The organism is Lysinibacillus sp. NPDC093692 (genome assembly GCF_050280125.1).
Taxonomy (GTDB): domain Bacteria; phylum Bacillota; class Bacilli; order Bacillales_A; family Planococcaceae; genus Lysinibacillus.
In genome coordinates this window covers 1-57671 of the sequence record NZ_JBNNUW010000025.1, presented here as the reverse complement: position 1 = coordinate 57671, position 57671 = coordinate 1, and the positions used below count along the sequence as shown (strand labels likewise).

General features: G+C 37.8%; 64 protein-coding genes (1 of these 64 running past the window's edge). 41 read left to right on the top strand and 23 right to left on the bottom strand.

All coding sequences use genetic code 11. The annotated features are described in order from the left end of the window. From sufC to sufB, 5 genes are all read left to right on the top strand, one after another. Window positions 1-273, top strand: partial view of a Fe-S cluster assembly ATPase SufC gene (gene sufC / locus ACQKN4_RS21260; protein WP_068985348.1) — the final stretch only. 507 nt of this gene lie to the left of the window's left edge; only the last 273 of its 780 coding nucleotides appear in the window; the start codon falls outside the window, past its left edge; it ends in the stop codon at window positions 271-273. An 18-nt stretch (window positions 274-291) separates the two neighbouring features. Then, window positions 292-1599 carry a Fe-S cluster assembly protein SufD gene (gene sufD / locus ACQKN4_RS21255; RefSeq protein WP_427484746.1) on the top strand — a complete coding sequence of 436 codons (1308 nt, stop codon included), beginning with the start codon at window positions 292-294 and terminating at the stop codon, window positions 1597-1599. Beyond that, complete coding sequence (locus ACQKN4_RS21250) at window positions 1599-2828, top strand: cysteine desulfurase (protein ID WP_079561482.1); 1230 nt, start codon at window positions 1599-1601, stop codon at window positions 2826-2828. Before sufD ends, ACQKN4_RS21250 begins: the two co-directional genes overlap by 1 nt. Further along, window positions 2818-3246, top strand: coding sequence for a Fe-S cluster assembly sulfur transfer protein SufU (gene sufU, locus ACQKN4_RS21245; RefSeq protein ID WP_427484745.1), 429 nt, complete (start codon window positions 2818-2820; stop codon window positions 3244-3246). The genes ACQKN4_RS21250 and sufU overlap by 11 nt, the downstream gene beginning before the upstream one ends. A gap of 103 nt (window positions 3247-3349) precedes the next feature. Further along, on the top strand, window positions 3350-4747 hold the full coding sequence (gene sufB / locus ACQKN4_RS21240; RefSeq protein ID WP_031417705.1) for a Fe-S cluster assembly protein SufB: 1398 nt from the start codon (window positions 3350-3352) through the stop codon (window positions 4745-4747). Window positions 4748-4850: 103 nt separating this feature from the next. Here the strand turns inward: sufB and ACQKN4_RS21235 are convergent, their stop codons facing one another. After that, a complete protein-coding gene (locus ACQKN4_RS21235; protein ID WP_427484744.1) occupies window positions 4851-5201 on the bottom strand; it encodes a hypothetical protein in 351 nt (116 codons plus the stop codon). Window positions 5202-5524: 323 nt separating this feature from the next. Between ACQKN4_RS21235 and ACQKN4_RS21230 the strand changes: the two genes are divergently transcribed. The 3 genes from ACQKN4_RS21230 (at window position 5525) to ACQKN4_RS21220 (ending at window position 7344) form a co-directional block, all read left to right on the top strand. Continuing rightward, window positions 5525-5974 (top strand): Rrf2 family transcriptional regulator, encoded by a 450-nt coding sequence (locus ACQKN4_RS21230; RefSeq protein WP_079561560.1) that lies wholly within the window; start codon window positions 5525-5527, stop codon window positions 5972-5974. 70 nt (window positions 5975-6044) lie between these two features. Further along, window positions 6045-6644, top strand: coding sequence for a DsbA family oxidoreductase (locus ACQKN4_RS21225; protein WP_427484743.1), 600 nt, complete (start codon window positions 6045-6047; stop codon window positions 6642-6644). A gap of 97 nt (window positions 6645-6741) precedes the next feature. Next, window positions 6742-7344 carry a nitroreductase family protein gene (locus ACQKN4_RS21220; RefSeq protein WP_427484742.1) on the top strand — a complete coding sequence of 201 codons (603 nt, stop codon included), beginning with the start codon at window positions 6742-6744 and terminating at the stop codon, window positions 7342-7344. A 66-nt stretch (window positions 7345-7410) separates the two neighbouring features. Here ACQKN4_RS21220 and ACQKN4_RS21215 read toward each other — a convergent pair whose 3' ends face one another. After that, complete coding sequence (locus tag ACQKN4_RS21215) at window positions 7411-8235, bottom strand: GNAT family N-acetyltransferase (protein WP_427484741.1); 825 nt, start codon at window positions 8233-8235, stop codon at window positions 7411-7413. A gap of 607 nt (window positions 8236-8842) precedes the next feature. On the opposite strand from ACQKN4_RS21215, the gene ACQKN4_RS21210 reads away from it, so the two are divergent. The 9 genes from ACQKN4_RS21210 (at window position 8843) to ACQKN4_RS21170 (ending at window position 16779) form a co-directional block, all read left to right on the top strand. After that, a complete protein-coding gene (locus tag ACQKN4_RS21210) occupies window positions 8843-9700 on the top strand; it encodes a DUF72 domain-containing protein (protein ID WP_427484740.1) in 858 nt (285 codons plus the stop codon). Then, on the top strand, window positions 9700-10521 hold the full coding sequence (locus ACQKN4_RS21205; protein ID WP_079561489.1) for a sulfite exporter TauE/SafE family protein: 822 nt from the start codon (window positions 9700-9702) through the stop codon (window positions 10519-10521). The genes ACQKN4_RS21210 and ACQKN4_RS21205 overlap by 1 nt, the downstream gene beginning before the upstream one ends. Window positions 10522-10777: 256 nt before the next feature. Then, window positions 10778-12145, top strand: a complete 1368-nt coding sequence (locus ACQKN4_RS21200; RefSeq protein ID WP_079561490.1) for a bifunctional metallophosphatase/5'-nucleotidase — start codon at window positions 10778-10780, stop codon at window positions 12143-12145. 38 nt (window positions 12146-12183) lie between these two features. Beyond that, complete coding sequence (locus ACQKN4_RS21195) at window positions 12184-13293, top strand: HD-GYP domain-containing protein (protein WP_427484739.1); 1110 nt, start codon at window positions 12184-12186, stop codon at window positions 13291-13293. A 23-nt stretch (window positions 13294-13316) separates the two neighbouring features. Beyond that, window positions 13317-14120 carry a sporulation protein YunB gene (gene yunB, locus ACQKN4_RS21190; RefSeq protein WP_079561492.1) on the top strand — a complete coding sequence of 268 codons (804 nt, stop codon included), beginning with the start codon at window positions 13317-13319 and terminating at the stop codon, window positions 14118-14120. Between the two features lie 104 nt (window positions 14121-14224). Next, window positions 14225-15148 (top strand): lipoyl synthase, encoded by a 924-nt coding sequence (lipA, locus tag ACQKN4_RS21185; RefSeq protein ID WP_079561493.1) that lies wholly within the window; start codon window positions 14225-14227, stop codon window positions 15146-15148. A gap of 32 nt (window positions 15149-15180) precedes the next feature. Then, the gene (locus ACQKN4_RS21180; RefSeq protein WP_079561494.1) at window positions 15181-15534 is read left to right on the top strand and encodes a YutD family protein; all 354 of its coding nucleotides are present in this window, start codon (window positions 15181-15183) and stop codon (window positions 15532-15534) included. Window positions 15535-15992: 458 nt separating this feature from the next. Beyond that, window positions 15993-16520, top strand: a complete 528-nt coding sequence (locus ACQKN4_RS21175; protein ID WP_427484738.1) for a D-glycero-alpha-D-manno-heptose-1,7-bisphosphate 7-phosphatase — start codon at window positions 15993-15995, stop codon at window positions 16518-16520. A 64-nt stretch (window positions 16521-16584) separates the two neighbouring features. Next, entirely contained in the window at window positions 16585-16779 is a 195-nt protein-coding gene (locus ACQKN4_RS21170; protein WP_079561496.1) for a hypothetical protein, read from the top strand. A 236-nt stretch (window positions 16780-17015) separates the two neighbouring features. Here the strand turns inward: ACQKN4_RS21170 and ACQKN4_RS21165 are convergent, their stop codons facing one another. After that, on the bottom strand, window positions 17016-17282 hold the full coding sequence (locus ACQKN4_RS21165) for a DUF3055 domain-containing protein (protein ID WP_427484737.1): 267 nt from the start codon (window positions 17280-17282) through the stop codon (window positions 17016-17018). Window positions 17283-17370: 88 nt separating this feature from the next. On the opposite strand from ACQKN4_RS21165, the gene ACQKN4_RS21160 reads away from it, so the two are divergent. After that, window positions 17371-17823, top strand: a complete 453-nt coding sequence (locus ACQKN4_RS21160; protein ID WP_079561498.1) for a DUF86 domain-containing protein — start codon at window positions 17371-17373, stop codon at window positions 17821-17823. Next, window positions 17820-18572, top strand: coding sequence for a TIGR01457 family HAD-type hydrolase (locus ACQKN4_RS21155; protein ID WP_079561499.1), 753 nt, complete (start codon window positions 17820-17822; stop codon window positions 18570-18572). Before ACQKN4_RS21160 ends, ACQKN4_RS21155 begins: the two co-directional genes overlap by 4 nt. A 211-nt stretch (window positions 18573-18783) precedes the next feature. On the opposite strand, the gene ACQKN4_RS21150 is transcribed toward ACQKN4_RS21155, so the two are convergent. Next, a complete protein-coding gene (locus ACQKN4_RS21150) occupies window positions 18784-19020 on the bottom strand; it encodes a YuzB family protein (protein WP_427484736.1) in 237 nt (78 codons plus the stop codon). A gap of 324 nt (window positions 19021-19344) precedes the next feature. Here ACQKN4_RS21150 and ACQKN4_RS21145 point away from each other — a divergent pair, with 324 nt between their 5' ends. Then, window positions 19345-20409 (top strand): NAD(P)/FAD-dependent oxidoreductase, encoded by a 1065-nt coding sequence (locus ACQKN4_RS21145; protein WP_079561501.1) that lies wholly within the window; start codon window positions 19345-19347, stop codon window positions 20407-20409. 137 nt (window positions 20410-20546) lie between these two features. On the opposite strand, the gene ACQKN4_RS21140 is transcribed toward ACQKN4_RS21145, so the two are convergent. Beyond that, on the bottom strand, window positions 20547-20882 hold the full coding sequence (locus tag ACQKN4_RS21140) for a YuzD family protein (protein ID WP_197144251.1): 336 nt from the start codon (window positions 20880-20882) through the stop codon (window positions 20547-20549). A gap of 83 nt (window positions 20883-20965) precedes the next feature. Between ACQKN4_RS21140 and ACQKN4_RS21135 the strand changes: the two genes are divergently transcribed. Beyond that, on the top strand, window positions 20966-21202 hold the full coding sequence (locus ACQKN4_RS21135) for a NifU family protein (protein WP_010857481.1): 237 nt from the start codon (window positions 20966-20968) through the stop codon (window positions 21200-21202). A gap of 49 nt (window positions 21203-21251) precedes the next feature. Here ACQKN4_RS21135 and ACQKN4_RS21130 read toward each other — a convergent pair whose 3' ends face one another. Then, a complete protein-coding gene (locus ACQKN4_RS21130) occupies window positions 21252-21944 on the bottom strand; it encodes a DUF2225 domain-containing protein (RefSeq protein ID WP_079561503.1) in 693 nt (230 codons plus the stop codon). 324 nt (window positions 21945-22268) lie between these two features. On the opposite strand from ACQKN4_RS21130, the gene ACQKN4_RS21125 reads away from it, so the two are divergent. Further along, window positions 22269-22643, top strand: coding sequence for a HesB/IscA family protein (locus ACQKN4_RS21125; RefSeq protein ID WP_079561504.1), 375 nt, complete (start codon window positions 22269-22271; stop codon window positions 22641-22643). Window positions 22644-22902: 259 nt separating this feature from the next. Here ACQKN4_RS21125 and ACQKN4_RS21120 read toward each other — a convergent pair whose 3' ends face one another. From ACQKN4_RS21120 to ACQKN4_RS21110, 3 genes are all read right to left on the bottom strand, one after another. Beyond that, window positions 22903-23307, bottom strand: coding sequence for an NUDIX hydrolase (locus tag ACQKN4_RS21120; protein ID WP_079561505.1), 405 nt, complete (start codon window positions 23305-23307; stop codon window positions 22903-22905). Between the two features lie 12 nt (window positions 23308-23319). After that, window positions 23320-23742 (bottom strand): NUDIX domain-containing protein, encoded by a 423-nt coding sequence (locus ACQKN4_RS21115; protein WP_427484735.1) that lies wholly within the window; start codon window positions 23740-23742, stop codon window positions 23320-23322. 968 nt (window positions 23743-24710) lie between these two features. Then, window positions 24711-25202, bottom strand: coding sequence for a CarD family transcriptional regulator (locus tag ACQKN4_RS21110; RefSeq protein WP_079561508.1), 492 nt, complete (start codon window positions 25200-25202; stop codon window positions 24711-24713). Window positions 25203-25359: 157 nt separating this feature from the next. Between ACQKN4_RS21110 and ACQKN4_RS21105 the strand changes: the two genes are divergently transcribed. The 6 genes from ACQKN4_RS21105 (at window position 25360) to ACQKN4_RS21080 (ending at window position 31722) form a co-directional block, all read left to right on the top strand. Beyond that, window positions 25360-25791 carry a MarR family winged helix-turn-helix transcriptional regulator gene (locus ACQKN4_RS21105; protein WP_427484734.1) on the top strand — a complete coding sequence of 144 codons (432 nt, stop codon included), beginning with the start codon at window positions 25360-25362 and terminating at the stop codon, window positions 25789-25791. 345 nt (window positions 25792-26136) lie between these two features. Next, the gene (locus ACQKN4_RS21100; RefSeq protein ID WP_079561509.1) at window positions 26137-26634 is read left to right on the top strand and encodes an NUDIX hydrolase; all 498 of its coding nucleotides are present in this window, start codon (window positions 26137-26139) and stop codon (window positions 26632-26634) included. A gap of 23 nt (window positions 26635-26657) precedes the next feature. Next, window positions 26658-28409, top strand: a complete 1752-nt coding sequence (locus ACQKN4_RS21095) for a LytS/YhcK type 5TM receptor domain-containing protein (protein WP_427484753.1) — start codon at window positions 26658-26660, stop codon at window positions 28407-28409. 4 nt (window positions 28410-28413) lie between these two features. Next, complete coding sequence (locus ACQKN4_RS21090) at window positions 28414-29160, top strand: LytR/AlgR family response regulator transcription factor (protein WP_427484733.1); 747 nt, start codon at window positions 28414-28416, stop codon at window positions 29158-29160. Window positions 29161-29278: 118 nt separating this feature from the next. Continuing rightward, window positions 29279-31072 carry a carbon starvation CstA family protein gene (locus ACQKN4_RS21085; RefSeq protein WP_427484732.1) on the top strand — a complete coding sequence of 598 codons (1794 nt, stop codon included), beginning with the start codon at window positions 29279-29281 and terminating at the stop codon, window positions 31070-31072. Window positions 31073-31392: 320 nt separating this feature from the next. After that, a complete protein-coding gene (locus tag ACQKN4_RS21080) occupies window positions 31393-31722 on the top strand; it encodes a YuiB family protein (RefSeq protein ID WP_079561513.1) in 330 nt (109 codons plus the stop codon). A 266-nt stretch (window positions 31723-31988) separates the two neighbouring features. Here the strand turns inward: ACQKN4_RS21080 and ACQKN4_RS21075 are convergent, their stop codons facing one another. Next, a complete protein-coding gene (locus ACQKN4_RS21075) occupies window positions 31989-32471 on the bottom strand; it encodes a divergent PAP2 family protein (RefSeq protein ID WP_323648097.1) in 483 nt (160 codons plus the stop codon). A 113-nt stretch (window positions 32472-32584) separates the two neighbouring features. Here ACQKN4_RS21075 and ACQKN4_RS21070 point away from each other — a divergent pair, with 113 nt between their 5' ends. The 7 genes from ACQKN4_RS21070 (at window position 32585) to cysI (ending at window position 40259) form a co-directional block, all read left to right on the top strand. Further along, window positions 32585-34093 (top strand): leucyl aminopeptidase, encoded by a 1509-nt coding sequence (locus ACQKN4_RS21070; RefSeq protein ID WP_427484731.1) that lies wholly within the window; start codon window positions 32585-32587, stop codon window positions 34091-34093. 67 nt (window positions 34094-34160) lie between these two features. Further along, window positions 34161-34367, top strand: coding sequence for a hypothetical protein (locus ACQKN4_RS21065; protein ID WP_079561516.1), 207 nt, complete (start codon window positions 34161-34163; stop codon window positions 34365-34367). A gap of 268 nt (window positions 34368-34635) precedes the next feature. Continuing rightward, window positions 34636-35412, top strand: coding sequence for a uroporphyrinogen-III C-methyltransferase (cobA, locus tag ACQKN4_RS21060; protein WP_079561517.1), 777 nt, complete (start codon window positions 34636-34638; stop codon window positions 35410-35412). 12 nt (window positions 35413-35424) lie between these two features. Further along, window positions 35425-36165 (top strand): sirohydrochlorin chelatase, encoded by a 741-nt coding sequence (locus ACQKN4_RS21055; protein ID WP_427484730.1) that lies wholly within the window; start codon window positions 35425-35427, stop codon window positions 36163-36165. Next, window positions 36165-36314 carry a YezD family protein gene (locus tag ACQKN4_RS21050; RefSeq protein WP_079561519.1) on the top strand — a complete coding sequence of 50 codons (150 nt, stop codon included), beginning with the start codon at window positions 36165-36167 and terminating at the stop codon, window positions 36312-36314. Before ACQKN4_RS21055 ends, ACQKN4_RS21050 begins: the two co-directional genes overlap by 1 nt. Window positions 36315-36674: 360 nt before the next feature. After that, entirely contained in the window at window positions 36675-38462 is a 1788-nt protein-coding gene (locus ACQKN4_RS21045) for an assimilatory sulfite reductase (NADPH) flavoprotein subunit (protein ID WP_427484752.1), read from the top strand. 75 nt (window positions 38463-38537) lie between these two features. Then, entirely contained in the window at window positions 38538-40259 is a 1722-nt protein-coding gene (gene cysI, locus ACQKN4_RS21040) for an assimilatory sulfite reductase (NADPH) hemoprotein subunit (protein ID WP_427484729.1), read from the top strand. A gap of 101 nt (window positions 40260-40360) precedes the next feature. Here the strand turns inward: cysI and ACQKN4_RS21035 are convergent, their stop codons facing one another. Genes ACQKN4_RS21035 through ACQKN4_RS21020 form a run of 4 tightly spaced genes read right to left on the bottom strand, consistent with a single transcriptional unit; the run spans window position 40361 to window position 44227 of the window. Continuing rightward, the gene (locus ACQKN4_RS21035; RefSeq protein WP_079561522.1) at window positions 40361-41431 is read right to left on the bottom strand and encodes a sulfate/molybdate ABC transporter ATP-binding protein; all 1071 of its coding nucleotides are present in this window, start codon (window positions 41429-41431) and stop codon (window positions 40361-40363) included. 16 nt (window positions 41432-41447) lie between these two features. Next, complete coding sequence (cysW, locus tag ACQKN4_RS21030; protein ID WP_427484728.1) at window positions 41448-42323, bottom strand: sulfate ABC transporter permease subunit CysW; 876 nt, start codon at window positions 42321-42323, stop codon at window positions 41448-41450. Between the two features lie 9 nt (window positions 42324-42332). Then, window positions 42333-43166, bottom strand: coding sequence for a sulfate ABC transporter permease subunit CysT (cysT, locus tag ACQKN4_RS21025; protein WP_427484727.1), 834 nt, complete (start codon window positions 43164-43166; stop codon window positions 42333-42335). Window positions 43167-43177: 11 nt separating this feature from the next. Next, window positions 43178-44227, bottom strand: a complete 1050-nt coding sequence (locus tag ACQKN4_RS21020) for a sulfate ABC transporter substrate-binding protein (RefSeq protein ID WP_427484726.1) — start codon at window positions 44225-44227, stop codon at window positions 43178-43180. Between the two features lie 440 nt (window positions 44228-44667). Here ACQKN4_RS21020 and ACQKN4_RS21015 point away from each other — a divergent pair, with 440 nt between their 5' ends. The 5 genes from ACQKN4_RS21015 (at window position 44668) to ACQKN4_RS20995 (ending at window position 48955) form a co-directional block, all read left to right on the top strand. Then, window positions 44668-45369 (top strand): phosphoadenylyl-sulfate reductase, encoded by a 702-nt coding sequence (locus tag ACQKN4_RS21015; RefSeq protein WP_427484725.1) that lies wholly within the window; start codon window positions 44668-44670, stop codon window positions 45367-45369. A gap of 12 nt (window positions 45370-45381) precedes the next feature. Further along, on the top strand, window positions 45382-46446 hold the full coding sequence (locus ACQKN4_RS21010; protein ID WP_427484724.1) for an inorganic phosphate transporter: 1065 nt from the start codon (window positions 45382-45384) through the stop codon (window positions 46444-46446). A gap of 53 nt (window positions 46447-46499) precedes the next feature. Then, window positions 46500-47639, top strand: coding sequence for a sulfate adenylyltransferase (sat, locus tag ACQKN4_RS21005; protein ID WP_427484723.1), 1140 nt, complete (start codon window positions 46500-46502; stop codon window positions 47637-47639). Beyond that, the gene (gene cysC, locus ACQKN4_RS21000; protein WP_079561529.1) at window positions 47636-48229 is read left to right on the top strand and encodes an adenylyl-sulfate kinase; all 594 of its coding nucleotides are present in this window, start codon (window positions 47636-47638) and stop codon (window positions 48227-48229) included. The genes sat and cysC overlap by 4 nt, the downstream gene beginning before the upstream one ends. 255 nt (window positions 48230-48484) lie before the next feature. Further along, window positions 48485-48955: a GNAT family N-acetyltransferase gene (locus ACQKN4_RS20995; RefSeq protein WP_079561530.1), complete on the top strand. Its 471-nt coding sequence runs from the start codon at window positions 48485-48487 to the stop codon at window positions 48953-48955. Window positions 48956-49000: 45 nt separating this feature from the next. Here the strand turns inward: ACQKN4_RS20995 and mnhG are convergent, their stop codons facing one another. Genes mnhG through ACQKN4_RS20960 form a run of 7 tightly spaced genes read right to left on the bottom strand, consistent with a single transcriptional unit; the run spans window position 49001 to window position 54759 of the window. Further along, window positions 49001-49369: a monovalent cation/H(+) antiporter subunit G gene (gene mnhG, locus ACQKN4_RS20990; RefSeq protein WP_079561531.1), complete on the bottom strand. Its 369-nt coding sequence runs from the start codon at window positions 49367-49369 to the stop codon at window positions 49001-49003. Further along, window positions 49353-49634: a Na(+)/H(+) antiporter subunit F1 gene (locus tag ACQKN4_RS20985; RefSeq protein WP_079561532.1), complete on the bottom strand. Its 282-nt coding sequence runs from the start codon at window positions 49632-49634 to the stop codon at window positions 49353-49355. Before ACQKN4_RS20985 ends, mnhG begins: the two co-directional genes overlap by 17 nt. Beyond that, window positions 49631-50110, bottom strand: a complete 480-nt coding sequence (locus ACQKN4_RS20980; protein ID WP_079561533.1) for a Na+/H+ antiporter subunit E — start codon at window positions 50108-50110, stop codon at window positions 49631-49633. The genes ACQKN4_RS20985 and ACQKN4_RS20980 overlap by 4 nt, the downstream gene beginning before the upstream one ends. A 4-nt stretch (window positions 50111-50114) precedes the next feature. Further along, entirely contained in the window at window positions 50115-51602 is a 1488-nt protein-coding gene (locus ACQKN4_RS20975) for a Na+/H+ antiporter subunit D (protein ID WP_079561534.1), read from the bottom strand. Further along, window positions 51595-51936, bottom strand: coding sequence for a Na(+)/H(+) antiporter subunit C (locus tag ACQKN4_RS20970; RefSeq protein ID WP_053593262.1), 342 nt, complete (start codon window positions 51934-51936; stop codon window positions 51595-51597). The genes ACQKN4_RS20975 and ACQKN4_RS20970 overlap by 8 nt, the downstream gene beginning before the upstream one ends. After that, window positions 51936-52358, bottom strand: coding sequence for a Na(+)/H(+) antiporter subunit B (locus ACQKN4_RS20965; protein ID WP_049669152.1), 423 nt, complete (start codon window positions 52356-52358; stop codon window positions 51936-51938). Before ACQKN4_RS20965 ends, ACQKN4_RS20970 begins: the two co-directional genes overlap by 1 nt. Then, a complete protein-coding gene (locus ACQKN4_RS20960) occupies window positions 52345-54759 on the bottom strand; it encodes a Na+/H+ antiporter subunit A (protein WP_079561535.1) in 2415 nt (804 codons plus the stop codon). Before ACQKN4_RS20960 ends, ACQKN4_RS20965 begins: the two co-directional genes overlap by 14 nt. A 154-nt stretch (window positions 54760-54913) precedes the next feature. Between ACQKN4_RS20960 and ACQKN4_RS20955 the strand changes: the two genes are divergently transcribed. Then, window positions 54914-55477 carry a DUF5366 family protein gene (locus tag ACQKN4_RS20955; RefSeq protein WP_079561536.1) on the top strand — a complete coding sequence of 188 codons (564 nt, stop codon included), beginning with the start codon at window positions 54914-54916 and terminating at the stop codon, window positions 55475-55477. Between the two features lie 121 nt (window positions 55478-55598). Here the strand turns inward: ACQKN4_RS20955 and ACQKN4_RS20950 are convergent, their stop codons facing one another. Next, entirely contained in the window at window positions 55599-57449 is a 1851-nt protein-coding gene (locus ACQKN4_RS20950) for a transglycosylase domain-containing protein (protein WP_427484722.1), read from the bottom strand. 28 nt (window positions 57450-57477) lie between these two features. Further along, window positions 57478-57671, bottom strand: a 194-nt coding sequence (locus ACQKN4_RS20945) for a hypothetical protein (protein WP_427484721.1), incomplete at its 5' end; no start/stop codon positions are given.

The window sequence follows — 57671 nt, the reverse complement described above, 5'->3', positions numbered from 1 at the left end:
GATGAAATTGACTCTGGTCTTGATATTGACGCGCTTAAAGTTGTTTCAAAAGGAATCAATGCAATGCGTGGAGAAGGCTTCGGCTGCTTAATGATCACTCACTACCAACGTCTACTTAACTACATTACACCAGACCATGTACACGTAATGATGCAAGGCCGTGTTGTTAAATCAGGTGGCGAAGAGTTAGCACAACGTTTAGAAGCGGAAGGCTATGACTGGATAAAAAAAGAATTAGGTATCGAAGAAGAAACAGAAGAACAAGAAGCATAAGAGGGAGGACGAACTAGCATGACAGAGGAACTTAACTTGCCTGTAACAGTACAGGACGTGCGCTCGTTCTCAGAAGCAAAGGGAGAACCGGCTTGGTTTACTGAGCTTCGCGCGGCAGCACTAGACAAAGCAACTGGTTTAGATATGCCAAAACCAGACAGAACAAATATTACAAAATGGGATTTCTTAAATTTCCCAACTCATACAGTTGACAGTGAAGGATTTGCTTCACTTGATGCTTTACCAGAAGAAGCAAAAAGCTTAATTGATCTTGAAGCACAAGAAAACCTTTATGTTCAACGCAATAATACACCAGCTTTCATTAAAACATCACAAGAATTAGCTGATAAAGGTGTTATTTTTACAGATATTTTAACGGCGGTTCGTGAACACGGTGACCTTGTTAAAAAGTACTTCATGACAGAAGCTGTAAAAGTTGATGAGCATAAATTAACTGCGCTTCATGCGGCACTTGTTAACGGTGGTGTATTCGTATATGTACCGAAAAATGTAATTATTGAACAGCCACTTCAAGTAATCTTCTTAAACGATAACGCAGAAGCTTCATTATATAACCACGTGTTAGTTGTAGCTGAAGCAAATTCAGCTGTAACATATGTTGAAACATATATTTCAACAGTTGAAGAAGCAAAAGGTCAAGCAAATATTATTGCTGAAGTAGTAGTTCAAGACAACGCACAAGTTACTTACGGTGCGGTTGATGTACTTGCGAAAGGATATACTACTTATGTAAATCGTCGTGGACGCCTAGCTCGTGATGCGAAAGTAGATTGGGCTCTTGGCTTAATGAATGACTCAGATACTATTTCTGAAAACATTACACATCTAATCGGTGACGGTTCTAATGCTGATACAAAAACAGTCGTTGTTGGTCGCGGTGAACAAAAACTTAACTTCACTACTGAAGTTCGTCACTGGGGTAAGAACTCAAATGGTCATATCTTAAAGCATGGTGTAATGAAAGAAGCGGCACAATCAATCTTTAACGGCATTGGCTACATCGAAAAAGGTGCGACAAAAGCGGATGCACAACAAGAATCACGTGTGTTAATGCTTTCTGAAAAAGCTCGTGGCGATGCAAACCCAATTCTATTAATCGATGAAGACGATGTAACAGCAGGACACGCAGCATCTGTTGGCCGAGTTGATCCACTGCAACTTTACTACTTAATGAGTCGTGGTATCTCGAAAGCAGAAGCAGAGCGCCTTGTTATCCATGGATTCCTTGCGCCAGTTGTTACGCAATTACCAATCGAAGGCGTTCAAAAGCAACTGACGGAGGTTATTGAAAGGAAAGTTCGCTAATGATGAATAAAGACATTAAAAGCTATTTCCCGATTTTAAATCAGGAAGTAAACGGTCATAAACTTGTTTACCTTGATAGCGCAGCAACTTCTCAAAAACCTATTCAAGTAATTGAAGCGATGAAGCATTATTATGAATTTGATAATTCCAATGTTCACCGTGGTGTGCATACATTGGGTAATCGTGCTACTGACAAGTATGAGGGCGCACGTGAAAAGGTTCGTAATTTTATTAATGCTACTTCAACACAAGAAATTATTTTTACTCGCGGTACTACAACTGCTTTAAATACAGTAGCAGCAAGTTATGGTCGTGCTAATGTGGCTGATGGTGATGAAATTGTCATTACCCACATGGAACACCATTCCAATATTATTCCTTGGCAACAGCTTGCAAAGGAAAAAAATGCAACACTGAAATATATTGAGCTCGAAGCAGATGGCACACTTAATCTAGAAAAGGTTCGTGCGACAATTACACCTAAAACAAAGATTGTGTCGGTGTCTATGGCGTCAAACGTCCTTGGAACGATTAACCCAATTAAAGAAATCGCTCAAATTGCGCATGCTAACGGTGCGGTAATGGTAGCGGATGCTGCACAAGCAGCACCACATATGAAAATCGATGTACAGGATTTGGATGTAGATTTCTTAGGGTTCTCAGGTCATAAAATGTGCGGACCAACTGGGATAGGTGTACTATATGGTAAAAAAGAACACCTTGAAAAGATGGAGCCAATTGAATTTGGTGGCGAAATGATTGACTTTGTTGGACTTCATGAGTCGACGTGGAAAGAATTACCGTGGAAATTTGAAGGTGGAACTCCTATTATTGCAGGTGCAATAGGTTTAGGGGCTGCTATCGATTTCTTAACTGAAATTGGGCTAGATAAAATTGCGGAGCACGAGCATAAGCTTGCAGGCTACGCGATGGATCAGCTTGAAACAATTGACGGACTTAAAATTTTTGGCCCACGTGACCCGATGAAGCGTTGTGGCCTTGTAACGTTTAACCTAGACGATGTACATCCACATGATGTGGCAACGGTTCTTGATATGAGCGGTATTGCTGTTCGTGCAGGACATCATTGCGCGCAGCCACTAATGAAATGTCTTCAACAAGTAGCGACAGCGCGTGCAAGCTTCTATCTGTATAACACAGAAGAAGATATTGACCGCTTAGTGGCAGGGTTACGTTCTGCGAAGGAGTATTTTGGCGATGTCTTTTAATAATTTAGATCAACTATATCGTTCAGTCATTATGGATCACTATAAAAATCCTCGTAATAAAGGATTTATAGAAAACGATGCTGTAACGATTGATATGAACAACCCGACTTGTGGAGACCGTATTCACTTAACGCTAAAAGTGACTGACGGTATTGTCGAGGATGCGAAGTTTGACGGTGAAGGCTGTTCAATTTCGATGTCTTCTGCTTCCATGATGACGCAGCTCATCAAAGGGAAAAAAATTGATGAAGCATTAGAGCTTGCTGATGTTTTTTCTAAAATGATGATGGGTGAAGACTATAGCGATAAATATGACCTTGAGGATGTTGAGGCACTACAAGGTGTTTCTCAATTCCCTGCACGTATTAAATGTGCAACATTAGCTTGGAAAGCGATGGAAAAAGGTGTTAAGGAATAAATAATTCCTAATTTCAAGTGAAAGCATTAATTGTGCTTTCACTTGAAGTAAGGTTATTGAGCATTAAACAAAATAACAATTATTTATGAACGGAGGAGAAAAGATGGCTAAAAAAATGCCTGATATTGGCGATTACAAATACGGATTCCATGACAAGGACGTATCAATTTTCCGTTCAAAACGTGGTTTAACTGAAGAAATCGTCCGTGAAATTTCTAATATGAAACAAGAGCCAGAGTGGATGCTTGAGTACCGCTTAAAAGCACTTGAAACTTTCTATACAAAACCAATGCCGCAATGGGGTGGCGACCTAGGAGATTTAGATTTTGATGAAATTACGTATTACGTAAAACCATCAGAAGCTACACAAAAATCTTGGGATGAAGTACCTGATGAAATTAAAGCTACTTTTGATAAATTAGGTATTCCAGAAGCAGAGCAAAAATACCTTGCAGGTGTATCTGCTCAGTACGAATCTGAGGTTGTTTATCACAACATGAAACAAGACCTTGAAGATCTTGGTATTGTGTTCAAAGATACTGACTCAGCTTTACGTGAAAACGAAGATATTTTCAAACAATACTGGGGCAAAGTGATTCCTTACACTGACAACAAATTTGCTGCACTAAACTCAGCAGTTTGGTCAGGTGGATCATTCATCTATGTACCACCAGGTGTAAAAGTGGAAACGCCATTACAAGCTTACTTCCGTATTAACTCTGAAAACATGGGTCAATTCGAACGTACGTTAATTATTGTAGATGAAGGCGCGCACGTACACTACGTTGAAGGTTGTACAGCTCCTGTTTACACAACAAACTCTTTACACTCAGCAGTAGTAGAAATTGTTGTACGTAAAGATGCATACTGCCGTTATACAACGATTCAAAACTGGGCAAACAACGTTTACAACCTAGTAACAAAACGTACAGTTGTTGAAGAAAACGGTACAATGGAATGGATCGACGGTAACATCGGTTCTAAGTTAACAATGAAGTACCCAGCTTGTATCCTTAAAGGTGAAGGCGCTCGTGGTATGACATTATCAATCGCATTAGCAGGTAAAGGTCAACACCAACACGCAGGTGCGAAAATGATTCATATGGCACCAAACACATCTTCAACAATCGTTTCTAAATCGATTGCCAAACAGGGTGGTAAGGTAACATATATGGGTCAAGTTCGTTTCGGCCCTAAAGCAAGTGGTGCACGTGCTAATATCGAATGTGATACGTTAATCATGGACAACCAATCTACTTCAGATACAATTCCATACAACGAAATCTTAAATGATAATGTTTCTTTAGAGCATGAAGCGAAAGTTTCAAAAGTATCAGAGGAACAATTATTCTACTTAATGTCTCGTGGTATTTCTGAAGAAGAAGCGACAGAAATGATCGTAATGGGCTTCATCGAGCCATTCACAAAAGAATTACCAATGGAATACGCAGTAGAAATGAACCGCCTAATCAAGTTTGAAATGGAAGGTTCAATCGGATAATATAAGTAAAACCCCGTCACATCAACGTTTGTGGCGGGGTGTTTTTTTGCTTTCTTTGCGGTGTTAAAAGAATTATCACCATTCATTTTTCCAATGATACCTTCTATATTTTATATTTGAGTTTAAACAGATTGGGCTTCCTTTTATTATAAAGAATCGTTATCCATTGTCCTTCCTCAAAAAAAGGACGATTTTTCGTATGCGTCCATACTTTGCTCGTGACGGTGATAGGTTTATTTTGGAATGACGTAAATTGTACTGTCAGCTTCACCCTACGTTGTGATTCGCCTTTTGCATATGTAACCTCATTGGCAACTGTTCGGTGTGAAAAATCACTTTCGATAATCTGTGCGTTCGTTTCAATCCATTCAATTTTTTGATACTTCAATGGTAATAGCCATAGCGTGACGAGAATGATTAGAAAAAAGATACTCAAACCAATAATAATGAACATTTGTATCCTCACTTATTTTCTTTTTTTATTAAAATGTTAGAATATTAAGCTTCCAGAACTTAAAAAGTGAAATAAGGGAACCTGCTAGAGGGCGGTCCTTTACTTATTAAGTAATTATAACGCTATAAAGGTAATATTTTGTAGTCTTGAAGCTTCGATTATTACTTAGTACTCTTATATCTCCATGAGAAGTGCGAATGTGGCGGTCTCAAAAGTGCCCAAGCATCGTATAAAATAGTTTTGTCATATATAATATTTTTTTCAAAAATAGTTGACTTATTTTCAAGTTGTAACTATAATGGTTACAGCTGGAGGTGATGAAGATCAAAATTAGCAGTCGTTTTACAATCGCTGTTCATATTTTATCAATCATCAAGCAAAATCCATCGACCATTTGTACATCGGAATTTATGGCGGAGAGCGTAAATACAAATCCGGTAGTAATTAGGAAAATAGTATCCTATCTTAAAAAGGCAGGTATAGTGCAAGTGCGCCGGGGAACAGGTGGAGCTTCTTTGGTCAAAGATCTAGAGGCCATCACTTTGCTAGAGGTTTTTCGTTCAGTAGAAGTTGTAGAAGAAGATCAGTTATTTCATTTACATGAAAATCCAAATCCTGATTGTCCTATAGGTGCCAATATACAGGCTGTGTTAGAGCTGATTTTAGTGCAAGCACAAGAAGCTATGGAACAAGTATTAGCCAATATTACTATGGCGCAAGTAATTACATCTTTAATCCGTGAGATTCAACAATCACAAAAAATGCATTCTTGAATGCATTATTTATTTGACTTAGTTGTAACTAAGATGGTTACAATTAAAAGAGAAAGAGAGGTTTTAGTGGGTGACGCTTAAAATAAAAGCATATTCGGATTTTATTTGTCCTTTCTGTTTTTTAGGGAAAGGGCCATTAGATGAGATTGCAAATGAAAAGAATATTGAAATAGAGTGGATGCCATTTGAGTTAAGACCTGAACCATATCCGAAAATTGACCCTTGGAAGGAGCCGGCTAAATTAGGATCATGGGATTCCTATATTCTCCCTACAGCTAAAAAGCTAGGGATTGATATGCGATTACCGCGTGTATCCCCACATCCTTATACAAATTTAGCTTTTGAAGGATATCAATTTGCTAAGGTGCATGGAAAGGGAAATGAATTTCATCATAGAATTTTCACAGCGTTTTTCCAAGAAGAACAAAATATTGAGGATGTAGAAGTGTTAACTCAATTAGCGAATGCGGTAGGTTTACCTACAGGAGAATTCAAAGAAGCTTTACGTTCAGGTAAATATCGGGAAGCTCATCAAGAAGCTTTAAAGCATGCTTATGAAGAGGCGAATATTACTGCCGTTCCTACATTAATTATTGGTGATGAAATAATCCAAGGATTAGCTAGTAAAGAAAGACTAGCACAAGTGATCGATCAGCAATTAAAAAAGTAGGTTATGTAAATGATTTAAACAGTAGTGTATAAAATAAAGCTACTTGTAAAAATCTATGTAGATAAATAAATCTTATTAAAATTTGGAGGAAATACAAATGTCAGTAACAACAACTAATTTAAAAGAAGCAATTATTAATCGTCGTTCAATCCGTAAGGTGAAAAAGAACACAGCAATTACAAAAGAAAAAATTGAAGAGCTATTAAAAATCAGTGTACATGCACCGTCTTCATTTAATATGCAAAGTGGACGTGTAGTAGTATTAATGGATAATGAACACGAAAAGTTTTGGGACATTGTCAAAGAAACATTACGTGCACGTGTGCCAGCTGAAAATTTTGCAGCGACTGAAGAGCGCTTACAAGGCTTTAAAGATGGCGTAGGAACAATTTTGTTCTTTGAAGACCAAGCAACAATCAAACAAATGCAAGAAAACGCGCCTTCTTATAAAGAGCAATTCCCATTCTGGTCACATCAAGGAAATGCAATGTTACAATACGCAACATGGATGTCTTTAACTACTGAAGGAATTGGCGCATCTCTTCAGCACTATAATCCAATTATTGACGAGGAAGTTAAACAAACTTGGGATATTCCTGCAGAATGGAGTCTTGTAGCTCAAATGCCATTTGGTGAACCAAATGAACAACCAGGAGAAAAAACTTCTTTACCTTTTGAAGATGTAGTGAAGTTTTATTAATTAAAATATAACTACAATTAAACCCCATTAAGTGGACACGGTTCACTTAATGGGGTTTCTAACATATTAGTAGAATGAAAACTCGTATCCTACATAGTTGAAAACATTGGAAAACCCTATATTTTCTGCTACAGCGATGGATGGTTTGTTTGAGTCCATACAATCCCAATATGGAACCGAACTTTGCGTTAAGCAATCTTTTACAAAATAGTGAGCTAACTTTTGGGCTAATTTATTTCCTCGGTGAGCTTCTAATGTTTCAATGTCAATACAGTGGGTATTCTCAACGACAAAGCCTGAAAAACAAAGACTAACAATGTAACGATCGTAAACGATACAGTATCCGATCCCTGTATTCAAGAAACACTCAATTGAAGCCCAAAACGATAATATTTTAGAGTGTAAAAATGCGGGGTTTTTAATTGTGTTATCTTCAAACAGAGCGTTATCCATTTTTAAAACAGTATAGCCTTCTTTAATATTTGGCACATTATTGGCTTTATAGTTTTCTTTATGAAGCTTATATACTCTTTGCTTCCAACTACCAAGTTCCTGATGCTTAAATATTTTTTCAATCGTTTTATTCCACTTTTGATGATTACCAATGCCTTCGAAGTAATACAATCCCACTTTTTTCGCCTCTGGTACAATTACCTGATCAATAAAGTCGTTAATTTGATTATTAAATTGTTCATTATCTTCATTTCCTATAAAGAGAAATCCATCATTGTTCCCTAACCAAATAAGTGCTGATTGTGGTGAATCGATTTGATCCGCAAATATTCGACCAGGATTCACTCCCTCTACGACAGCTTTTACTTCTAATTGACCGTGCTCATTTAACAAAGCTTTACACCTGTAAAATTTATTTTTCTGCAGTTCAGTAATCATTTACATCTATCCTTTCACGTTCAGAATGATAATTAATAAAACGTATATTATGTGTATAAGTTGATTGGAGTGGAGGCTGGGCGACTCCTTGGGGATCAGCGATATAGAGGAACGAAGGTTAAAACCATCACATCCTGTGATAGCGCCTTCGTGACCAACATCGGTGCTGTTGCTGTCGCTGCACTTTCGCACAAACAAAACCCTCTGCTGCTGCCGCTACGTTAGCACTACGCTTTCGCGCAAAAAACATCCTGCTGCTGCCGCTACGTTAGCACTACGCTTTCGCGCAAAAAACATCTGTTGGCCCGAGACCCTGGAGCGAGCCTTGCGAGTGAAGCGGCTCATCGGACGCCCCAGGAAGCTCTGCTCTGCGCGAAAGCGAAGCGTCAGCGGCAAATGTTTTAACTGTGCGAAAGCGAAGCGGCAGCAACAAAGCGCCTAGCCGGAGCGGAAATCAACTCCACATTTTGATGATAATCCTATATTTCGTCGTAAAGGTAATTTGTGGTAATATCCATCTTTACCTTATTTATGAGCTATGATTTTTTAAGATACGTTTAATTAGAAGGTGTATGCTATGATAAATGTACATGAAGGAGGGAGTCACATGATTATAGTTGGATTAACTGGTTGGGGCGATCATCCTTCACTGTATAGTGGAGTGACTGCCTCAAAGGACAAATTATTCGATTATACAGGTCATTTTTTAACGGTAGAGGTAGATACCTCTTTTTATGCCATACCTTCTAAAGAGAATGTTCGGAAATGGTGTGAGGATACACCCGAAAATTTCCGTTTTGTTGTGAAGCTTTATCAAGGAATGACTGGTCATTTACGTGGCGACATACCGTTTGAATCGAAGAATGACATGTTTAATGCCTTTATCGAATGTGCCAATGAATTTAAACGTCATGGGAAGCTAGCGATGGTATTAGCACAATTCCCACCGTGGTTTGACTGTCAGACTAAAAATGTACAATATTTATTGTATATTAGGCAGCAGCTTAAAAGCTTTGATTTAGCTATTGAGTTTCGCAATCGAACATGGTATGCAGACAATGTAGTGCAGCAAACAATGGACTTTTTACGAGAGCATCAATTCATTCATACGATTTGTGATGAACCGCAGGCTGGTGTAGGCTCAGTACCATTTTATCCTACGGCTACTGCGAAAAAGGCACTTGTACGCATTCATGGACGTAATATTCATGGATGGCGCAATACCGGGAATGCCGAAAACTGGCGGAAAGTTCGCTTTTTATATGATTATAATAGGGAAGAGTTGCAGCAGATGGGACAGCATATAAAACATCTCCAATCAGAAGTGCAGGATCTATATGTATTATTTAATAATAACTCAGGGCTTCATGCCGCTAAAAATGCAAAAGAGTTCCAAGGAATTTTAGCGATTAGTGATGTAGGATTAGCGCCTAAACAATTAAACATGTTTGAAGGGGAACTATAATGGAATTTTTTCTTTTAGTTATTATTGCATTATTATCTGGGGTAATTGGCTCATTGGTTGGGCTTGGCGGAGGAGTTGTCTTAGTTCCAGCGACATTATTCGTCGGGTTAAATCTAGGGATGATTCCAGAGATCACTCCTCAAAAAGTAGTTGGATTATCTGTTGTCATGATGATTTTCACTGGACTTGCTTCTACACTAAGTTATATGAAATCTAAAACAGTAGATTACAAAAGTGGTTGGATTTTTTTTATAGGGAGTATTCCGGGCACAATGCTGGGCGCATGGGTAAATAAGGGGCTAGATTTACCATCATTTAATTTATATTTTGGTATTTTACTTATTATTTTAGCGACGATATTACTTGTACGTGATAAATTGAAACCAGTAGAATGGTTTGTAAAAAACGGTATGCAACGAGAGTTCGAAGATCAAGAAGGAAATACCTATGTATATGGGTATCCAATTTGGTTTGCCATTGTATTAACGTTTTGTATTGGCTTTGCCTCAGGATTATTTGGTATCGGTGGAGGCTCGATGATTGTGCCTGCCATGATTATTTTATTTTTATTCCCACCACATGTAGCAGTAGCAACATCGATGTTCCTAGTATTTTTATCGTCGCTTGTTAATTCAGCGAGTCATATTTATTTAGGAAATGTGCCTTGGCTTTATACGATTCCTGTTATTCCAGGAGCTTATATTGGAGCAAAGCTAGGGGCAGCATTAAATAAAAGAATTAAATCAGATACGCTTGTAGTAGCACTTCGAGTTATTTTATTATTATTAGGAATTCGTTCTATTATCGAGGGATTATTGTAATATTGGGTTCTCACAGGACGTGATGGTTTTAGCTTTCGTTTCTCGATTGCTGATCCCAAAGGAGTCGCCCAGTTGGAACGAAGATTAACTTATATACAAGGAATACTTTTAACAAATGTCATCCACAACTTTTGATGATGAGCCAATATAGATTGGAAGTATCTGTAAATGAACTTTATAATGATATTAAAGTCTGATTATTTAATAGCAATTCTTCTACAGACATAGAAGCTATTTTAAAGAAGAGGTGGCTTAATTGCTGGAAAAAATTCATGTTTTTCATACGAATGATTTGCATAGTCATTTTAAATATTGGCCACGAATGCAAAGTCATGTGAAAGAAATGCGTACAAAGCTTACAAACATGGGAGAGACAAGCTATTTATTTGATGTCGGCGATCATTTAGATCGTTCAAATATTTATACAGAAGCAACAGTTGGCAAGGGCAATGTGAAGTTATTAAATGAAGCGGGCTACGATGTTGTGACAATCGGTAATAATGAAGGTATAACATTGTCCCATGAGGAGCTGTATCATTTATATGATGGAGCAGCTTTTGATGTAGTAGTTGCTAATGTAAATGCTTCACATGGAACAAATCCAGCTTGGATGAAACCGTATGTTGTATTAACAACTGCTTATGGCACAAAGATTGCAGTTATTGCAGCAACGGCTATGTTTGAAATTTATTATAAGGAATTAAACTGGGAGATTGATGAGGCACGAAACTCACTCATTCACTTAGCCTATCAGCTTCGTAAAGAAGTAGATATTATAGTTTGTTTGTCGCATTTAGGGATAACAGAGGATGAGCTTTTAGCTGAGGAATGCCCAGAAATAGATGTTATATTCGGCTCACATACACATCATGTTCTCCCGAATGGAAAGCTGATTAATGGCGTTTTATTAACTGGTGGGGGGAAATTTGGTCAATATACGGGCCATCTTGTGTTAGAATATGACAAAAAAATGAGGAAAATTGTTGAAAAAGAGGATTTCTTAATTCATAATAAAGATTTGCCTACGGTTAAAAATGAACATGAAATCGTTCAGTTTTTAGAAGATGAGGGCAAACGATTACTCGATAAGCCAGTATTCACTACAGAAAAATCGTACAACAAAGAATGGTTCCATTATTCGCAATTATCCGATTTGTTCGCGCGAGCTATTTTGGAGAAAAGTGGAGCGGATTGTGCGTTATTTAACGCGGGTATTTTTTTAGATGGTTTACCTAAGGGAACAGTGACGGCACTTGATTTGCATAGAATTTTCCCACATCCTATAAATTTATGTACGATTGAATTATCGGTTGCTGAGATGAAAGAAATTTTCCAGCAATCTAAAAATGAAGAATGGCCTTATATTGAGCTTAAAGGATTAGGGTTTAGAGGCGTAATCTTTGGGAAGATGTTAACGTATGGCTTTTCAATGAATGAAGATCGCCAATTACTGATCAATGGGAAGCTTGCAGATAACGATCGAATTTATAAATTAGTCACACTTGATTTATTTACGTTTGGTTATTTTTATCCAAGCTTTAAATATGCTAAGAAAAAATATATTCTACCAGAATTTTTACGAAATATTATGATAGATTATGGGCAAAGATTCTTTAAGCACTAATAGATAAAACGCTTTTAGAATGGATTGGGGAAAAGGTCATGCGGTTAATTTCAATCGATGTATTAAAAGAAGGAATGGTCTTAGCAAGAACCATTTGGAACGAGGCGGGACACCCTCTTTTAAAAAAAGATGTTGTCATTAATGAACGTATCATACAAAGACTTCAACAATTAAATATTCATTATTTGTATATTGACGATAAAATTTCTGAGGGTATTGAAGTAGAGGAAACAGTCCCAACTGTTGTTCGAAATAAAACGATTTCAACCATTAAAAATTCTTTCCAATCAATCGATGGTTTAAGTCCAGTAAATGCCTCTTATGTGCTTGACCAACAATCAAAGGCAATTCTCTCAATTGTAGATGAGTTACTATCGGTAGTTAGTGGCAATGATGAAATTTTAACAATACTAACAGATGCATATTTATTTGATGAATATTTATATCAACACTCCTTTCAAGTCACTCTTTATTCGATAGCGATTGCTAAAGAGCTTGGTTACTCAGCAGAGGATTTACGTATAATTGGAATTGGCGCTTTGTTACATGACATAGGGAAGCTTATGGTACCAAAAGAGATTTTGACAAAACCTGGGCGCCTAACGTTTGACGAGTTTGAAACAATGAAGCAGCATACTCGATATGGGTTTGATTTGTTACGAAATTTACATACCATATCATTGATTGTTGCACATTGTGCCTTCCAACATCACGAACGGATTGATGGGAGTGGCTATCCACGGGGGTTAGTTGATTTTGAAATCCATCCGTTTGCAAAAATTATTGGTGTTGCTGACGTCTTTGATGCAGTGACGACAAGCCGGGTATATCGTGAAAAAATGCTACCTTCTCAGGGCCTAGCAATTGTAGAAGCAGGCTCTGGCACTATATACGATGCACGTGTTGTCAATGCATTGAAAATGTCTGTGGTCCATTATCCTAACGGTGTTATTTTAAAATTATCGGACGGCCGTCGAGGTATCGTATCAAGACAAAATACATTGGATCCAGCAATGCCGTGGATTCGTATTTTTGAGGAGCAAAATCAAATATTAGCAGCTACATATGAAGTTAATTTAGTGGACTACCCAAACGTAATCATTGAAAGTGTTGAAGCGGATTACGTTGTCCCATCGAAAATCGAATAAAAATCTTCTCCTGTTCATACGTTATGGAACAGGAGGAGATTTTTTTGTTTTTCCCTCGAAAAAGGATGAAATTACGATCATATAGTCAGCATGGTAACTATAGCAAAAGGGGAAAAAAACGGTTGAATCGTATACCCCTTTTAATTGTAAGCGTTATTGTTGGTATTTTTTTATTTATCTATTTTCTGAATGAACGGCTTATGCCAACCTACTTAGAATATGCTGAAATACAAACGAATAAGATTGCATCCTATGTTGTAAGTAATGCCACATCAAATGCTTTAGATATTAATGATGTTCTTGTAGAGGTTTCCCCTGGCAACAACTCGGATTTGAAAATTAATACTGAAGTAATTAATCGAGTCCGTGCCGAAACGGTAAAGCAAGTAAAAATGAATTTAGAGCAGGCTGAGGAAGGTGACTTGTCTAACTTACCGAATCTTGATAATGTTGAATATGATTTTAACAAGATAAAAGAAGGCAATGGAGTTGTTTTTTATGTACCTATTAGCCAGGCTGCCAATATTCCTTTACTCGGGAATTTAGGACCTAAAATTCCGGTACGCTTTCACGTAGTTGGAAATGTGCATAGTGAAGTTACTTCTTCAATAACGGAGTATGGTATTAATAGTGCATTTGTTCAGGTAGGAATTCATTTAGAGGTAAATGTACAAATTATTGTCCCTTTTGCTAGTAAAACAGCTACAGTTTCTCAGGATATTCCGGTGGCAATGGGTTTAACAAAGGGGCAAGTGCCAAATGTTTATTCAAGTGGTGATTCAGCAACACAGCCGTCCCTTGAAATACCTGTGCCTTTTAAAGAATAGAAATGTTACTGTGATAGTTGTTGGAGTTCATATATTATGTTACATTGACAACAGTGAAGATAGTTAATAGAAAAAATGCACATTTCTGATAGGGGCGATATCGTATGACATCTTGTAAACCTACAAGTAAAGAGAAAGAAGAATACTTAAGAAAGCCAGATTGGCTAAAAATTAAACTAAACACAAATGATGAATATAAAGGGCTAAAGAAGCTCATGCGAGAAAAAAATCTGCATACTGTATGTGAGGAAGCACGCTGTCCTAATATTCATGAATGCTGGGGTGAACGCCGTACAGCAACAATGATGATTCTTGGATCTGTTTGTACACGTGCTTGCCGTTTCTGTGCTGTTAAAACAGGCTTACCAAATGAATTAGACTTAGCTGAGCCAGAACGCGTAGCAGATTCTGTTGCTATTATGAACTTGAAGCACGTTGTTATTACAATGGTTGCGCGTGATGATTTAAAGGATGGCGGTGCGCAAGTATTAGCTGAAACTGTGCGTGCGATTCGTCGTAAAAGTCCGGCTACATCGGTTGAAGTTTTACCGTCCGATTTAGGTGGCGTGAAAGAAAACCTTCAATTATTAATGGATGCGAAGCCAGATATTTTAAATCATAATATTGAAACCGTACGTCGCTTAACGCCAAGAGTACGTGCTCGTGCAAAATATGAGCGCTCATTAGAGTTTCTACGTTTGGCAAAAGAGATGCAGCCAGACATCCCTACGAAATCATCTTTAATGATAGGCTTAGGTGAAACAGAAGAAGAAATTTTAGAAGTTATGGATGATTTACGAGCAATTGACGTAGATATTATGACAATTGGTCAATACTTACAGCCGACGAAAAAGCATTTAGCTGTTAAAAAGTATTATTCACCAATAGAGTTCGGTAAACTTCGTAAAATCGCAATGGAAAAAGGATTTAAGCATTGTGAAGCAGGCCCACTTGTACGTAGTAGCTATCATGCTGATGAACAAGTAAACGAAGCAACAAAAGAACGTCAATTACAAACAGAACTGTAAAAACAAATGTTGAAATGGAAGGTGGTGTCACTTTGATTACTATTGAAGGATATGAATACGAGCTTATAAAAGATTACCGAGAAGCTTTCGAAGAGGAAGTGTTCCAAGAGCGATACTCGGATATTTTAGCTAGATATGATTATATTGTGGGCGACTGGGGTTATAATCAATTGCGCTTAAAAGGCTTTTTTGACGATAAAAATCAGAAAGCCACTTTCGATACAAAGATTAGTACACTACAAGATTACCTATACGAGTATTGTAATTTTGGCTGTGCCTATTTCGTCTTGCGCAAATCCGGTAAATCTACTCAGCAGCCAGTAGCTGTAGTAAGTGAAGATAGTCAAGTGACAAAGCTTGCTGAGAATGAACAAATAGCAGAATAAACATTTAAAACCTGATGCAATTTGCATCAGGTTTTTACTTTGTAGTGATAGGTTTTTAAAAAATGGTAATAATAAAAGTGAATACAATAAATTGTTTTATTTTTGGCTTTTCACCCACGTTGGGTTGGCACTTAATAAAACATATTCAGAATGAGATAAGTTGATTGGAGTGGAGGCTGGGCGACTCCTTGGGGATCAGCAATTGAGGAACGAAGGCTAAAATCATCACATCCTGTGATAACGCCTTCGTGACCAACATAGTGTTGGCCCGAGACCCTGCAGCGAAGCGAAGCGGCTCATCGGACGCCCCCAGGAAGCTCTGCTCTGCGCGAAAGCGAAGCGTCAGCGGCAAAGCGCCCAGCCGGAACGGAAATCAACCTCACGCTATGGAAATGAGCCTGTATACTTGGCTTTTATAGCAACCTACTTATTTTATATTAAAGGTGTGTGTTGTTTAGATGAAAAAAGCTGTATTTTTGGACCGTGATGGGGTCATCAATGAAGTATTAACGGATCGCGTTAAATTTGTAAACAAACCTAATGAACTTTATTTCCTACCTCATGTTCCGGAAGCAATAAAAAAATTGAATAAATACTTTGACTATATATTTGTAGTAACCAATCAAGGCGGCGTTGGATTGGGATATATGAAAGAAACGAAGCTTCAAAAAATTCATGAGCATATGGTGAAGGAATTGAAAAAAGAAGGTGCCACTATCCATGAAGTCGTCTATTGTCCCCATAAACCAAAGTCTGGCTGTGCGTGCCGTAAACCTAATAGTAAATTAATCGTTGACCTTGGTGAAAAATATAATATAGACTTGGCAAAATCCTACATGGTTGGAGATACGGATACAGATATTATAGCAGGGAAACGAGCAGGAACTAAGGGAGTGTTTTTAGGTGCAAAAGATCCGCTCGCAGATGCGGTTTTTCCAGATTTAATTAGTGCTGCTGATTGGATTATTAAGGATGCAACAGCTTAAAGCTAGTGTTGTTGAGATAGAAAGAAAAAGCGTATAAAACATTTGAAAAAGGATAATTTATTTATTGGAGGTGATTAATTTGACTAAAGAAAATAAAAAATCGTTAGATCGAGAAGAATATGGATTTGGCTTTGATATTAGTGTGGATGATTTAGGAGTAATTGGGCAAAATCAACAAGCCAAAAAACAAAACGACAATGAAAACAAAGACAAGCCTCACAATAAGGATAATCCTGCTACTATAAATAATGAAAAGTAGGGGCACGATACAATGCTCCTCAATAAGATTCTTACAAAAGAAATTCCGCCTTCTTTCTGTAGTACAGTGCATAAAGTATATCCTTATGTCTGCAGAAAAGCGGAATTTTTTTTGTATTTAATTCTTAATTGTTTGCATGATCCACCAGCATTTTGTGAGGAGCCTCGAAATTCGTGTTCCATAAACACCATCTAGGTTTCAGCTTGTCTTCTCATGAAACACGAATTTGAATGGTGTTAATTTAATAATTCACGTAAATATTCTCGTAGCTCGACTGTATCTTCCTCTGTACGATTATAAACGTGTTCAAGATAGCCAGGCTCTTCTACATCATCTGGACCGATTATTGCAAAGCGCCCAAATTGGATGTCCATGACAAGCACTTTCCCAAAGAAACGACCCGATTGCAAAATGGCTAAATCATAACGTAACTTTTCCCCAGCAAAACTAACAAAGCGTGTTTTTGTATCTTCTACATCATCATATAAAAAAAAACGTTCCATCTTTTAATCTCCTTCCAGTCCTATAGATATGGTACTATAGAAGAGAAATGACTATCAACTTTTAAAGATTTGAATGGGGGCTTTCCTTGTGTATTTTGTAGATCGTAATAAAATCACAAAAAATTTACAGTACTTAGATGGGCTATTAGCTATTTTAGAGTCAGAAAATAGCTGGCTAGAAAACGATATTAAGGAATTAGCAATCGAGCGAATTGGTCACAATGTGATGGAGTCAATGATGGATGTTGGAAATTTAATGATTGACGGTTTCATTATGCGTGATCCAGGAAGCTATGAGGATATTATTGATATTTTAATCGATGAAAAAGTCGTATCTACTGAAATGGAAGAACCATTAAAAGCAGTAGTTGGCTTACGTAAAATGCTTGTTCGTGAATTTACAGATGTTGATGTTCAAGGAGTTGTGAATGTATTAACAGCTACTTTACCAGCATTAAAACAATTCTCACCAGCTGTGAATAGTTACTTAACAAATGAACTTGGCCCTGTTTCAGCATTTTTACCAGAGGATCATCAATGAAAACCTACAAGGCCTATTGCTTTGATTTAGATGGGACAGTGTACCGTGGGAAGGATGGAATTCCTTCTGCGATAACTTTTATACATCAGTTACAACAAGCTGGAATTGAGCCATTTTACGTAACAAACAATTCTTCTAAGACAAGAGAGCAGCTGCAGGAAGCTTTAAACGCTATTGGTGTGAATGCACCGTTAGATCATATTTACTCTAGTGCATTAGTTACAGCGAAATATGTAGCCTTGAATTTCCCTGGCAAAAAAGTAGCCATGTTAGGTTCTGATGGTATTCGTAAAGCGTTATTTAATGAAGGCATTGAACCTACCGAGGATGAGCCAGAGGTATTTGTTATGGGGATTGATCGAAATCTAGATTATATGGCACTTGCGAAGGCAACGATTGCTGTGCAAAATGGGGCAACGTTTATAGCTACGAATCAAGATATTAAATTCCCAACAGAACATGGATTCCTCCCTGGTAATGGATCATTTGCCCGATTAGTTGGTGAGGTTGCAGACGTTGAGCCACTCTATATCGGTAAACCATCCCCTGCAATGCTTGAAGTCATTGCGACAGAGCATGGCTTTATGAAAGATGAAATGGTGATGATTGGCGATAATTACGACACAGATATTATGTGTGGGATTCGTTTTGGCTGTGACACAATCCATGTAAATACAGGTGTTACACCTTCAAAGGTTGTACTTGAGAAGGAACAGCAACCTACTTATGTGGTTGAAGCATTAATTTAACTTCTTTCATCCGAAGTCTCCCATTTTCTATAGGTGTGAGATGAAATCGGGTTTAAATTTACTTTTCAATTGCTGTCCAAATATCCGTATAAAAAGTTCAAACATAAAAAAAGGATGCTTATGTCGATTTTTTTGGCATAACATCCTTTTTATATGTTCAAATTTAATAGTAAGCGTTTCAACATTATATGAATGAGGTATTAAGCCTTCATTACCATAACGGATTGTCTTCAATAAATTGATAAATGGCATTCGTCAACTCTTCAGGAGAACCAGCTTCAACTAATTCACCATTGACGATTGCATAAAATGATTCTGAACATTTTGTACAGTAACTAAGGCAGCCATATTCCAAAACGTCGATGTTTGGATCGCGTTCTAGTACTTCATATGTTTTTTGAGAGCCATTTGCTAAATTACTTATACAAAATTCAACCATTGGATTCATACGTGTCACCTCACCAAGGTAATGCTACTCGCTTTTAAAACATTCGTCAATAATTTGAGTTGGCCGTGAGATAAAAGGCGATATTCAGTGTTAAAGCTGGATGCATACAAAATGATGACTCGCTACAGTGTTAAACGATCTTTGCAAAAGTGATGAAAGGGATGTAATCATTCAAAAGCCGTTCGAAAAAGGCAAGTTATCATTTATTTTGTGAAATCTTTCACAAAATTGCATTATGATATTGTGAAACTTCTCACAATCGGTTATACTCATTTGTGGATACTTTGTGAACAATTAATATAAGAGATATAAAAGGAGACTATTATGGGAAAATTAGTACTTTTAGGTGGCGGCTACGGCAATATGCGTGTCATGCTTCGACTATTACCAAACCTTCCAATAGACAAAGAAGTTGTGATAGTAGACAGAGCCCCTTTCCATAGTTTAAAAACAGAATTTTACGCATTAGCAGCAGGGACTGCAACAGATAAAGAAATTCGTGTATGCTTCCCGGAGCATGAACGTTTAACGGCTGTATACGGAGAAGTTGTTGAAATTAATCGTGCGGAAAAAGTAGTCATTCTAGAAGATGGACAACATATTGAATATGATGATTTAGTTGTAGGTCTTGGCTGTGAGGATAAATATCATGGTGTACCAGGTGCAGAGGAGTACACATATAGCATTCAGACAATGGCGAAATCACGTTCAACATTCCAAGCACTTTGTGGTTTACCAGCAGGCTCTTCAGTCGGAATTGTAGGAGCGGGCTTAAGTGGTATTGAGCTTGCAAGTGAGCTACGTGAAAGTCGTTCTGATTTAAAAATAAAGCTATTCGACCGTGGTCCACGTATTCTAAAGGACTTCCCAGAAAAGCTAAGTAAATATGTAAAAGACTGGTTCGTAAAGAATGATGTTGAAGTGATTGCCAATTCAAATATTACAAAAATCGAACAAGGTAAAATTTACAATCATGATGAAGAAATTGCACTCGATACTGTAGTATGGACTGCTGGTGTACAGCCAGTCAAAATTGTTCGTGATTTGGAAGTTGAGAAAGATAAACAAGGTCGTCCTCTTGTAACACAATATTTCAATCTTCTTGATGACGAGCATGTATATATTGTAGGTGACTGTGCTGCTTCAGAATTACCTCCAACTGCACAGTTAGCAGAGGAACAAGCAGAACAAATCGTAAAAGTACTTCGCATGCGTTGGAATGGCGAAAACTTACCTGAAAAAATGCCTGATATCAAGTTAAAAGGTTTCATGGGAGCGCTTGGTAAAAAACAAGGCTTTGTTTATTTAGCAGATACAACAGTAACAGGGCGTATCGCACGCTTAATGAAATCAGGACTATTATGGTACTACAAACGTCAAAACGATTAAATTAAAAAGGGATTGCTTCGAAATTTATTTCGAAACAATCCCTTATTTTTCTATCAATCATGCCTCGACATTACTGCCGCTGTCGCTACGCTTTCGCGCACATAAACAATGCGCCCAAAATCGACGTTGTGCTAGGATTAAACAGTTTCATCTGGCGTGAAACCTAGCTTTTCAAGTGCAGTAAATACAGGCTTTAGTTGCACATATCCTTCGCCGACTACTTCATTATTTATAAGGACAAGCGGATAAAAAAATTCATCATCTTGAATGCGTGCAGCATAATCTTGATCGCGCTCATTCTCAATTGGTCCTTCAATATCGATATAACGAATATCATATCCTTGGTTTGGATATTTTCGATCTATGGCTGCTTGTAGCCATTCATATGTATCTTTTGAAGATGGTGCATTAACACAGCTAGCGCAAATAACCTCTGTTCCGTAAATTTCAATCTGTGGTTTCGTTTGACTCATAGCATTTCCACTCCTCGTGATTCTATATTGGATTTTTTCTGTTGCTAACATTATAATCATTATAAGGAAAGGAGTCGAGACAAATGGCAGAAGCAACAATTAACGATCAAGTTCAAGAGGTATTAGATAAATTACGCCCATTCTTACTACGTGACGGTGGAGACTGTGAATTAGTAGATGTAGAAGACGGCATTGTAAAATTACGTTTATTAGGTGCATGTGGTAGTTGCCCAAGTTCAACAATCACACTTAAAGCTGGTATCGAACGCGCATTATTAGAAGAAGTACCAGGTATTATTGAAGTAGAGCAAGTATTCTAAAACGACTAAAAAAGTTCTAGCTGATTCATTCACGCTAGAACTTTTTTTCTTATACTTGGCGAGCGTGTTCTTTTTCTTCTCGAATAATTGCCCATTGTTCCTTAGCCATATCAATGATCTTCGCTTCTCCACCAACACTTTGCTTCTCAATGACCTTTGAGAAGAAGCGAGTAGCATTTTCTAAATCACCGATGCGTCGTGATAGTTCAGCGATCATATACATAATTCGTACATCTGACATTTGAGTAGAGCTGTAATCCTCATTTGAATAAGAATCCATATAGTAATCTCGGGCCATTGTCATAAAACGCTGCTCTTGGCCTTCGTTTTTTAGTGAACGATACAGCCATGCAAGACGTAATGTAAGCCCAGCTATAGCAACAAATTTCTCTTTTTTAATCGTACCGCAAAGGAACGCTAATTTATAAGCTTGTATCGCTTGGAATACAGTGCGTTCTCCCTTAAAGTCATGGTGTACCCATTTTTCTGTAATTTGTATGCGAATTTCATCTTGCGTGCCAGGGGCGAAATATTTTGAAAAGTCTTCTGTAAATGAAAAGCCGCAATGCTCACAAACAAATACATTATAATAAAGTGCATTTACACCGTCTGCATAAATAGGATGAAAATCTGTTTCTGTATGATCTACTTTAATGAATTTAGAGCGTACTTTTAATGTTGGAAATTCTTTTTTGCAATGAAGACATTGAATTTTTTTTTCGTAATAAGGTGAAATCTCCATATTTTATACCTCTTTCATCGAGTGATTACAACTATTATACCAATGATTATTTTATAAACATGAATAAAAATTACTATTAATGTGAAAAATATTAGAATTTTTACTAATATCAGCTTTGTCACAATAATGTGAGGTTGATTTCGTTCCTCTATCGCTGATCCCCGAGGAGTCGCCCAGTCGGAACGAAGATTAACTACAAAGCATACGTATTAACAAATGTCATCCTATCTTTTGTTGTTGTGCCAAAAATCCTCTTGGAGCTGAATATTTGTCATACAATAGTCAAAATTGATATGATAATAATTAAGAAGGAAGGTGATTGGGATGACAAGTTTAAAGCAAGTAATTGAAATTACTGAAGCGGCTGTCTTTCATATTAATGAAATGATGGAGCACAATGAAGAGCAAGGTGCGTTTTTACGTGTAGTTGTTAATGGTGGCGGATGCAGTGGCCTATCTTACGGTATGCATTTTGATCAAGAGAAAAAAGAAGATGATTTTGAAGATATACAACATGGTTTAACAATTCTTGTTTCCCGTGAAGATGCGCCGATTATAATGGGGACAAAAATTGACTATAAACAATCGCTAATGGGCGGTGGCTTCACGATCGATAATCCAAATGCTATCGCATCATGTGGCTGTGGTACGTCTTTCAAAACAGCAAAACGTGAAGGTACACCTGAGATTTGTGATTAAAAAGTAAATGTCTAAATGTTGAAGTAGAGTTGTAAATAACAGTAGAAATTGCTGTGTATAAAATTCAAATGTGTAAACACAACCCTAAAATGAGGCATTTAGGATTTGATACCAAGCCTTTTTGATTTGTATGTTGAGAAAACATAACGAATTGAGGAGGCTTTTTAATATGGCTTTAAAAAGAAGAAACGAACAACTAAAGTAAAATGGCAATGGGCAAGGAATATCCATCTATAATAGGTAACAACGAACGCGTACTTTAAAGTAACTCAAAAACATTATGTTTTTTGTAATCATGAATTATTGTGTGGGGTAATAATTCCATCAATTCTTCTTTAGTAGCCCACATAAATTGCTCATGTTCATCCGAGAGAGATATTTCATCATTTTGACATTCGCAAAGAAATGTAAGAAGTACAATTTGTCGTGTTTTATGAGTTAAAAAGGTCGTAGAAAAAAGATGCGTCCTTACGCTAATAGTTAAACCAACCTCTTCAAGAAATTCCCGTTTTAAAGCGACATCAAATGATTCTCCAAACTCTAAAACACCACCAACGCTTTCCCATGTACCTGCCCCTGTTTCATCAAAAGCAGAGCGCTTCACAATTAACATTTTATTATTTTTTATCAAAATACCTTTGACTGCTACTTTTATTTCTTTCATTATGCACCTACTTTAGAACAGTACTAATTCCGCATATTTGATATATTCTTTTAAAAATACAGGTGCTTGAGGGTTGTTAAGTATTTCTTCCGCTGCTAACAAAAATATTTTTTCTACTTCGTCAGGCTGTTTAACAAAAAAATCACCTGATTCATATTCACAAAGGAAAATAACATTAACAACGTTTTCACCTTTATCTGTTACAAATGAAGCGCTATGTATATATTTCAAATTCTCTTTAATCTTAATGCCAATTTCTTTGGAAATTTCTCTTTTCAAAGTTTTTTCTAATATATTTGATGAATTTCCTTCAATCTCTACTTTTCCATCAACAAGCGAAAGTAATCCACTGGCATGTTCTTCTTTTTTATTGCTCTCAATAATGAACCATTTATCATCTTTCCTTATGGCTCCTTCAACATTGACAATAAACAAATCTAACACTCCTTATATATTGCAATTATATATAACTGAAAATTCGGTCTATATAAAAATAACATAGTAAATTGTAATTTGGAAGTTAATTAGCAAATGTATAGTAGAAGAGATTAAGCCTTCCCATAGGATAAAGTGATAAGGTTTAAATCACTTTTCATCGGAGGGAGATTAATTGTTCAACGAGCCTGCAATCGTTTTAGGGCATAACAAAAGGACTCGCAAATCTAAAAATTAATTATAAATGCAAGTCCTCTGAAAGATCAGTTAGTTCAATAATATTTCTTTTTTTCGTTGAGAATGGTAAATCGGCTAATACAAAAATGAATGATATAAATGCTGGTGTAAGTACAATATTGTAAAAATTTATTTCTGATGGTTCTTTTACATAGTAAAAAATAAAGTTGCAACAACTAATTAGAATGAAACTAATTATAATAAAAAAGAACCTCTTTCTTTTATCCTTCTTATTTAGCTTTCTAAAATTTATTATTGTTACGGTTACTATATAAATAATGAATAAAACAAGAAAAATTAAATAATACAATATAAACTTAGCTGCAAATACACTTCCAATATCCTTATACGCAATAAATAATGAAATGATCATACCTACCAAAACAACCATAGATATAATGATTGTAAAAATGCTTTTCTTCAATTAATTGATACCTCGAAATTCTTATGTATTACAATTGTTTTCTCAAAAATTTGGAATTCTGTTAACTGGTAAAATAATGTAATGAGTATTACCTAATCATTCGCCACAGGCTATGCTATGTTCATTGATTCACATAAAAAATTCATTCAAATGAATGGTACAGGGGAAGCCTATACAATCAAGAATGATAACAATTTTTTCGGTATTTTAGAAAATGGAGCAGAACCTTTTTATATTTCTTTTTAAATAAAAAATAAGGCCACGATATTTCTAATCGTGGCCCTATTAATGTACCAATATCTCACTGCTAGTGAAGCTGTGTTAATACATAATCATAAATTTCATCTGATGATTTATTAAGAGCTATGGAGAACTCTGAAAAAATGTTCTCTTGTAAAGATTGCAGTAATTTCTCTTCTTGGTTAGGGAATTTTTTTTCGCTAGCACTATATTCAATCTTTTTTCGTAACAATGTGTTTAAAAGGTTTGCTTGTTTTTGGCGATTACCGGATTTAAATATTTCTAGATAAAATCTTGATCGATGAGTGTTTTGTTCAATCCATTCTACACCAGGTGAAGTGAATGAATGTAAAATATTGAGTGCTTCTTCTTTTTTAATAATGTCTCTAAGGTGTTTTTTTGAATTGTCAATAGGGGTACGAATGACTAATTGTGGTTCATTTAGTGGTTGTAAAACGTAATATGTTTTTGTAATGTCGTTAAAGGTTTGTTCACAAATATCTTTAATGGAACAAAGTCCATGTGATGAATAAATGACTACATCGCCAACATTGTACATGTATATTCCCTCCAACAAACTATATTGTCAACTAAGTTGACTAAATTAATTGTAAGCAATTATAAGAATTTTGTCAACTTGATTGACGATTGCTGTTGTTTTTTTGTATATTAGTAACGAAAAATATGGAATGAAGGTGAACCAGTTGAAGGACGAATTGCAGAATCGAGATGTAATTGACTTGTTGAGCGAACGTCACGAACTACTTCGACGACTTGCTGAAGAGAAGTGGAATAAGCATCATAATATTTATATTTCTAACTCTGAATGGTGTATTTTGGGGATAATTTATAAAAAACAATTTATGATTTCAGACGTTGCTAAGGGTGTTGAATTTACAAGACAAGCAACCCATAAATTTATAAAAAGTTTGGAAGCAAAAGGATTAGTGAAGGTTACTGATGTCGAGCATAGTAAAAAACATAAAGCAATTCGTATGACTGATTTTGGTCAAGAATGTTTTGAAAAGAACGAATGTTATAAAGCTGATATTGAACAGCAACTAATTAATACTATAGGAGCAGATCAAGTAAACAATTTAAAAAATATATTAAAGCTTAATTGGAATATGGAGCAATTGGAAGCATAATATTCGTTGATCTAGTCTGTGGTGCTAACGAAGTACCCTGTTTTAGCAAATATACTACACTGCTTTGAAAAAAGTAAAAAGCCTCTCCGTTATGGAAGAGGCTTTTTAACTTCTTTTAGCAATTTTTTTGGTAGCGAAAGCAAAGCTCAGCGGCAATTACGCCAAGGCGAAATCAAGCACACGTTATGGTGATGGTCCTGTCATTTGTATCGGTGCGGCATATTTATAAAATTGGTGTACGTATGTATTTTATTATCGAGAGTATAGAGTAACCGAAAAATTCTGAATAAATACTTCTAAATATAGAAAATAGGCCGTTATAATAGTGATATAGAGGTGAAGGATATGAGAAAAGATAGAGGAAAAGTTTGGTTGGGCGTTGCGGGGGTAACCGTAAATGAGATAGGGCAATGGCTAGTTGTCAAAAAGGCCTATAGCGGATTAAAGGGAAGATGGTCGTTGCCGGCTGGTTTTGTCAATGCTGGTGAAACGGTAGATGAGGCTGTTGTTCGTGAATTAAAAGAAGAAACGGGTATTGATTGCTATGTATCAGGCTTAATTGGTTTTCGAACGGGTGTGATTCGTGGTGACATTAGTGATAATATGGCGATATTTTATTGTCGGATGAAAGATGAGCAACAGAAGATTTGTCTTCAGGAAAAAGAATTATTAGAGGCGAAATGGATGTTTCCAAAGGAGCTAGCTCAAGATGAGATGACATCAGTGATGTTAAAAGAAATGGCATCTAACCAATTTGAAAAGCACCAATTAGAGGGGATAGAAGGTATAAATCCAGGAGATGTCTTTGGTTATTCCTCTTATAAATTGTTCTTTAAAAAATAGAGTGACAGGGGAGGGGACCTATGATGGAACTATTTTTATTTATGTTAGAGCGAGTAGGACTAATCATTGTGTTTGCCTTTTTAATGTCAAGGTGGCGCCTCTTTCGGGGCATGCTATTTCAGGATCAAGGGGTTCAGGAAAAAGTTTGGCTCATTATTATTTTTAGTGCTCTAAGTATAGTGAGCAGCTATACAGGGATAAAAATCGAAGGTGGTACTATTTATCCTTTAAATCAAATGATACATAGCACTATAAATGCGGAGGAGGCAATTGCGAATACGAGGCTAATTGGCGTAGCAATTGCGGGTATTTTTGGTGGGCCACTTGTTGGCGTTAGTGTGGGGATTATTGCAGGGATTCATCGTATTACCCTTGGCGGTTTTACAGCGGTTGCCTGTGGTGTTTCTACTATACTAGCAGGATTCATCACAGGTGGTTTAAGTAGGCAATTAAAAATACGTCAAACCTTCTCCTATAAAAAGGCTGTTATGATCGGAATTTGTGCAGAAACTTTACAAATGATTGTTATTTTAATAATAGCAAAGCCTTTTGGACAAGCTTTGCAATTAGTTTCTTTAATCGCTCTACCAATGATTATTATGAATGCCCTTGGGATTTTAATATTTTTCATTATTATTAAAACGTTTATTGATGAGGAAGAACGTACAAAAGCATTACAAACACATCAAGCATTTTCAATTGCGCAACAAACAATCGAACATTTTCGTAAAGGGTTAAATGAAGAATCATGCCGAACGGTTGCGGAGATTATTAAAAGAGAAATTAAGGTTGAAGCAGTCGCGATTACAGATACAAATGGAATATTAGCACATGTAGGAGTAGGTGAGGATCATCACGTCATTCATCAAGAAATAATAACAGCTTTAACGAAGCGAGTGTTAGTAGAAGGACGCATTATTACAGCGACGTCCGCAAAAGAAATCAATTGTCCACATGAAGATTGTCCGCTAAGTGCTGCGATTGTCTTACCATTAAAAGTACAGCATAAGACGGTAGGTACCTTAAAGCTATATTTTATTAATGTTTCTTCATTGACTGGGGTGAAAAAGGAGCTAGCTGAAGGTCTCAGTCGACTATTTTCCTCGCAGCTTGAATATGCTGAAATTGAGCAGCAAAGAAAGTTATTAAAGGATGCCGAGATTAAAGCGCTACAAGCACAGGTTCATCCTCATTTCTTATTTAATAGTCTCAATACTATTTCAAGTCTGATCCGAACGGATGCTGATGAGGCTAGAGCTTTATTGATAAAGCTTAGTACGTTTTTCAGAAGTAATTTGCAGGGAGCCCGACAAATGCTGATTCCGTTAAAAAATGAAATTGACCATGTAGAGGCTTATTTGTCGATTGAACAAAAAAGATTTCCAAACCGCTATGATGTGAAGTTTCACTTGGATGAATCACTGTTTGATGTACAAATCCCCCCATTTACCTTACAGCCACTTGTTGAAAATGCCATTTATCATGCCTTTAAAAATCGTAAGGAAGGCAAGATTGACGTTAAGGTGCAGCGAATCAATAATAAGTTATTACTATTAACAGAGGATAATGGCTGCGGGATGAGAAATGAGCAGGTTAAACAGCTTGGCAAAATGATCATGCAATCCGAACAAGGTACCGGGACAGCCTTATGGAATATTTATCAGCGCATCCATGAAATTTATGGAACTGATGCAGATTTTCACATTTCAAGTACGTTGGGTGTTGGCACGAAAATTATGATACAGCTGCCATTAAAAGCCACAAGATGGGAGTAGAGAAATGTTAAATATCTATATTGTAGATGATGAACCGTTAGCAAGGGCTGAATTGCGATTTTTATTGGAGCAAACAAAGTTAGTTCAGATCATTGGTGAATCGGATGATCTGGAGGAAATACTGTTGGATCCACAGTTTGAGCAGATCGATTGTGTGTTTTTAGATATACAGCTAGGCGTAAACAATGGCCTTGAATTGGCAAAACAGCTGCAACTAAGTATACGTAAACCTGAAATTATTTTTGCTACTGCTTATGATGAATATGCATTGCAAGCATTCGAAGTGAATGCCTTTGATTATATTTTGAAACCATTTGAGCCAGAGCGTGTACAAAGTGCTGTTGAAAAGCTGGTGGCTAAAAGAAGAACAACACAGGTTAAGACGATGGAAACATTAAAGGATATGCAATTGGACAAGCTTGATAAATTAACAGTTTATCTGAATGATCGGATTTTACTTATTAAAATTCAGGAAATTTTATATTGTACATCTGAAGAAAGTAAGACAATTGTTGTCACGGAGAAAGGGAGATATTTTGCTTCAGAGTCATTAGCAGCTTTGGAGAATAAACTTACTTTAAAAGGCTTTGTGCGGGTCCATCGGGCATTTATCGTCAATTTAGAGCATATTGAAGAGCTCGAGCCATGGAGCAGCTCAAAATACAATTTGATTTTGCATAATAGGCATTCGATTCCTGTCAGCAGGCTTTATATGAAAGATGTACGAAAGATATTTCAGCTATCAAAATAACTGCATTTCAACAGTAGAAAACACCCTTTCAACTTGGAATTCTTACATTTTGGTGAATTTTATGAATAATCGGTCAATTCGTTTGCTATGATGTGAAAAAAGTAAAAGGAGTGATAAAATGAATGCTATTACAATTGTGATAGGTTCTATTTGTGTACTGATGATTAGCTATCGTTTGTATGGCATATTTTTCACAAAGAGGGTACTTAAGATAAAAGATGATACGCCCACCCCAGCACACGCTATGGAGGATGGTAAAGACTATGTTCCGACGAATAAATGGGTGACATTTGGGCATCACTTTGCTGCAATCGCAGCAGCTGGACCGTTAGTCGGACCTATTTTAGCGGCACAATTTGGCTATTTGCCTGGGCTCCTTTGGCTGTTAATTGGTGCGGTAATCGGTGGTGCGGTACATGATGCAGTAGTGTTATTCGCTTCAATGCGCCATGGTGGAAAGTCTTTATCTGAGGTCATGAAGAAGGAATTAGGACCTATTGCAGGATTCTGTACAGGCCTTGCCATGCTTTTCATTATTACAATTACAATGGCCGGGCTATCGATGGTTGTCCTTGGTGCGTTAGAGCGAAATCCATGGGGAACTTTTGCGGTAGGGATTACTATTCCAATAGCGATGCTTGTTGGTATTGCTTACCGTAAAACAGGAAATTTAATAGTTACATCGACAGTTGGCTTTATTTTGTTGATGATTGGTGTATTTCTTGGACCGATGATTCAAGGAACAGCATTTGGCGATTTTTTAACGTTTGACCGTGATACTTTAGCTATTATTTTACCGATTTATGCATTCTTTGCAGCGGCATTACCTGTTTGGCTCTTATTAGCGCCGCGTGATTATTTAAGTAGTTTCATGAAAATTGGTGTATTTATTGCTTTAATCATCGGGGTCTTTTTCGTTAACCCAGTTATTCAATTCCCGCCAATTACGGAGTTTATTCATGGTGGTGGTCCAGTAATTGCTGGACCAGTATGGCCATTCGTCTCTATCACAATTGCCTGTGGGGCTATTTCTGGCTTCCATGCTTTTGTAGGCTCTGGGACAACGCCGAAAATGATTGATCGCTGGGAAGATATTCGCATCGTCGGTTTTGGTGCGATGCTCGTAGAATCTTTAGTAGGTGTAATGGCTTTAATTGCAGCAACAGCCCTTCATCCTGCAGATTATTTTGCGATTAATTCAGCCCCAGCAGTCTTTGCTACATTAGGAATGGAGCCTGTTCATTTACATGCTTTAGCTGAAAGTATTGGGATGGATTTAGAAGGACGTACAGGAGGAGCGGTAACGCTTGCAGTTGGGATGACTGATATTTTCACAGGGATTCCTTGGTTTGCTGAACTATCTTCTTATTTCTATCAATTCGTGATCATGTTTGAAGCGGTCTTTATTTTAACGGCTATTGATGCTGGGACGCGTGTAGCGCGCTATTTAATCCAAGATTTTGGCGGCAATGTATACAAGCCACTGAAGCGTACAAATTGGATTCCGGGTACAATCTTTGCAAGTGCACTTGCATGCTTCATGTGGGGCTACTTATTGTATTCAGGAGATATTAGTTCAATTTGGGTATTATTCGGCGTCTCGAATCAGTTGATGGCAACAATCGGTTTAGTATGTGGTGTAACAATCGTATTAAAAGTTGCAGATAAGCGAATCTATGCCTTAACATGCTTTATCCCATTAGCCTATTTATATGTCACTGTAAATGTAGCAGGCTTTTGGATGATTAAAAATGTGTATTGGAATACAGCGGCGGCTGGTTACAATATGTTAAATGGTATATTGTCTGTCATTATGTTAATGTTAGGCTTTATCATTGTTATTGCTGCCATTAAAAAATGGGCAGAGCTTTGGAAGTCACCAAAGTTTTTATTATCACAAACAGCTTCATAATGAAAAGCGAGAAACTATTGAAAATTAGTTGTATACTAGTTTTCAATAGTTTTTTTATTGGCTAATCATCAAGAGTTATGGATGACATATGTTAATTTTATGCCACATATAAGCGGATCTTCGTTACGACTGGGCGACTCCTTGGGGATTAGCGGCACAACGGACGCCCCCCGGCAAAGCGCCCAGTTGGAACGGAAATCAACTACACGTTATGGTGATGATTCCTAAATATGACGAACAAGCGAAATCAAGGATATGTTCATTGAAAGCGTTGTAGTAATCATGTAAACTTATGAGAGGAAAACGGAGGTTATACATACATGGATGGTCCAGTTTCATTAGTACAGTTAATCATTTCAATTTTGTTATTTTTCGTTATGTTCTTTGGTATTGGATTTTTATTGAATATGCTTCTGCGAATGACATGGTTAATGGCAATCGTGTATCCAATTGTTGTTATTTTTATTGTCGATGATGTAAGCTTTTTAGATTATATTTTCAAGCCAGGTTCTGCATTTCCAGCACTTTTAGATAAGTTACAAGCATTGCACCTTGTTGATGTATCCATTTTATCGGGTGGCTTTGCTGGTTCAATTGTAGCGGGAATTGTCATGATTTATTTACGTAAAAGCGGTTATCGAATGTTTTAATTTCTTTCAGCGGGTAAACATCCGCTGAAAGAAATTAAGCCTCCGGCGGATGTCATGGATTCGAAAAGGAGTGCTTTGTGCTAGCACAAAGCCGATTCCGGACGCAATTTTGCCGAGGCATAATTGATCTTATTTCAGCAGATGTCCAAGCATCTGCTGATTTTTTTATTGAATTTTTCCGATAAATCGTGAACAGCTTCCGATAAATCACAAAAATGTTCCGATAAATAAAAAAACACAGCCTCGGCATGAGGATGTGTCTATTTTTACAAAATAAACTGGTATGTGATGATGGCGATAAAGATTCCAGTCAATGCTCCAAAAAATACCTCGCTCCGTTTATGACCTAGTAATGTTTTTAGCTCCTCCATTTTTTCTTGGCCATCCATTTGCGGCCATTTTTTTAAATCATGAAGCAGTGTTTCAAAGTCCTTTCGTAGTTGATTTAATACTGCTGCATGTTGACCTGCCTGGAAACGTACTCCACTTGCATCATACATGACGATAAATGAAAACATAGCGGCTACGGCAAAAATTGGGGAATCTAATCCTGTTTCATAGGCTATAGAGGTTGTTAGTCCTGTTACGGAAGCGGAGTGTGAACTGGGCATACCCCCGGTGGAAGTAAATAATCCCCAGTCAATCTTTCGAGTCATTAAAAAATGAATAGGGATTTTTACAAACTGTGCGAAGAGAACAGCAAAAAGGGCAACGAGTAAAGGGGTATTTTGAAGTAAACTCATGATCATCACAACCTTCACTTATAATTGCTTTTATTATAACATTCATTATTTTCTAAAAGCCAAATATTACGCGTTTTCTGAAATTTAGGTATAATAGAATACTGAATGGAGGAATGTACATGCATATTGTAAAAGAAGCAAAAACATTTGAAACGATTTCTACTGAAGTGTTAGTAGTAGGTGTCCCTAAACATCGTGAACAAATGCAGGAATGGGCAAGTTTTTCTTCATTTTATGGAGAATCCATTGATGCGTGGATTAGTGCAGGAGATGTATCTACTGCGTTTAAAAAAATGACGAAATTGCCATTCTTGAAGAGCCACGTAAATCTTAAACGCATTTTATTTGTTGGTTTAGATGACCGTAAAGACCTAACAGAAGGCGATATTCGTGCAGCATTTGGGTTGCTTGGCAAGGAACTAAGGGCCTTAAAGGTTAAAGAATATTCCATTTGGCTTGAGTCGTTTACGACAGAATCGATTACTGTAACAGATGTTGCATTTTTAGCTGGTGAAGGAACTGGTCTAGGTTATTATGCAATTCCTCATTATAAAACAACATCAAATGAAGTAGATAAACGTATTGACGCGGTTCATCTTGTAACGTCTGCTAATGATTTAGATGAAGTGGTGGCAAGCTTTGAGGTTGGCGCTATTTATGCAAATGCTGTAAATGAAGCACGTAGCTTAATTAATTGTCCACCAAACTTACTGACAGCGACAGACTTAGCAAATTACGCAGAGTCCCTTGCAGTCGAGTATAATTTTGAAGTGGAAATTTTAGATAAAGCACAATTAGAGGAGCTTGGAATGGGCGGTATTTTATGTGTCAATCAAGGCTCCCATGAAGAACCTCGTTTAATAACATTAAAATATAAAGCGACTGAAGATTTTGATGATCCAATTGGTCTTGTCGGCAAAGGGGTTACGTATGATACAGGTGGCTATTCCTTAAAGCCAAAAGATTCAATGGTAGGCATGAAGGGCGATATGGGTGGCGCTGCAGCTGTGCTAGGTGCCATGAAAATTATTGGTGAATTACGACCTAACAAAAATGTCTTAGCTGTTATTGGCTCTACCGATAATATGGTATCTGAAACAGCATTTAAGCCAGATGATGTCATCACGACATATAGTGGTAAGACGGTCGAAGTGTTAAATACCGATGCGGAAGGACGCTTAGTATTGGCAGACGCTACTACATATGCTAAACAACAAGGAGCTACTTCCCTGATTGATGTTGCAACGTTAACAGGTGGAGTGATTACTGCACTTGGTATGGATAAAACAGGTGCACTTTCTAATGACGATGAATTCTTTGCTGCTTTCATGGAAGCTGCACAGGAGACGGATGAATTTGTGTGGCGTATGCCTTTAACAGAAAATGACAAGAAACGAATTCGTAAATCAGACGTCGCTGATTTGAATAATTCTCCTGGTCGTGATGGTCACATGATTTTTGGCGGAGGCTTTGTTGGTGAGTTTGTTGGTGATACACCATGGATTCATTTAGATATTGCAGGAACGTCAGATGCGATGGCTGTACATGACTTAGGTCCAAAAGGTGGTACAGGTGTAATGGTCCGTACACTAGCAAACTTTGTGCAACGTTTAGGAGAAGAAAAATAGAATAGGCGATGGACGTGTGATATATGCATCTCCCTACATACGATAGAGTAAAAAAGGGAGGAAGCTTATGACATTCTTCGGAGGTTATCCAGGAGGAGGCTTTTGGCCAATCGGCGGGCCGTTTTTGGGGGGATTTTTAGGAAGTTTTCTTGGATCACAGTTTGGCCCATCTCCATTTTTTTCGCCGTTCTATCGCCCATTTCCACCGTTTTACCGACCAGGTCCACCATTTTTCCGACCAGGTCCACCGTTTGGAGGGCATCGTAGATATTAATTCAAATAAAATAAATCTTAAAAAACCAGATGTCAGCAAGCGACATCTGGTTTTTTTTAACAAGTTAAATAAATATCATATTCTAGGTATTAAATAAAGTGTTGACAGAATATACTAAATTATTTATTATTCTTATTGTATTAGTAAGAATTAAATACGTAGCTGACTAGCAAACTAGAGGCTCTTATTATTCACAGGCATTGCTCTGCCCATGGATAATTTGAGTCTTTTTTTATCTCTAAGAAAAGACGAAAGGGAGTGAAATCAAATGGGAAAAGTTTTTATAGTGGGTGCTGGACCTGGCGATGTTGATCTTATCACAGTAAAAGGATTAAGGTGTATCGAATGTGCTGATGTCATCCTATATGACAGACTCATTAATAAGACTCTACTATCCTATGCTAAACGAGAAGCTAAGCTTATCTTTTGCGGTAAGCTACCTCAGCAGCACGCCATGATTCAAGAGCAAATTAATCAAGCACTTGTCAGCTATGCACAGCAAGGATTGATTGTAACGAGATTAAAGGGAGGAGATCCATTCGTTTTTGGAAGGGGAGCTGAGGAAGCAGAGGTACTAGCACAGCATAATATTCCATTTGAAATAGTGCCTGGTATCACTTCAGGGATAGCAGCACCGGCATATGCGGGAATTCCTGTTACACATCGTGACCTAGGCTCAAGTTTTGCTATGGTCACTGGGCATATGAGAGAGGGCAAAGATGATGGAATCCAATGGGAAAGTCTTGTAAAAGGGATTGATACGATTGCTATTTATATGGGGGTCGGTAACCTTCCCTATATCCGTCAGCAGCTGCTCAAGTATGGGCGAGATAAGGAAACACCAATAGCGCTCATCCATTGGGGTACATTTTCTCAACAAAAAACAGTCACAGGGACTTTATCTAATATTGAAGAACTAGTTCAGCGAGAAAATATTCAAAATCCAAGCATAATTGTAGTAGGAAAAGTTGTTACTTTGAGGGAAACACTTCAATGGTTTGAACAAAACATTCCGCAGCCACAGTTAGCAGAAGTTTCTGTGTAAGGATGTGGGTTTATGCAAGCCATTTTATATATCGCTCATGGAAGTAGAGTAAAGGCGGGAGTGGAGCAAGCCGTTACCTTTCTGAAGAGCGTACAACAAGAGATTGAAATACCGATTCAAGAAATTAGTTTTTTAGAACTTGCAACTCCGACAATTGCTGAAGGGATTGCAAGTTGTATTAACCAGGGCGCTACAGCTATAGCGATCGTGCCTATTTTATTGCTTGCCGCTCAGCATGCAAAGCACGATATTCCAAGTGAGATTGATAAAGCAAAAGAAGAGCATCCACAAGTGCGATTTACATACGGTGAACCACTTGGGGTCCATGAATTATTAATTGATACATTACAGACTAGAATTTTAGAAGCAAGGTGCCCGCCTAACAGTGCAAGTGTCTTACTTATAGGTCGTGGGAGTAGTGATCCTGCAGTAAAGAGTGATTTAGCCAAAATTGCAACAAGATTACGTGATAAATACGCTTATGAAGCTGTAGACACGTGCTTTCTTTATGGCATGGGCCCTACGTTCGAAGATTGGTTACAACAAGAGCAGAAAAGGGGCAATCAAGTATTTATAGTGCCGTATTTGTTGTTTACCGGGATTTTGCGCCAAAGCATAACAAGGCGATTACAAGATTATGGGAATAAGAATGTTATTTTATGTGAAAGTTTAGGCTATGACGACAATGTAAGGAAAGTTTTAGTGGAACGTATTTATCAATTATTAAAACTTACTAAGGAAGGTGTTTTGTAATGGTAGATAAAAGGACTGAAAATGTAAATCTTGCATTAGATAATGTCCGCCAAATTTTAAATACTGTGAACCACGGATCGATTACATTGATTGTGCAAAATTCCTATGTGGTCCAAATAGAAAAGAAAGAAAAAATACGACTTCGATAATTTTTAATTTCTTTCAGCAGGTGTCCAAACATCCGCTGAACAGAGGAACTCAGTCTACGAACGCCACTTCCTGTGGCAACGACTGAGTGACCGACATCGTGTCGGCCCTAGTGTTGTTGCTGACGCTTCGCTTTCGCACAGACAAAAACGTGTTGCTGACGCTACGTTAGCACTGCGCTTTCGCACTAAAAACATTTGCAGGCTTAAGCACAAAGCCGATTCCAGACACATTGTTTATCTGCGCGAAAGCTTAGCGTCAGCGGCAATTATACCGAGGCATAATGGATCTTTTTTCAGCAAACGTTTTGTCAGATAAATTATCAATAGAAGAAAATGATACGAATACGTGAGGTGGCAAGGTTGAAACTACAAGTAGTAAACAGTCCATTTAATGAGGAGCAGGTAAAGCTGTTAAATGAGCTGCTCCCTCAACTAACAGGAGAACAGAGGATTTGGTTAAACGGTTTTTTAAGTGCACCACTAGCAACTAGTAATCCAGTTGTTGAGGAAGTAACACCGATAGTAAAAATAATCGCCAAAACAGTAACGATTTTATATGGTTCACAAACAGGTAATAGCCAGGGGTTAGCTGAAAAATATGCCTCAGCCTTGAAAGACAATGATGTGGACGTAACGATTTCGTCGTTAGCAACGTTTAAACCAAATAATTTAAAAAAGGTGACAAATCTTTTACTTATTGTTAGTACCCATGGGGAAGGGGATCCACCTGATCAAGCGATACAGTTCTACGAATTTTTGCATAGCAAGCGAGCTCCAAAGTTAGAGCAACTTCATTATTCGGTGCTAGCCTTAGGAGATAGCTCCTATGAATTTTTCTGTAAAACAGGAAAGGATTTTGATGAGCAGTTTGCAAAATTAGGGGCAAGTCAAATCGTACCTCGCACAGATTGTGATGTAGATTATGATGACACTGCAGCACAATGGTTCTCAGCTGTTCAGCAGAAGTTGCTTCAACAGACGGATGTAGCTGATATAACGACTACACAAAATAAAACAGCGCAAGGAGACACTACATATTCTCGAAAAAATCCGTTTTATGCAGAAGTACTTGAAAACATTAATTTAAACGGTCGCGGATCAAATAAAGAAACACGTCACATTGAATTATCCATCGAAGGTGCAAATTTTTATTTTGAACCAGGAGATAGTATCGGTATTCAACCGGAAAATGATGAAAAGCTAGTTGATGCTTTAATCACAGCGTTACAGTTTGATCCACAAACTGTAGTAAACGTCTTTGAAGAAACACAGCCATTAAAGGATGTATTGCAAAAAAAACTAGAAATTACAGTGTTATCTAAGCCATTGTTACAAAAAATTGGTGCCTATACGGTCCATCAGGAATTTACAAAGCTATTAGATGACTCTAATTCTTGGAGGGACTATGCAAAAGGGAGAGATTTGCTTGACGTTGTGGAGGACTTTGCACCATTTATATGGGATGCGCAGAAATTTGTAGATTTACTACGTAAAATTCCAGCACGCCTATATTCCATTGCTAGTAGTCAAAAAGCAAATAGTGAAGAGGTACATTTAACAATTGGGAAAGTAAGCTATGAGACGAAGGGACGTCAACGTCTTGGCGTTTGCTCCGGAAGCGTAGCAGAGCGTATTCAAATTGGTGACACATTACCGGTATATATTCAAAAAAATCCGAACTTTAGACTACCAGAGCATGAGGATACACCGATTATTATGATTGGTGCTGGAACAGGTGTTGCTCCGTACCGTGCATTTTTAGAGGAGCGTGAGGAATTAGGAATCGGAGGGAAAGCTTGGCTAATCTTTGGTGATCAACACTTTGTCACAGACTTTCTTTATCAAACAGATTGGCAACGTTGGCTTTCTTCAGGCACACTAAGTCAATTGCATGTCGCTTTCTCACGTGATACTGATAGAAAAATATATGTTCAACATAAAATTGAGGAAAATGCTGTTGCTTTTTATGAATGGCTAGAGCAAGGAGCTGTCATTTACATCTGTGGCGATAAAGAGTCGATGGCGGCTGATGTTGATGCAACAATCCGTCGCGTTATTGAACAACAGGGACAAAAAACGCCAGAGGAAGCTAAAGCCTTTGTTAATGAACTAAAACAGCAGAAACGCTATCAACGTGACGTTTATTAACTTCCTTCGGCAATGCTTTCTGTAGCGACAGCTACAATTCTGCCAAGGAATATTTGATTAAAGGAGCGATAACAAATGACAGGGAAAATTATTTTACCTCCACAACAGGGGAAGCCTAGTGATGTAGAGCGTATTAAAAGCGATAGTAATTATCTACGCGGAACATTAGAGCGTACGATGAACAATCCATTAAGTTCAGGTATCCCAGAGGATGATAACCGTCTAATGAAATTCCATGGTAGTTACTTACAAGACGACCGTGATCTTCGGAATGAACGCCAGCGTCAAAAGCTTGAGCCTGCCTATCAATTTATGGTGCGTGTACGTACACCGGGCGGAGCAGCAACTTCAGCACAATGGCTAGTAATGGATGAAATGGCGAGAAAGTATGGTAATGGCTCCTTAAAATTAACGACACGTCAGGCATTCCAAGTGCATGGCATATTAAAATGGAATGTTAAAAAATATATGCAGGAAATCAATGAGGTGTTATTAGATTCTCTTGCAGCTTGTGGAGATGTCAACCGTAATGTGATGTGTAATGTGAATCCAAATCAATCCGCATTACATGAGGAAATCTATAATTGGTCTGCCAAATTAAGTGAGCATTTATTACCTAGAACACGAGCTTACCATGAACTATGGCTAGATGGTGAAAAGGTAGTTGATAGTCAGGATGAAGAAGTTGAACCTATATATGGTGCGCAATATTTGCCACGGAAATTTAAAATTGGTATTGCGATTCCGCCAAGTAATGATGTGGACGTATTTTCACAAGATATAGGGCTGATTGCAATTGTAGAGGAGGGTAGGTTAGTAGGCTTTAACTTAGCCGTTGGTGGAGGAATGGGTATGACACATGGCGATCATGAAACATACCCGCAGCTTGCTCGAGTAATTGGCTTTATCACACCTGATAAACTACTGGAAACAGCGGAGAAAATTATTACGATTCAGCGCGATTATGGGAATCGTTCGGTTCGTAAAAATGCACGTTTTAAATATACAATTGATGCCAGAGGACTTGAGTGGTTTAACGAAGAACTAACACGTCGTCTAGGTTGGACTATCCAAGAGGCCCGTCCATTTACTTTTAATCGCACAGGTGATGAGTTTGGTTGGATTAAAGGGGCAGAAGGTCAATGGCATTATACATTATTTATTCAAAATGGACGTATTAAGGACTTTGAAAATTATGAGCTTTTAACAGGATTACGTGAAATTGCGAAAGTGCATACAGGTGATTTCCGTTTAACGCCAAACCAAAATTTAATGATTAGCAATGTAACGCCGCAAAAGAAGAAAAAAATTGCTGCTATCATTGAGCAATATAACCTTACAGATGGAGCGCGTTATTCTGCATTGCGCCGAAATTCGATTGCTTGCGTATCATTACCAACATGTGGTTTAGCTATGGCAGAAGCCGAGCGTTACCTGCCTTCTCTAATTACAAGAATAGAAACCATTATTGAAGAAGCATGCTTAAACGATACAGAAATCGTTATTCGCATGTCAGGCTGTCCGAATGGTTGCTCGCGTGCAGCAATGGCTGAGATTGGGTTTATCGGTAAAGGTCCAGGGAAATATAATATGTATTTAGGAGCAAGTTTTACTGGTGATCGTCTCAATAAAATATATCGTGAAAATATAGGTGAGGAGGAGATATTAGCGGAGCTTCGTCCAATACTGCTCCACTATGCGAAGGAACGTCTAGATGGCGAGCATTTCGGGGATTTTGTTATTCGTGCAGGTTATGTAACAGCTGTGTACGACGGACGAGATTTTCATCATAAATAAAATAATAGCCCTGTAGCAAATTTTCTCTGCTACAGGGCTTATGTTGCAATATGACACCAACACTAAGAGACGTGTAGCAAGATATTTGCTACACGTCTTTTTTAAATGGAAAAGTCTTCGGGGATAAAGACTTTTAATTGCTTTGGTTTGACAAATACATGGTCACCAACCATAAGTTGAAGATTAGTAAATTGTTCTTTAGTCAGTTCTGCCTCTAAAAATTCATCTATATCTTCACGACGTAGCTCAACCTGTACGATAGGTCCGAGCAAATGAATATGGCTTACTTTGACGGGGACAGTACCAGATATATTTGTTTTCTCAATTTGAATATCATGGGGACGTACATATCCTACTGCATGATCCTCTGTGTATACCTGTGCGTCAGGTACATCAATCGCAAATTCACCATGCAGGAGCTTACCATTATGTAATCGTCCTTTAAAGAGATTCACATTACCTAAAAAATCATAAACAAAAGGGCTTTTTGGATTTGTGTATACGTCGTCTGGGCTACCAATTTGCTCTATCTTGCCGTTGTTCATCACGACAATTCGGTCTGCAACATCGAGTGCCTCTTCCTGATCGTGTGTGACAAAAATACTTGTAATATGAAAATCATCGTGAAGCTTTCGAAGCCAACGACGCAATTCCTTGCGCACTTTAGCATCCAGTGCTCCAAAAGGTTCATCTAATAAGAGCACCTTGGGTTCCACGGCGAGAGCTCTAGCAAGTGCAACTCGCTGACGTTGCCCACCTGAAAGTTGTGTTGGATAGCGATCGGCGAAATTTTCCAGTTTTACGAGTCTTAGAAGTTCCATCACTTTGTTCTTTATTTCTAATTTAGATGGTCTTGTTTTACGAGGACGTACTTTAAGACCGTAAGCGACATTATCAAAAACGGTCATATGGCGAAAAAGTGCATAATGCTGGAACACAAAGCCTACATTTCGCTCCTTTGGATGGCGATCGATCATCGATTGACCGTCAAATAAAATCTCCCCAACATCGGATGTTTCAAGCCCAGCAATAACTCGTAGTAACGAAGTTTTGCCAGAACCAGATGGGCCGAGAAGGGCAACTAGTTCTCCTGATTGAATATGAAGAGAAACATCTTCTAAAGCTTGAAAGGAACCGAATTTTTTGGATACATTTTTAATTTGGATACTCATGCTGACAATACCCCCTTTAAGCAGATTTTGATTTCCAAGCAACAATATCTTTAACGATAAGTGTAATAATGGCGATCACGCTCATCAGTGAAGCAACGGCGAAGGCTGCTGCAAATTGGTACTCATTGTATAAAATTTCAATATGAAGGGGCATTGTATTTGTCATTCCACGAATATGCCCTGATACAACAGAAACGGCCCCAAATTCACCGATTGCCCGAGCATTACAAAGTATAAGGCCGTACAATAAGCCCCATTTGATATTCGGCAATGTCACATACCAAAACGTTTTAAAACCATTAGCACCAAGTGAAATGGATGCCTCCTCCTCGGAAGTACCTTGTGTCTGCATAAGAGGAATGAGCTCCCGTGCAACAAATGGCAACGTGACAAAGACAGTAGCGAGGACAATACCAGGTAGCGCAAAAACAATTTTAATGTCATGTTCAAATAGCCAATCACCAAATAATCCCTGTGAGCCAAATAACAAAATAAATACTAAACCAGCAATAACGGGAGATACTGCAAAAGGAAGATCCACAATTGTAAGAAGTAGATTTTTCCCTTTAAAGTTGAACTTTGTTAAAGCCCAAGCAGCCATAATTCCAAAAATTGCGTTTAATGGTACGGCAATTGCGACGACAGTTAAGGTTAACTTAATAGCTGCCAATGCATCTGGATGTGTGATAGCTGCTACATATACATCTACTCCTTTTTGAAAGGCAGTAAAAAAAATCGATACTAGTGGAAGCACAATGAAAAATGCTAAAAAAGCTAGTGCAATAAATGTTAGCGTATATCGGACAAAACGTGGCTCTTGTAAGGCAGCAGACTTTGTCGCTGCATTATTTTTTTCAGGAGCAACTTGCTGAATAAATGTAGATTGTTCCATAAATACCTCCTAATGTACAAAACGACGATTTGCCAACCATTGTATTAAATTAATGCTAAACAATAGAATGAAGGACGTGACCAGCATGACCACTGCAATAGCAGTTGCACCAGCATAGTCATATTGCTCGAGCTTAGTCATAATTATTAACGGTGTAATTTCAGTCTTCATCGGCATATTACCGGAGATAAAAACAACGGAGCCATACTCTCCTAGTGCACGTGCAAAGGCTAATGAAAATCCTGTTAAAATGGCAGGAGCAAGCTCTGGAAAAATCACTTTACGAAAGGTTTGTAGGCGAGTTGCTCCAAGGCTTGCTGAGGCTTCCTCAACCTCAGCACTAATATTTTGTAAGACAGGCTGCACAGTACGAACGACAAATGGTAGCCCGATAAATGTAAGGGCAATGATAATGCCGAGTGGCGTAAAGGCAATTTTAAAATTAAAAAATTGACCAATCCAACCGTTTGGCGCATAGAGTGACGTTAAGGCAATTCCTGCTACAGCAGTTGGCAAAGCAAATGGTAAATCGACAAGTCCATCGATGATTCGTTTAAACGGAAAGTGGTAGCGTACAAGCACCCATGCAATGATTGTGCCAAAAATAACATTTAATAAACCAGCAGCGAGTGCAGTACTGAAACTTACCTTATAGGAAGCGACAGCACGAGGAGCGGTCACAATATTAACAAACTCTGCCCAGCTTAAGGACATTGTATGAATAAAAATCATCGATAGCGGCAATAAGACTAGTAAGCTAACGTATAACATCGTATAGCCCAGAGAAAGGTGGAAACCTGGAATAATGCGGCGTGTTTTTTCATTAACAGTTAAACTACTCATAACATTCCTCCTTATTGAGGTACATAAATTTCATCGAATGTACCACCATCTTTAAAATGCGTCGCTTGCGCTTCTGCCCAACCACCAAAATCATCGATTGAAACGAGTTCAAGTTTTGGGAATTGCTCTTGATATTTTGCTAGAATTTTTTCATCTCGTGGTCGATAGTAATTTTTTGCAGCAATTTCTTGACCACGCTCACTATATAAATGCTTTAAATAAGCCTCCGCTACTTTGCGTGTACCTTTTTTATCAACGATTTTGTCGACGATTGACACAGGTGGTTCAGCTAAAATACTTAAAGAAGGTGTAATAATATCAAACTCGTCACCCAATTCATGGAGCGATAAATATGCTTCATTTTCCCATGCAATTAGGACGTCACCAATTTCACGTTCAACAAATGTTGTTGTAGCACCGCGTGCACCAGAATCCAGTACTTCTACATTGCTATAGAGAGCTTTCATAAATTTTTTTGTTTTTGCCTCATTATTTTTATATAATTTCCCTGCATAGGCCCAAGCAGCTAAATAATTCCACCGTGCACCACCAGATGTTTTAGGATTTGGTGTAATGACAGATACATCGTCTTTTATTAAATCATCCCAGTCTTTAATACCCTTTGGATTGCCTTTGCGTACTAAAAAGACAATAGTAGATGTATAAGGTGTAGAGTTATTTTCAAATTCTGTTTGCCAATCTTTATTTAATAGGCTTCGAGCTTGTGCAATCTCATCAATATCGAAAGCTAGTGCTAGTGTAACAACATCTGCCTCAAGACCATCAATTACAGCTCGACCCTGTTTACCGGAGCCCCCATGTGATTGTTTTATCGTTACATCTTGACCGGTTTCATCCTTCCATTTTTTTATAAAATCTTTGTTGAATTCCTCGTAAAGCTCACGTGTTGGATCATAGGATACATTTAGTAGCTCCACAGATTTTCTTGTATCCTGAGCACTTGTATCTTTTTCAGAAGAGCTGCTACCACAGCCTGTTAATGTTAGTGCTAATGCAGATATAAGTACTAACGATTGGAAAAGATGTTTCCTTTTTTTCATAAAATTTCGCTCCTTTTTGATTTAGAAAATACAAAAGACCATCTACCAGAACGAATAATAATCGTCTTAAGTAGATGGCCTTCAGATCCTCTGATCAGCATTTTTATATTGGTTTGATTCAAAGCTTAGTTATACATTAAACATATATTTCCTATTAGTCAACAAGGAATTAAAAGTACTTCTTTTGATTATCATCATATGCAAGAATACAGTATAAAAATTTGGGCTCATTGAAATGAATTTTTTGTGAAAAGCCTAGTTGACTACTTGGTGTACTTTAGTATATATTTGGTAATAAGAAAAATGATTGTAGAATGAGGTAGCCAATACTAGTGAACAATCATTGCATAAGCTGGCTAGTCAAACTAGAGGCGTTTTAACGAAGACATGTCTATATATGTCTTTCGTTGGAACGCCTTTTTCGTTATGAGGGGGATTATATGTTAACATATGCAACTTGGCATGAGCCAACATTGAATTTTCAGGTAGACGAAACTTACAAGGCAGCACTGGAGGTTTTACAGTGGAGTTATGCTGAATATGGCGAAGATATCGTCTATGCATGTAGCTTTGGGATTGAGGGAATTGTCATGATTGACCTTATTTCAAAGGTGAAGCCCGATGCTACGATTGTCTTTTTAGATACAGATGTTCATTTTAAGGAAACATATGAAACGATTGATAAAGTAAAAGAAAAATATCCGAAGCTGAACATTATTATGAAAAAACCAGCACTTACATTCGAACAACAAGCTGCTGAATACGGTGATGAATTATGGAAGTCTAATCCAAACAAATGCTGCGAAATTCGCAAGATTGTGCCGTTGCATGAATCATTAGCGAGCGCAAAGGCTTGGATATCAGGCTTGCGTCGTGAACAATCACCAACCCGACAAAATACGAACTTTATTAATCGTGACGATAAATTTAAATCCATTAAAATTTGTCCACTCATTCATTGGACATGGAAGGATGTCTGGCGCTATGTCTCAAAGCATAGTTTACCGTACAATCCATTGCATGACAGGGGCTATCCAAGCGTCGGCTGCGAGCACTGTACAAAACCGGCATTTACAATGGATGATTTGCGTTCAGGCAGATGGCAAGGGTCTGGTAAAACTGAGTGTGGATTACATGAGTAAAGGAGTTTTGCCATGCTTGAATATGTAGCAATAGCGATTAGTTTATTTTTTGCGATGAATATAGGTGCTAGTGGAGCGGCAGCCTCAATGGGAGTTGCTTACGGTGCAGGTGCCATTAAAAAGGCCTGGCAAGCACTGCTCATTTGCTCAGTGGGTGTTTTTTCTGGGGCAGTTCTTGGAGGTGGAGAGGTAGTAAAAACAATCAGCTCCGGCATAATGCCGCAAGAGTACATTACGGTAAAGATTGTCATTATTATTTTAATTTCTGCAACGAGCTCACTATTTTTCGCCAATCTTTTAGGTATCCCATTATCAACGAGTGAAGTGACAGTGGGAGCAGTTGTAGGTGTAGGAATTGCCTATAAAGTGTTATACATTAAATCATTACTTGTTATCATATCGTTTTGGGTAATAGTTCCAATTGTAGCGTTTGTCATTGCATTTGTCTCTGGGAAGTGGCTGTATAAATTACGAGTTAAGGGCTTGCTAAAAGATCATCCAATATTAACGATTCTCCTTGTGTTCGCTGGATTTTTCGAAGCATTTTCAGCAGGGATGAATAACGTAGCAAATGCAGTTGGACCTCTTGTAGGTGCAGGGATGATGAGTGTAACAACAGGCATATTGCTTGGTGGGGCATTTGTGGCGCTTGGCTCAATGCTTCTTGGAAAACGAGTGCTTGAAACAAACGGTAAAAAAATTATGCGCTTTGAGAAGGCAGAAGGGGTACTAATATCGAGTACAGGTGCACTCCTAGTCGGTGTAAGCTCTATTTTTGGACTTCCCGTGCCATTAACCCAAGTAACATCCTCTTCGATTATCGGAATGGGGATGGCCAATAACGGAAAACAAATTTTCCATAAGCATATTGTGAAAAAGATAATCCGTATTTGGATTGTCTCGCCAATCTTTTCTTTAGCCATTTCTTATTTTTTAGTACAGCTATTCTTAGAAAAAGATTTCTATACCATCATATTAATTGGCAGTATTATTGTTGGAACGCTTGGTGTCATTAGCTTAATGCGAACAATGCGTGAAGAAGAGCGCTCAATATACGATGCGGGTGAAGGAATTTAATACCCGAAAACATATAAAACTAAGTAATTCAATAAAATTAGGAGGATATTTTGATGAGTTTACAACCACATGGTGGACTATTAGTGCAAGCAATTAATCTAGAGGAGGATGTAACACCTATAAAGAAAGTAATTGAACTTGATGCCATTTCACTAAGTGATTTAGAGCTAATTGCTATTGGTGGCTACAGTCCAATTGAAGGATTTTTAACGCAGGAAGATTATGAATCAGTTGTTGAACATACACGCTTAGCGTCTGGCGTGGTATGGAGTATTCCGATTACATTACCTGTAGCAGAGGATGTAGCGGCAACATTGCAGCCAGGTGATGAGGCTAAATTAGTATACGGTGATGCTGTTTATGGCGTTATTGAAGTTGCTGATATTTATGAGCCAAATAAGCAGAAAGAGGCATTGTTAATATACGGCACGGAGGATTTAGAGCATCCAGGTGTTAAAAAGTTGCATGAACGTCCAAGTATTTATGTGGGCGGAAAAATTACATTAGTAAAACGACTAGAGCAAAGGTTCCCAGCCTATTCATTTGATCCGTTTGAAACACGTCAAATTTTTGAAGAAAATGGGTGGAAAACAATTGTTGGCTTCCAAACACGGAATCCTGTACATCGAGCACATGAATATATTCAGAAGGCTGCACTTGAAACAATTGATGGATTATTTTTAAATCCACTAGTTGGGGAAACGAAATCAGACGATGTTTCAGCCGCAATTCGCATGGAGAGCTACGAAGTTTTGCTGAAAAATTATTATCCTGAAAATCGTGTGCAACTAGGGGTGTTTCCAGCTGCCATGCGTTATGCAGGACCAAAGGAGGCTATTTTCCATGCACTTGTACGAAAAAATTATGGCTGTACACACTTTATCATTGGGCGTGACCATGCAGGTGTTGGTGATTACTATGGCACATACGATGCACAAAAAATCTTTGAACAATTTACGGAAGATGAATTAGGAATTATTCCATTAAAATTTGAGCATAGCTTCTATTGCAACAAATGTGAGGGAATGGCAACAACGAAAACTTGTCCACATGATAGCTCTGCTCATGTCATTTTATCGGGTACTAAGGTTCGTGAAATGTTACGTAATGGCGAAGTGCCTCCTAGTAAATTTAGCCGTAAAGAGGTTGTGGATGTATTGATTAAAGGAATGCGTAAGGAGGTTTTAAAGTGAGTTCAAATATCGTTTGGCATGAAGCTTCCATTACGAAAGAGGAGCGCCGTACACAAAACAAGCATCAAAGCTTTATTTTATGGTTCACTGGTTTATCAGCATCTGGAAAATCTTCGGTGGCGAATGCATTTGCACGCCGACTCTTTGAACGTGGCAATCAAGCATTTGTCTTAGATGGTGATAATGTTCGCCATGGCTTAAATAAGGATTTAGGATTTGATGAAGCTAGTCGAAAGGAAAATATAAGACGAATTGGAGAGGTATCTAAGCTTTTTGTGGAAAATGGACAAATTGTTCTAACTGCTTTTATTTCACCTTACCGAGAAGATCGTCAAGTTGTCCGTCAGCTTGTGGAAGTTGGGGAATTTATAGAGGTTTATGTGAAGTGTTCTGTTGAAACATGTGAAAAGCGTGATCCAAAAGGTCTTTATAAAAAAGCGCGAAATGCGGAAATTCTAAACTTTACTGGAATCAGTGCACCCTATGAAGAACCGGAAAATCCAGAAATTACTTTAGACACAGAACTTAATTCTATCGAAGAATGCGTAGACCAGCTCACAGACATATTAACTTCAAAAGGATATATTTAGGCTTAATAACCACGAGTAATAGTGGTGTGTTTATATTTAATAAATTTGCTTTCATAAAGAATCTGCTTACTCCTGAGGAAGCAGATTTTTTTAACTGCTTTCAGCGGTGTTTAAACAGCCGCTAAAAAGGACAAAGCTGGTTCCGGACGCAATTATGCCGAGGTATATTTGATTGAGAAATTTACCCATTTTTATAGAACGTTCCCAAATGTTGTGAGATGATTAAATCATCAATCATTATAGGAGATGAAAGAAATGAGCATACATATTCAACTATTAACCGAGGATATTATAAACCAGAAATTATTAAATGAAATATTGGAACTTTGGAATGAAAATGCCATAGAAACTGCAAATTGTGAATTAGGAGAGAGTGAAAGGAAGGGAATTCAAGAACAGCTAGAACAATATATTAAATCAAAATATGGGGCCATTTATATAGCAACGAATGAAAATAATGAAATGATTGGTTTTGGAATGGCTTCGATCAAAAGAGATTTTATTTACGATATGAACTATGGCCAAATAGACGAAGTATATGTAGTACCAGTATATAGAAGACAGAAGGTTGCTAAACGTCTAGTAGATGACTTAGTGATTTGGTTTAATGACGAGCATGATACTTCAGTAGTAAATGTTTATGTAGATTTAGAAAATGACTTAGCACTAAATTTTTGGGAAGGTATTGGTTTAGAAAAAGAATTTTTTATGCTATCAAACAATTAAAAAAGTGGCCAATGAAGTCTATTCGTTGGCCACTTTTTTGAAAAGTTATTTAATGCCTTGTTCCTTTTTCATCCGATCAATTTCAGGCCCAAGCTCGTCGTGAATTGTACCTTTCCAAGGTTTTACACCAGCAATGTATGAGGAGCGAGTCATTATATGCCCTCCGACAGGACCTGTGATGAACAGGAACAGTATGCCAAGCAAAATGCGGGGATTAAAGTGATCTTCAATAAGCCAGAAGTGAAAGAATACGCCAATGAGTACGCACATAACACCGAGCGTTGCACTTTTAGAAGCAGCGTGGGCACGTGTGTACAAATCAGGTAAACGGACAAGACCAATGGCTGTCACGACAATAAATAGCACCCCGATAGAAATGAAAAAGATAACTAAACTATTAGCGAGTATTGTCACGTTTAATGATATCTCCTTTCTCTATGAATTTAGAGAAAGCAACCGTACCGATAAACGATAAAATCGCTAACAATAATATAATCTCTAGGAAGAAGCTTGTTTCAACCAATACTGAAAACAGTCCAATTAGCGAGATGACTGATACACCTAATGAATCCAATGCTACCACACGGTCGGATGCAGAAGGTCCTTTAACCATTCGATAAATAACTGCAACCATCGATAAGCAAATCACCACAATTGCAGTAATAATAAACGTTGTCATGATTTACTCACCTCCAAAATCGCTTTCTCAAATGAATCCCGAATTGCAGTAATTGCTTCATCGACATCACTCATGTCGATAGCATGTACATACAAAGTTTTTGCATCATCTGATACGTGCACTACTACAGTACCAGGTGTTAACGTAATGAGACTCGATAATAATGTAATTTCCCATTCTTGTGTTAAAACAGTAGGATAGGCGAAGAACGCAGGCTGCATATCCAACTTTGGCTTTAAGACCACTCGAAGCACTTGTATATTCGCTAACACTAACTCTTTTAAAAAGAGTAAAGTCAATTTAATGATTGCCCATATGCGGTAGACGTAAAGACGGGTTGTAAAAAATCTACGCATAATAACGAGTAATACAATACCGAGAATGAACCCAATGATAAAGCCTGTTGCTGTGTAATTAGAAGAAAGGAACATCCAAACGAAGGCAAGCATAACATTTAAAATAATTTGAAATGCCATATCTCTAATCCTCCTTCAATACAGCATCTATATAAATAGATGGATCACTTAATAGTTTTGCTGCATCGTCCATAAATGGTGTAATCCATTCAGAACCAACGCCATACGCTACGGTAATGAGCACTAGAATAACAGTAGGCATGAATAGTGTATGATAGACTTTTTTATCGACAGTACCTGTCGTTTCTTTTTCCTCACCCCAAAAGGCATAAAGGAAAATACGAATAACGGACAATAACACGAGAAGTGACGAAGCTAAAATAAAAATACTGCTCCAGTTACTGCCTGCTTCAAAGCCTCCCTGAGCAATTAACAGCTTTCCGACGAAGCCACTAAGTGGGGGAATCCCTGCTAAACCAAATGCTGCAATTAAATAGAACCAACCGAGGGCAGGGTATTTATTCATTAGACCGCCCATTTTTCGTAAATCAGATGTGCCCGTAATGTAAATCACTATACCTATTAACATAAAGAGCGCTGCTTTTATAAGCATGTCATGAATTAAATAGAACATGGCACCTTTTAGGGCGATTTCATTCATTTGAGATACACCGAATAAAATAACACCTACAGCAATGACGATATTATAGATAATGATGAGCTTCACATCGTGATAGGCAAGAGCACCGATACAGCCCGCAATAATTGTTGCAACTGCTAATGCCATTAGTAGATCATGCGTATATGATAAATCATGAACGAAGAACAATGTATATGTTCGAGTAATCGCGTAAATGCCAACCTTTGTTAATAGTGCACCAAATAGCGTTAGTACTGGTATTGGAGCTGCCGCATATGAAGTTGGAAGCCAGAAGTATAACGGGAAAATAGCCGCTTTTAACCCAAATACCATTAAAAATAGTACAGCTATAACCGTAACAATACCTGGCTGATTAATGTCAGCAATTTTTACAGCAATATCTGCCATGTTTAATGTGCCTACTACTGAGTAAAGGAAGGCAACTGTTATAACAAACAATGCAGAAGAAATAACATTAATTAAAATATATTTAATGGAACCTTTAAGCTGTCCTTTTTCGCCCCCAAGAACGATGAGCAAATAAGAGGCCATTAACAATACCTCGAAGAATACGAAAAGGTTAAAAATATCGCCTGTCGTAAATGCCCCGTTCACCCCAGTTAAAATAAACATGATCCCAGGATAATAGAAGAAGCGTTCGCGTTCCTTTGTGATGGAACCAAAGCCATACCAAACAACAAAGATGGCAATCAGAAGCGTTGTTGTGACAAGTAGTGCGGACACCATATCTGAAACCATCGTTATACCATACGGCACAGGCCAGTCCCCGAACGTCACCTTTTGTATACCGTCATTCTTCACCTTTATAAGCAGTGAAAGGGCTGATATAAGTGCGAGCCCTATACCAAGTAATGCGAATGAACGCTGGTATTTTAAGTTTTTTTGCCCAAACATCAAAATTATACCGAAGAAAAACGGAATGATAATGGGTAGTAGAAGGAAGTTATTCATCCTCATCACTTCCTCTCATTAAGCTTATATCATCTGTCTCGAGCTCTTGGTAAGAACGGTAAGCAAGTACAAGGAAGAAAGCAGTTACCCCAAAGCTAATAACAATCGCTGTTAAAATAAGCGCTTGTGGTAATGGGTCTGCAAAAGTTTTTGCCCCTTCCTTTAAAACAGGTGGTGCTTCTCCACCAAGCCCGCCCATCGTTAAAATGAGAAGGTGAGCACCATGACTTAAAAGCCCTGTCCCGATTATAATACGCAATAAGCTTTTGGATAAGATTAAATAAACCGCTGCCATAAACAAAAAGCCTATGACAAACGCCATAATTATTTCCATTATTCATCCTCCCCAATCGTTTGAATAATGGTCATCGTAACGCCGACAACAACCAAATAGACACCGCTATCAAAAAGCATAGCCGTGTGTAATGACTGTTTGCCTAGAAGCGGTAAATCGAAATAATCAAAGAAATGTGTGAAAAACGGTTTACCTACAAACATTGGGAAAGCGGCTGTTGCTAGGGCTAGAAGTAAGCCAATTGCAGTTAAATACGTATAATTTATTGGTAAAACTTTACGAACCGTATTTAAATCAAAGGCAAGGACTAAAAGTACGATAGCACTCGATGTTAAAAGTCCACCGACAAAGCCGCCCCCAGGTGTGTAATGACCAGCAAGGAAAATATGAATGGAGAAGAAGAAAATAATGAAGAATACAATTTTTGTTGTAAATTGTATAATGACATCATTTGTTTTCATGCGATTTCTCCTTTCTATTCATGCGTAGCTTGATCATTGCTAAAATGGCCATTCCAGCAATACCTAGCACTGTAATTTCAAATAATGTATCAAAGCCACGGTAGTCTACTAAAATTACATTGACAATGTTTCCACCGCCAGCTTTTGAATAAACTGTTTCCTCATAATACTTCGAGATAGTCGGAATCAATTTTTGTGAATGTGCAGACAGTGCTATAAGCGTAACCATAACACCGACAGCAATGGAAACAATTGCCCGATTTAATTGGAATCGCATGCGCTCTTCTCGTTTTCCAAGCTTCGGCAGATGATAAAACGCTAGTAAAAATAGCGCAACAGAAATCGTTTCAATGACAAGTTGTGTCAATGCTAAATCAGGAGCATTAAAAATAACGAAGAACAATGCTACTGTGTAGCCGACAGCACCAAGACCTATAATCGCTGTTAAGCGTGACTTTGCTAAAATTGTAATGGCTGTTCCAATGACTAATACTACGACTAAAATGATTTCGTAAGGACTAATAGGTGCAGTATCTTGGAAGGAGACTGTAAAGGCCTTCTTCACAAATAAGGAACCTATGACAATCGCGGCAATACTACTAAACATATATAGCAGGTAATGACGCATAGAGCCTGTCATATATAGACGTGATACACGATTTAATCCTACGTCCAGTCCAAGCATTATTTTGTCGTATGCATTATTCAATGTTAAAGATCGTGGGAATTTTTGATAAATACCCTGCCATTTCGGTAATGATACAAACAATAGAACCCCAATAATTACTATGCCAAATGTCATGATTAATTCGGGTGTAATTTCACCATGCCAAGCCGCCACGTGAATATTAATATCCTTTGGTGAATCATATAAGAATGGCTGAATGGCTTGTACTGCTGGCTTTACAAAAGTATCCCCTACTAGGTTCGGAATAAAGAAGATTGTTACCACTAATGCTGCTAAAATCATCGGTGAAATCAGCATGCCAATTGGTGCCTCATGTGGTTTGTGAGGTAATTTCTCTGGTGTATATTTACCAGTAAATGTTCTGAAAACAAAATAGAAACTATAGACAAATGTAAAAATACTAGCAATCCAAGCGACAATCGGGAAGAGTGCTCCCCATGTATCAAAGCCGAAAAATTCAAAATTTTGCAGTGCAAGCATTGCTGTTAAAAACATTTCCTTACTTAAGAAGCCGTTAAATGGCGGTAGACCGGCCATTGATAAGCTTCCGATTGCCGCGACTGTAAAGCTAAGCGGCATAATACTCATTAAGCCACCGAGCTTACGAATATCACGTGTACCTGTTTCATGATCGACAATACCTGCAATCATGAATAAGCTTCCTTTAAATGTTGCATGGTTGATCAGGTGGAAGATCGCCGCAAAAGCAGCAAATTTAATCGTATCTGTTGCCCCATTTCCATGAAATGCTAAGGCACTAGCTCCGAGCAATGACATAATAAGGCCAAGCTGACTCACTGTAGAGAACGCAAGGATTCCTTTTAAATCTGTTTGTTTCACAGCAAAGAACGAACCCCAGAATAGCGTTAAAATACCTACGCCTGTAACGAGCCATACCCAAAGCTCAGAAACTGCGAAAATTGGTGTAAAGCGTGCTACTAAATAAATACCTGCCTTTACCATTGTTGCGGAGTGAAGGTATGCACTTACTGGTGTTGGCGCTTCCATTGCATCTGGTAACCAAATGTAGAATGGGAATTGTGCAGATTTTGTAAATGCGCCTAAAAGTATTAAAACGAGTGACCAAGTGAACATTGGATGCTGCACTAAGTTAGGTGCCATGACAATAAGTTCACGGATTGAATACGTTCCTCCCATTAAATACAGAAGGATGAATCCTCCTAACATCATTAAGCCGCCGCCGACTGTAATCATCATTGATTTAAGTGCACCAAAGCGAGATGCATCACGAGAATACCAGTAGCCAATTAGTAAAAATGACGAAATGGATGTTAGCTCCCAAAAGAAGTACAAAGAAATTAAATGATCTGACTGTACTACTCCTAGCATTGCGGTCATAAATAGTAATAAGTAAACATAAAAATTATGTAATCTTTCTTTATGTTTGTCTAAGTAAAAAATAGAGTAAAGTACGACTAACGAGCCAATTCCGGTAATGAGTAATGAGAACAGCAAGCTAAGTCCGTCTAAATAAGAAACGACGGAAATATCAAGCGATGGAATCCAAGGAAGCTCTTCAAGAAAAACTTTACCATCTGCTACTTTTGCGATATATGAGGCGTAAATAATCGCGAGTGTAGCAGGGACTGCAAGAACAAACCAGCCTGTGTGAATATTTTTAATGCGTTTATATAAAAATGGCACAAATATTGCAGCAAGCATTGGAATGAAAATATAAAGTACTTGTAACAAAAAAATCCTCCTTTATGCAAGTAAGTAGGTTAATTATAACGCACTTTTTGTATGAATGCATATGCACTCATAGGATTTAGCTTGCGATAGTGGAAGAATTTTGGATATATTATAAATAAGAAGTTATCAATAAAAATAGAGGAAAAAAATTTTTATGAGAAACCCTTATATTTATGGTTATCTACCATTGATTACGATTTTGTTATTTAGTTTGACGTTTGGTATGTATGCTGTAAGTGAATCATTGCAAGTTTTTCATGCAATTGGTGTATATTCTGGCATGCGGGAGTTTTTATCTGATTTCGAGCTCCGTGTTTTTTTACTAATTGTCTTTGCGGGAATCTTTTTTATGTTATTTTCAGCATTAAAATTAGTAGGGGAAACGATTCATGAGCTTGGAATGTTATTTTTCTCAAAGGATAATGATGGTGCGACAGTTCATCAAGCACGAGGCGGATATATCATATTATTAGTTGGTGCAATATGTTCAGCCTTTGCTATTCAATTTATTTACGTATTAGTAGGTATTTTTGTCTTAACCGTTTTTATCTACTTTATTTACCTTATCTATAAAATGAGCCATTTTATGTCGATGAGTGGAACGATTGGCTTACTAGTATTTGAGCTATTTATGTGGACAATACTATTATCGCTAATAATTTATGTTGTTTTAAAATTGTATAATGGCATCTTGGCAAGCTTGCCGTTTGCACATTAAATGCCTCGATTTTCATTAAGTATTTATCCAATTACATAATACCGTTCAACGAGAAAAGGAGCGGCCCAGAGTGATGAATTTCACTTAGGGCTGCTCCTTTTCATTGAGAATATATGACTATTTACTGTAGTAAAACATTAAATAGTTGATGGTGAATCTTATAGTCTTCTAATCTTTCCATAGATTGTGGCTTATCATAGCCTAGCCAAACTGCTGCTGTGTATTCATCGTTTAATCCTGCAAGCCAGTAGTCGCGATAGTTGTTAGTTGTTCCTGTTTTCGCACCGACATAGTTACTTCTACTATAAACGCCTTGTCCTGTACCTCGAGTAACAACATCTGAAAGGATTGAACGCATATTCTTAACCGTTTTAGGTGACCAAATTTGATCGCGTGCTGGATCCCAGCTGTAAAGCTCCGTTCCATCAGCTGCTGTTACTTTACGGATGCTATGGGCTTGCGCGTATGAGCCGTCTATAAAGCTTGTATAAGCGTCTGCTAGCTCGAGTGCTGTAACACCATACGTTAAACCTCCCAAGGAGACAGCATAATTATGGTCTTTTGCCACGATGGAGCGAAAGTTAAAACGATCTAAGTAACTAAATGCTGTATCAATTCCGACTGTGTTCAACAGACGGAGAGCCGATGTATTGTAGCTATATTGAAATGCTACTCGAATTGGTACATCACCGTATTTAAAGCCGCCATAGTTTTGAGGACAAAATGAACCGACACAATAACTGCCACCACTCACTATAGAATCAGGTGTGTGTGCTGTCGTTTCAAAGAACGGTGCATATACCGCTAATGGCTTAAAGGCAGAGCCTGGCTGACGCGTTCCTTGAAAGGCTCGATGATAACCAAACTTTTCATAGTTCTTCCCTGCATACAGACTAACTACTTCACGGGATTTATTATCAATAACTGCTCCGGCTGCTTGTAATTGGCCTGGGCCTAGAATGGCAGTCATCTTTTTCTCATCATTTGCTTGTTTGTCTGGATTAAGCGCGGTATAAATCGTTAATCCATTTTGAAATAATATATTGAGTCGATTGTCTAGCTGCGCTTTGATTTTTTTCTTTTCTTCTTCACTTTGTGTTTTTGCAAGACGATCTGCATAGCCTTCTTTTTCTGCAACTAACCATTTAAGCTCTTGTAGGACGTATGTGCTGTACATTGGGTAGCTTTGCGCTTTATTCTTTACATTTAATGTTATCGTTTCAGCTTTATGTGTATTAGCATCTTCTTTTGTAATAGCGCCGCTAGTTGCGAGTGTATCTAATAACCGCTCTTGTCTCGCTTTTGTTTTATCAAAATTTTTAAAAGGATTATAAAGTGAGGGGTTATTTGGAATGGCCGCAATAAATGCAATTTCAGCTATAGATAATTCTTGGAGTGGTTTTTGAAAATAATAGGTAGCTGCTCCGCCAATTCCATAAACTTGATTGCTAAAATAGGCTTCATTTAGATACATCGTTAAAATCGTGTCTTTATCAAATTCTTTCTCAATCTCATAGGAGTAAAAAACTTCTGTTAATTTTCGTTCATATGTTTTTTCATCGGATAAATAACGCATACGAACGAGTTGCTGTGTAATAGTGCTGGCACCTTGAGACGTTGAATTCGTGCTTGAGTTAGCAACAACTGCACGGACGATTGCACTGAGGTCAAAGCCGATATGCTCATAAAAATGAGCGTCCTCACTTGCGATGAAAATTTCCTGGGCAATTTTTGGGATCTCTTGTAGTGTTAGAGGTTGCCTCCATTCGACATATTCCTCGCTAAATGTGTTGCCGTTTTGATCAATAAGTGTTATTGGAAGTTGTGGCTGAACTTCCGGTAAGTGAATAGCGCTAGCAATTTGCTCCTCATGCGCTTTTGCCGCATGGATTTCCGTCCTAATATTTGTACTAATCCACCAAAGGACAGGTAAGGATAGTAAAATGATAATAAAACCAAAAGCCTTTTTCATGTGTGCCTCCACTCTAAATATGAGTCACTCAAAAGAATAACATATTTTGGATGGTTTCCAAATACTCGTTCCGACCTATTTGCACTTTTGTTGACTCTTCGGCAAAGCGAGTTGATTTCCGTTCCGACTGGGCGCTTTGTTGCTGCCGCTTCGCTTTCGCACAGTTAAAACATTTGTTGCTGCCGCTTCGCTTTCGCACAGTTAAAACATTTGTTGCTGCCG

Bases quoted from the DNA above. Each gene is read 5' to 3' on its own strand.
- sufD (WP_427484746.1), top strand. From the start codon at position 292: ATGACAGAGGAACTTAACTTGCCTGTAACAGTACAGGACGTGCGCTCG.
- ACQKN4_RS21250 (WP_079561482.1), top strand. From the start codon at position 1,599: ATGATGAATAAAGACATTAAAAGCTATTTCCCGATTTTAAATCAGGAA.
- sufU (WP_427484745.1), top strand. From the start codon at position 2,818: ATGTCTTTTAATAATTTAGATCAACTATATCGTTCAGTCATTATGGAT.
- sufB (WP_031417705.1), top strand. From the start codon at position 3,350: ATGGCTAAAAAAATGCCTGATATTGGCGATTACAAATACGGATTCCAT.
- ACQKN4_RS21235 (WP_427484744.1), bottom strand. From the start codon at position 5,201: ATGTTCATTATTATTGGTTTGAGTATCTTTTTTCTAATCATTCTCGTC.
- ACQKN4_RS21220 (WP_427484742.1), top strand. From the start codon at position 6,742: ATGTCAGTAACAACAACTAATTTAAAAGAAGCAATTATTAATCGTCGT.
- ACQKN4_RS21215 (WP_427484741.1), bottom strand. From the start codon at position 8,235: ATGATTACTGAACTGCAGAAAAATAAATTTTACAGGTGTAAAGCTTTG.
- ACQKN4_RS21210 (WP_427484740.1), top strand. From the start codon at position 8,843: ATGATTATAGTTGGATTAACTGGTTGGGGCGATCATCCTTCACTGTAT.
- ACQKN4_RS21205 (WP_079561489.1), top strand. From the start codon at position 9,700: ATGGAATTTTTTCTTTTAGTTATTATTGCATTATTATCTGGGGTAATT.
- ACQKN4_RS21195 (WP_427484739.1), top strand. From the start codon at position 12,184: ATGCGGTTAATTTCAATCGATGTATTAAAAGAAGGAATGGTCTTAGCA.
- yunB (WP_079561492.1), top strand. From the start codon at position 13,317: ATGGAACAGGAGGAGATTTTTTTGTTTTTCCCTCGAAAAAGGATGAAA.
- lipA (WP_079561493.1), top strand. From the start codon at position 14,225: ATGACATCTTGTAAACCTACAAGTAAAGAGAAAGAAGAATACTTAAGA.
- ACQKN4_RS21175 (WP_427484738.1), top strand. From the start codon at position 15,993: ATGAAAAAAGCTGTATTTTTGGACCGTGATGGGGTCATCAATGAAGTA.
- ACQKN4_RS21165 (WP_427484737.1), bottom strand. From the start codon at position 17,282: ATGGAACGTTTTTTTTTATATGATGATGTAGAAGATACAAAAACACGC.
- ACQKN4_RS21155 (WP_079561499.1), top strand. From the start codon at position 17,820: ATGAAAACCTACAAGGCCTATTGCTTTGATTTAGATGGGACAGTGTAC.
- ACQKN4_RS21150 (WP_427484736.1), bottom strand. From the start codon at position 19,020: ATGAATCCAATGGTTGAATTTTGTATAAGTAATTTAGCAAATGGCTCT.
- ACQKN4_RS21145 (WP_079561501.1), top strand. From the start codon at position 19,345: ATGGGAAAATTAGTACTTTTAGGTGGCGGCTACGGCAATATGCGTGTC.
- ACQKN4_RS21140 (WP_197144251.1), bottom strand. From the start codon at position 20,882: ATGAGTCAAACGAAACCACAGATTGAAATTTACGGAACAGAGGTTATT.
- ACQKN4_RS21135 (WP_010857481.1), top strand. From the start codon at position 20,966: ATGGCAGAAGCAACAATTAACGATCAAGTTCAAGAGGTATTAGATAAA.
- ACQKN4_RS21130 (WP_079561503.1), bottom strand. From the start codon at position 21,944: ATGGAGATTTCACCTTATTACGAAAAAAAAATTCAATGTCTTCATTGC.
- ACQKN4_RS21125 (WP_079561504.1), top strand. From the start codon at position 22,269: ATGACAAGTTTAAAGCAAGTAATTGAAATTACTGAAGCGGCTGTCTTT.
- ACQKN4_RS21120 (WP_079561505.1), bottom strand. From the start codon at position 23,307: ATGAAAGAAATAAAAGTAGCAGTCAAAGGTATTTTGATAAAAAATAAT.
- ACQKN4_RS21110 (WP_079561508.1), bottom strand. From the start codon at position 25,202: ATGTACAATGTTGGCGATGTAGTCATTTATTCATCACATGGACTTTGT.
- ACQKN4_RS21100 (WP_079561509.1), top strand. From the start codon at position 26,137: ATGAGAAAAGATAGAGGAAAAGTTTGGTTGGGCGTTGCGGGGGTAACC.
- ACQKN4_RS21095 (WP_427484753.1), top strand. From the start codon at position 26,658: ATGGAACTATTTTTATTTATGTTAGAGCGAGTAGGACTAATCATTGTG.
- ACQKN4_RS21090 (WP_427484733.1), top strand. From the start codon at position 28,414: ATGTTAAATATCTATATTGTAGATGATGAACCGTTAGCAAGGGCTGAA.
- ACQKN4_RS21085 (WP_427484732.1), top strand. From the start codon at position 29,279: ATGAATGCTATTACAATTGTGATAGGTTCTATTTGTGTACTGATGATT.
- ACQKN4_RS21080 (WP_079561513.1), top strand. From the start codon at position 31,393: ATGGATGGTCCAGTTTCATTAGTACAGTTAATCATTTCAATTTTGTTA.
- ACQKN4_RS21075 (WP_323648097.1), bottom strand. From the start codon at position 32,471: ATGATCATGAGTTTACTTCAAAATACCCCTTTACTCGTTGCCCTTTTT.
- ACQKN4_RS21070 (WP_427484731.1), top strand. From the start codon at position 32,585: ATGCATATTGTAAAAGAAGCAAAAACATTTGAAACGATTTCTACTGAA.
- ACQKN4_RS21065 (WP_079561516.1), top strand. From the start codon at position 34,161: ATGACATTCTTCGGAGGTTATCCAGGAGGAGGCTTTTGGCCAATCGGC.
- cobA (WP_079561517.1), top strand. From the start codon at position 34,636: ATGGGAAAAGTTTTTATAGTGGGTGCTGGACCTGGCGATGTTGATCTT.
- ACQKN4_RS21055 (WP_427484730.1), top strand. From the start codon at position 35,425: ATGCAAGCCATTTTATATATCGCTCATGGAAGTAGAGTAAAGGCGGGA.
- ACQKN4_RS21050 (WP_079561519.1), top strand. From the start codon at position 36,165: ATGGTAGATAAAAGGACTGAAAATGTAAATCTTGCATTAGATAATGTC.
- cysI (WP_427484729.1), top strand. From the start codon at position 38,538: ATGACAGGGAAAATTATTTTACCTCCACAACAGGGGAAGCCTAGTGAT.
- ACQKN4_RS21035 (WP_079561522.1), bottom strand. From the start codon at position 41,431: ATGAGTATCCAAATTAAAAATGTATCCAAAAAATTCGGTTCCTTTCAA.
- cysW (WP_427484728.1), bottom strand. From the start codon at position 42,323: ATGGAACAATCTACATTTATTCAGCAAGTTGCTCCTGAAAAAAATAAT.
- cysT (WP_427484727.1), bottom strand. From the start codon at position 43,166: ATGAGTAGTTTAACTGTTAATGAAAAAACACGCCGCATTATTCCAGGT.
- ACQKN4_RS21020 (WP_427484726.1), bottom strand. From the start codon at position 44,227: ATGAAAAAAAGGAAACATCTTTTCCAATCGTTAGTACTTATATCTGCA.
- ACQKN4_RS21015 (WP_427484725.1), top strand. From the start codon at position 44,668: ATGTTAACATATGCAACTTGGCATGAGCCAACATTGAATTTTCAGGTA.
- ACQKN4_RS21010 (WP_427484724.1), top strand. From the start codon at position 45,382: ATGCTTGAATATGTAGCAATAGCGATTAGTTTATTTTTTGCGATGAAT.
- sat (WP_427484723.1), top strand. From the start codon at position 46,500: ATGAGTTTACAACCACATGGTGGACTATTAGTGCAAGCAATTAATCTA.
- ACQKN4_RS20995 (WP_079561530.1), top strand. From the start codon at position 48,485: ATGAGCATACATATTCAACTATTAACCGAGGATATTATAAACCAGAAA.
- ACQKN4_RS20985 (WP_079561532.1), bottom strand. From the start codon at position 49,634: ATGACAACGTTTATTATTACTGCAATTGTGGTGATTTGCTTATCGATG.
- ACQKN4_RS20980 (WP_079561533.1), bottom strand. From the start codon at position 50,110: ATGGCATTTCAAATTATTTTAAATGTTATGCTTGCCTTCGTTTGGATG.
- ACQKN4_RS20975 (WP_079561534.1), bottom strand. From the start codon at position 51,602: ATGAATAACTTCCTTCTACTACCCATTATCATTCCGTTTTTCTTCGGT.
- ACQKN4_RS20970 (WP_053593262.1), bottom strand. From the start codon at position 51,936: ATGGAAATAATTATGGCGTTTGTCATAGGCTTTTTGTTTATGGCAGCG.
- ACQKN4_RS20965 (WP_049669152.1), bottom strand. From the start codon at position 52,358: ATGAAAACAAATGATGTCATTATACAATTTACAACAAAAATTGTATTC.
- ACQKN4_RS20955 (WP_079561536.1), top strand. From the start codon at position 54,914: ATGAGAAACCCTTATATTTATGGTTATCTACCATTGATTACGATTTTG.
- ACQKN4_RS20950 (WP_427484722.1), bottom strand. From the start codon at position 57,449: ATGAAAAAGGCTTTTGGTTTTATTATCATTTTACTATCCTTACCTGTC.